Source organism: Mucilaginibacter sp. GW821-FHT07G05, from assembly GCF_059418565.1.
The window spans coordinates 115,343-173,013 of the sequence record NZ_JBWKQC010000011.1 but is presented as its reverse complement, the minus strand read 5'-3'; the positions used below and the strand labels follow the sequence as shown (position 1 = coordinate 173,013).

General features: G+C 44.4%; 55 protein-coding genes (2 of these 55 running past the window's edge). 36 read left to right on the top strand and 19 right to left on the bottom strand.

The window, feature by feature from the left end:
* Positions 1–2,203: the 3' portion of a DNA polymerase III subunit alpha gene (gene dnaE / locus AC07NA_RS23200; RefSeq protein ID WP_345213543.1), read on the top strand. The gene continues 1,388 nt to the left of window position 1, outside the view; 2,203 of the gene's 3,591 nt are visible here — the last part of the coding sequence; its start codon lies off the left edge, out of view; its stop codon occupies positions 2,201–2,203.
* A 631-nt stretch (positions 2,204–2,834) separates the two neighbouring features.
* On the opposite strand, the gene AC07NA_RS23195 is transcribed toward dnaE, so the two are convergent.
* Positions 2,835–3,776: a helix-turn-helix domain-containing protein gene (locus AC07NA_RS23195; RefSeq protein ID WP_345213544.1), complete on the bottom strand. Its 942-nt coding sequence runs from the start codon at positions 3,774–3,776 to the stop codon at positions 2,835–2,837.
* Between the two features lie 159 nt (positions 3,777–3,935).
* On the opposite strand from AC07NA_RS23195, the gene AC07NA_RS23190 reads away from it, so the two are divergent.
* The 5 genes from AC07NA_RS23190 (at position 3,936) to AC07NA_RS23170 (ending at position 9,017) form a co-directional block, all read left to right on the top strand.
* Entirely contained in the window at positions 3,936–4,721 is a 786-nt protein-coding gene (locus tag AC07NA_RS23190) for an SDR family oxidoreductase (RefSeq protein ID WP_494900155.1), read from the top strand.
* Between the two features lie 31 nt (positions 4,722–4,752).
* Positions 4,753–5,517: an SDR family NAD(P)-dependent oxidoreductase gene (locus AC07NA_RS23185; RefSeq protein WP_494900153.1), complete on the top strand. Its 765-nt coding sequence runs from the start codon at positions 4,753–4,755 to the stop codon at positions 5,515–5,517.
* Positions 5,518–5,895: 378 nt separating this feature from the next.
* Positions 5,896–6,213 (top strand): thioredoxin, encoded by a 318-nt coding sequence (trxA, locus tag AC07NA_RS23180; RefSeq protein WP_345213546.1) that lies wholly within the window; start codon positions 5,896–5,898, stop codon positions 6,211–6,213.
* Positions 6,214–6,458: 245 nt separating this feature from the next.
* On the top strand, positions 6,459–7,379 hold the full coding sequence (locus AC07NA_RS23175) for a DUF58 domain-containing protein (RefSeq protein ID WP_494900151.1): 921 nt from the start codon (positions 6,459–6,461) through the stop codon (positions 7,377–7,379).
* Between the two features lie 171 nt (positions 7,380–7,550).
* Entirely contained in the window at positions 7,551–9,017 is a 1,467-nt protein-coding gene (locus AC07NA_RS23170; RefSeq protein ID WP_494900149.1) for a glycoside hydrolase family 130 protein, read from the top strand.
* A 133-nt stretch (positions 9,018–9,150) separates the two neighbouring features.
* Here AC07NA_RS23170 and AC07NA_RS23165 read toward each other — a convergent pair whose 3' ends face one another.
* Positions 9,151–9,513, bottom strand: a complete 363-nt coding sequence (locus AC07NA_RS23165; RefSeq protein WP_494900147.1) for a winged helix-turn-helix transcriptional regulator — start codon at positions 9,511–9,513, stop codon at positions 9,151–9,153.
* A gap of 95 nt (positions 9,514–9,608) precedes the next feature.
* Here AC07NA_RS23165 and AC07NA_RS23160 point away from each other — a divergent pair, with 95 nt between their 5' ends.
* Positions 9,609–10,373 carry an MBL fold metallo-hydrolase gene (locus tag AC07NA_RS23160; protein ID WP_494900145.1) on the top strand — a complete coding sequence of 255 codons (765 nt, stop codon included), beginning with the start codon at positions 9,609–9,611 and terminating at the stop codon, positions 10,371–10,373.
* A gap of 1 nt (position 10,374) precedes the next feature.
* Here the strand turns inward: AC07NA_RS23160 and AC07NA_RS23155 are convergent, their stop codons facing one another.
* The 13 genes from AC07NA_RS23155 to AC07NA_RS23095 all read right to left on the bottom strand — a co-directional run bounded on the left by AC07NA_RS23155 (position 10,375) and on the right by AC07NA_RS23095 (position 23,444).
* Entirely contained in the window at positions 10,375–11,382 is a 1,008-nt protein-coding gene (locus AC07NA_RS23155; RefSeq protein WP_494900144.1) for a glycosyltransferase family 4 protein, read from the bottom strand.
* Positions 11,383–13,659, bottom strand: a complete 2,277-nt coding sequence (locus AC07NA_RS23150; RefSeq protein WP_494900143.1) for a glycosyltransferase family 4 protein — start codon at positions 13,657–13,659, stop codon at positions 11,383–11,385.
* Positions 13,660–13,906: 247 nt separating this feature from the next.
* Positions 13,907–15,094, bottom strand: a complete 1,188-nt coding sequence (locus AC07NA_RS23145) for an aspartate aminotransferase family protein (RefSeq protein ID WP_494900142.1) — start codon at positions 15,092–15,094, stop codon at positions 13,907–13,909.
* A gap of 193 nt (positions 15,095–15,287) precedes the next feature.
* The gene (locus tag AC07NA_RS23140) at positions 15,288–15,770 is read right to left on the bottom strand and encodes a hypothetical protein (protein ID WP_494900141.1); all 483 of its coding nucleotides are present in this window, start codon (positions 15,768–15,770) and stop codon (positions 15,288–15,290) included.
* A 2-nt stretch (positions 15,771–15,772) separates the two neighbouring features.
* Positions 15,773–16,636 (bottom strand): hypothetical protein, encoded by an 864-nt coding sequence (locus AC07NA_RS23135; protein ID WP_494900139.1) that lies wholly within the window; start codon positions 16,634–16,636, stop codon positions 15,773–15,775.
* Positions 16,637–16,686: 50 nt separating this feature from the next.
* Complete coding sequence (locus tag AC07NA_RS23130) at positions 16,687–17,241, bottom strand: RNA polymerase sigma factor (protein WP_345213554.1); 555 nt, start codon at positions 17,239–17,241, stop codon at positions 16,687–16,689.
* Between the two features lie 31 nt (positions 17,242–17,272).
* The gene (locus tag AC07NA_RS23125) at positions 17,273–18,238 is read right to left on the bottom strand and encodes a transketolase family protein (RefSeq protein ID WP_494896544.1); all 966 of its coding nucleotides are present in this window, start codon (positions 18,236–18,238) and stop codon (positions 17,273–17,275) included.
* Positions 18,239–18,392: 154 nt separating this feature from the next.
* On the bottom strand, positions 18,393–19,241 hold the full coding sequence (locus AC07NA_RS23120; RefSeq protein ID WP_494900137.1) for a transketolase: 849 nt from the start codon (positions 19,239–19,241) through the stop codon (positions 18,393–18,395).
* A 51-nt stretch (positions 19,242–19,292) separates the two neighbouring features.
* Entirely contained in the window at positions 19,293–19,754 is a 462-nt protein-coding gene (gene bcp, locus AC07NA_RS23115; protein WP_494900135.1) for a thioredoxin-dependent thiol peroxidase, read from the bottom strand.
* A gap of 2 nt (positions 19,755–19,756) precedes the next feature.
* Positions 19,757–21,466, bottom strand: coding sequence for a M23 family metallopeptidase (locus tag AC07NA_RS23110; RefSeq protein WP_494900133.1), 1,710 nt, complete (start codon positions 21,464–21,466; stop codon positions 19,757–19,759).
* Between the two features lie 3 nt (positions 21,467–21,469).
* A complete protein-coding gene (locus tag AC07NA_RS23105) occupies positions 21,470–22,081 on the bottom strand; it encodes a fumarylacetoacetate hydrolase family protein (protein ID WP_494900131.1) in 612 nt (203 codons plus the stop codon).
* Positions 22,082–22,294: 213 nt separating this feature from the next.
* On the bottom strand, positions 22,295–22,651 hold the full coding sequence (locus tag AC07NA_RS23100) for an endonuclease domain-containing protein (protein ID WP_494900129.1): 357 nt from the start codon (positions 22,649–22,651) through the stop codon (positions 22,295–22,297).
* A gap of 298 nt (positions 22,652–22,949) precedes the next feature.
* The gene (locus tag AC07NA_RS23095) at positions 22,950–23,444 is read right to left on the bottom strand and encodes a T9SS type A sorting domain-containing protein (protein WP_345213560.1); all 495 of its coding nucleotides are present in this window, start codon (positions 23,442–23,444) and stop codon (positions 22,950–22,952) included.
* A gap of 192 nt (positions 23,445–23,636) precedes the next feature.
* Here AC07NA_RS23095 and AC07NA_RS23090 point away from each other — a divergent pair, with 192 nt between their 5' ends.
* From AC07NA_RS23090 to AC07NA_RS23070, 5 genes are all read left to right on the top strand, one after another.
* Complete coding sequence (locus AC07NA_RS23090) at positions 23,637–25,583, top strand: KUP/HAK/KT family potassium transporter (RefSeq protein WP_494900127.1); 1,947 nt, start codon at positions 23,637–23,639, stop codon at positions 25,581–25,583.
* 92 nt (positions 25,584–25,675) lie between these two features.
* Positions 25,676–26,557: a UbiA-like polyprenyltransferase gene (locus AC07NA_RS23085; RefSeq protein WP_494900125.1), complete on the top strand. Its 882-nt coding sequence runs from the start codon at positions 25,676–25,678 to the stop codon at positions 26,555–26,557.
* A gap of 143 nt (positions 26,558–26,700) precedes the next feature.
* Positions 26,701–28,401, top strand: a complete 1,701-nt coding sequence (locus tag AC07NA_RS23080) for a M3 family oligoendopeptidase (protein WP_494900123.1) — start codon at positions 26,701–26,703, stop codon at positions 28,399–28,401.
* Positions 28,402–28,707: 306 nt separating this feature from the next.
* Positions 28,708–29,361, top strand: coding sequence for a hypothetical protein (locus AC07NA_RS23075; RefSeq protein WP_345213564.1), 654 nt, complete (start codon positions 28,708–28,710; stop codon positions 29,359–29,361).
* A 76-nt stretch (positions 29,362–29,437) separates the two neighbouring features.
* A complete protein-coding gene (locus AC07NA_RS23070; RefSeq protein ID WP_494900121.1) occupies positions 29,438–29,824 on the top strand; it encodes a hypothetical protein in 387 nt (128 codons plus the stop codon).
* Between the two features lie 2 nt (positions 29,825–29,826).
* On the opposite strand, the gene AC07NA_RS23065 is transcribed toward AC07NA_RS23070, so the two are convergent.
* Positions 29,827–30,486 (bottom strand): phosphatase PAP2 family protein, encoded by a 660-nt coding sequence (locus AC07NA_RS23065; protein ID WP_345213566.1) that lies wholly within the window; start codon positions 30,484–30,486, stop codon positions 29,827–29,829.
* Positions 30,487–30,567: 81 nt separating this feature from the next.
* Here AC07NA_RS23065 and AC07NA_RS23060 point away from each other — a divergent pair, with 81 nt between their 5' ends.
* Positions 30,568–32,283 carry an amino acid permease gene (locus AC07NA_RS23060; RefSeq protein ID WP_494900119.1) on the top strand — a complete coding sequence of 572 codons (1,716 nt, stop codon included), beginning with the start codon at positions 30,568–30,570 and terminating at the stop codon, positions 32,281–32,283.
* Between the two features lie 521 nt (positions 32,284–32,804).
* On the opposite strand, the gene yihA is transcribed toward AC07NA_RS23060, so the two are convergent.
* Positions 32,805–33,428, bottom strand: coding sequence for a ribosome biogenesis GTP-binding protein YihA/YsxC (gene yihA, locus AC07NA_RS23055; protein WP_345213568.1), 624 nt, complete (start codon positions 33,426–33,428; stop codon positions 32,805–32,807).
* A 54-nt stretch (positions 33,429–33,482) separates the two neighbouring features.
* Between yihA and AC07NA_RS23050 the strand changes: the two genes are divergently transcribed.
* Entirely contained in the window at positions 33,483–33,977 is a 495-nt protein-coding gene (locus tag AC07NA_RS23050) for a VOC family protein (protein ID WP_494900117.1), read from the top strand.
* A 123-nt stretch (positions 33,978–34,100) separates the two neighbouring features.
* Here AC07NA_RS23050 and AC07NA_RS23045 read toward each other — a convergent pair whose 3' ends face one another.
* On the bottom strand, positions 34,101–34,829 hold the full coding sequence (locus AC07NA_RS23045; protein ID WP_494900115.1) for a 3-keto-disaccharide hydrolase: 729 nt from the start codon (positions 34,827–34,829) through the stop codon (positions 34,101–34,103).
* A gap of 13 nt (positions 34,830–34,842) precedes the next feature.
* On the bottom strand, positions 34,843–36,204 hold the full coding sequence (locus AC07NA_RS23040; protein WP_494900113.1) for a Gfo/Idh/MocA family protein: 1,362 nt from the start codon (positions 36,202–36,204) through the stop codon (positions 34,843–34,845).
* Between the two features lie 195 nt (positions 36,205–36,399).
* Between AC07NA_RS23040 and ubiE the strand changes: the two genes are divergently transcribed.
* The 22 genes from ubiE to AC07NA_RS22930 form a co-directional block, all read left to right on the top strand.
* Positions 36,400–37,131, top strand: a complete 732-nt coding sequence (ubiE, locus tag AC07NA_RS23035; RefSeq protein ID WP_494900111.1) for a bifunctional demethylmenaquinone methyltransferase/2-methoxy-6-polyprenyl-1,4-benzoquinol methylase UbiE — start codon at positions 36,400–36,402, stop codon at positions 37,129–37,131.
* On the top strand, positions 37,128–37,871 hold the full coding sequence (porT, locus tag AC07NA_RS23030) for a type IX secretion/gliding motility protein PorT/SprT (protein WP_494900109.1): 744 nt from the start codon (positions 37,128–37,130) through the stop codon (positions 37,869–37,871). Before ubiE ends, porT begins: the two co-directional genes overlap by 4 nt.
* Positions 37,872–37,942: 71 nt before the next feature.
* The gene (locus tag AC07NA_RS23025) at positions 37,943–38,707 is read left to right on the top strand and encodes an SDR family oxidoreductase (RefSeq protein ID WP_494900107.1); all 765 of its coding nucleotides are present in this window, start codon (positions 37,943–37,945) and stop codon (positions 38,705–38,707) included.
* A 65-nt stretch (positions 38,708–38,772) separates the two neighbouring features.
* Positions 38,773–39,222 (top strand): GatB/YqeY domain-containing protein, encoded by a 450-nt coding sequence (locus tag AC07NA_RS23020; RefSeq protein WP_494900105.1) that lies wholly within the window; start codon positions 38,773–38,775, stop codon positions 39,220–39,222.
* A gap of 109 nt (positions 39,223–39,331) precedes the next feature.
* Complete coding sequence (locus AC07NA_RS23015; RefSeq protein WP_345213576.1) at positions 39,332–40,093, top strand: alpha/beta fold hydrolase; 762 nt, start codon at positions 39,332–39,334, stop codon at positions 40,091–40,093.
* Positions 40,094–40,096: 3 nt separating this feature from the next.
* Entirely contained in the window at positions 40,097–40,759 is a 663-nt protein-coding gene (locus tag AC07NA_RS23010; protein WP_494900103.1) for a CBS domain-containing protein, read from the top strand.
* Between the two features lie 7 nt (positions 40,760–40,766).
* On the top strand, positions 40,767–41,648 hold the full coding sequence (locus AC07NA_RS23005; protein WP_345213578.1) for an NAD kinase: 882 nt from the start codon (positions 40,767–40,769) through the stop codon (positions 41,646–41,648).
* A 9-nt stretch (positions 41,649–41,657) separates the two neighbouring features.
* Positions 41,658–42,443: a type IX secretion system protein PorG gene (gene porG / locus AC07NA_RS23000; RefSeq protein ID WP_345213579.1), complete on the top strand. Its 786-nt coding sequence runs from the start codon at positions 41,658–41,660 to the stop codon at positions 42,441–42,443.
* A 110-nt stretch (positions 42,444–42,553) separates the two neighbouring features.
* Entirely contained in the window at positions 42,554–43,075 is a 522-nt protein-coding gene (locus tag AC07NA_RS22995; RefSeq protein ID WP_494900101.1) for an ExbD/TolR family protein, read from the top strand.
* Positions 43,076–44,292: 1,217 nt separating this feature from the next.
* Positions 44,293–45,033 carry an undecaprenyl pyrophosphate synthase gene (gene uppS / locus AC07NA_RS22990; RefSeq protein ID WP_345213581.1) on the top strand — a complete coding sequence of 247 codons (741 nt, stop codon included), beginning with the start codon at positions 44,293–44,295 and terminating at the stop codon, positions 45,031–45,033.
* 63 nt (positions 45,034–45,096) lie between these two features.
* A complete protein-coding gene (gene bamA, locus AC07NA_RS22985) occupies positions 45,097–47,652 on the top strand; it encodes an outer membrane protein assembly factor BamA (RefSeq protein WP_494900099.1) in 2,556 nt (851 codons plus the stop codon).
* A gap of 13 nt (positions 47,653–47,665) precedes the next feature.
* Complete coding sequence (locus AC07NA_RS22980) at positions 47,666–48,199, top strand: OmpH/Skp family outer membrane protein (RefSeq protein ID WP_345213583.1); 534 nt, start codon at positions 47,666–47,668, stop codon at positions 48,197–48,199.
* A 48-nt stretch (positions 48,200–48,247) separates the two neighbouring features.
* A complete protein-coding gene (locus AC07NA_RS22975) occupies positions 48,248–48,760 on the top strand; it encodes an OmpH/Skp family outer membrane protein (RefSeq protein ID WP_494900097.1) in 513 nt (170 codons plus the stop codon).
* Positions 48,761–48,825: 65 nt separating this feature from the next.
* Positions 48,826–49,656, top strand: coding sequence for a glutamate racemase (gene murI / locus AC07NA_RS22970; RefSeq protein WP_494900095.1), 831 nt, complete (start codon positions 48,826–48,828; stop codon positions 49,654–49,656).
* Positions 49,657–49,769: 113 nt separating this feature from the next.
* The gene (gene nuoH / locus AC07NA_RS22965; protein WP_494900093.1) at positions 49,770–50,840 is read left to right on the top strand and encodes an NADH-quinone oxidoreductase subunit NuoH; all 1,071 of its coding nucleotides are present in this window, start codon (positions 49,770–49,772) and stop codon (positions 50,838–50,840) included.
* A gap of 25 nt (positions 50,841–50,865) precedes the next feature.
* Positions 50,866–51,456, top strand: a complete 591-nt coding sequence (locus AC07NA_RS22960; RefSeq protein WP_494900091.1) for a 4Fe-4S binding protein — start codon at positions 50,866–50,868, stop codon at positions 51,454–51,456.
* Positions 51,453–52,001 carry an NADH-quinone oxidoreductase subunit J family protein gene (locus AC07NA_RS22955; RefSeq protein ID WP_494900089.1) on the top strand — a complete coding sequence of 183 codons (549 nt, stop codon included), beginning with the start codon at positions 51,453–51,455 and terminating at the stop codon, positions 51,999–52,001. The genes AC07NA_RS22960 and AC07NA_RS22955 overlap by 4 nt, the downstream gene beginning before the upstream one ends.
* Entirely contained in the window at positions 51,998–52,303 is a 306-nt protein-coding gene (gene nuoK / locus AC07NA_RS22950) for an NADH-quinone oxidoreductase subunit NuoK (protein WP_345213589.1), read from the top strand. Before AC07NA_RS22955 ends, nuoK begins: the two co-directional genes overlap by 4 nt.
* Positions 52,303–53,049 (top strand): hypothetical protein, encoded by a 747-nt coding sequence (locus AC07NA_RS22945; RefSeq protein ID WP_494900087.1) that lies wholly within the window; start codon positions 52,303–52,305, stop codon positions 53,047–53,049. The genes nuoK and AC07NA_RS22945 overlap by 1 nt, the downstream gene beginning before the upstream one ends.
* Before the next feature lie 2 nt (positions 53,050–53,051).
* Positions 53,052–55,112, top strand: coding sequence for an NADH-quinone oxidoreductase subunit 5 family protein (locus AC07NA_RS22940; RefSeq protein ID WP_494900085.1), 2,061 nt, complete (start codon positions 53,052–53,054; stop codon positions 55,110–55,112).
* 5 nt (positions 55,113–55,117) lie between these two features.
* Positions 55,118–56,719, top strand: a complete 1,602-nt coding sequence (locus AC07NA_RS22935; RefSeq protein ID WP_494900083.1) for a complex I subunit 4 family protein — start codon at positions 55,118–55,120, stop codon at positions 56,717–56,719.
* Between the two features lie 91 nt (positions 56,720–56,810).
* Positions 56,811–57,671, top strand: partial view of a DUF4139 domain-containing protein gene (locus AC07NA_RS22930; RefSeq protein WP_494900081.1) — the 5' end (the start) only. 1,008 nt of this gene lie beyond the right edge of the window; 861 of the gene's 1,869 nt are visible here — the first part of the coding sequence; the start codon lies at positions 56,811–56,813; its stop codon lies off the right edge, out of view.

Sequence of the window (57,671 nt, the reverse complement as noted above, 5' to 3'; positions counted from 1 at the left end):
GGATGTGGGCAGGGTGCTGGATATGCCGCTATCAGACGTGAACGCGATGAAAAAGCTGGTACCCGATACTCTGGGTATCAACCTTAAAACAGCTATTGAGCAGGTGCCCGAACTGCAAGCCATTTACAAATCAACCGACCTGAAAGGTATCGTACTCCGCGAGGCCGAAAAACTGGAAGGATCGGTACGTAATACAGGTGTGCACGCGGCGGGTATCATCATTGCGCCTTATGACCTTACCGAGATTGTTCCGGTAGCTACCGCCAAAGACTCAGACCTGCTGGTTACCCAGTTCGACGGACGTGTAATTGAAGATGCCGGTGTAATTAAGATGGACTTTTTGGGTCTGAAAACCCTTACCATTATTAAGGATGCCCTGCGTATGATCAAACAGAACCATGGCATCGATATAGATATTGACTACATACCGCTCGACGACCAGAAAACCTTTGAGCTGTACCAACGAGGCGACACCAACGGCACGTTCCAGTTTGAAAGTGATGGTATGCAAATGTACCTGCGCGATCTGAAACCCGATAAGTTTGAGGATTTGATCGCCATGAACGCCCTTTACCGCCCGGGACCGATAGAGTATATCCCCAACTTTATTAAGCGTAAGCACGGGCTTGAACCTATTACCTTCGATTTACCGGATATGGAGGAGTACCTGGGCGAAACCTATGGTATTACCGTATACCAGGAGCAGGTGATGCTTCTGTCGCAAAAGCTGGCAGGCTTTAGTAAAGGTGATGCCGACGTTTTGCGTAAAGCGATGGGTAAAAAGCAAATTGAGGTACTGAATAAGATGGAATCGCAGTTTACCGAAGGGGCCATAGCCAAAGGGCACCCTAAAGATAAACTCACCAAAATATGGACCGACTGGAAGGCATTCGCCCAGTACGCGTTCAACAAATCGCACTCTACCTGTTACGCTTTTGTGGCCTATCAAACGGCTTATCTCAAAGCACATTACCCGTCGGAATACATGGCAGCGGTTTTAAATAACCAAAACAACATGGAGAAGATCACCTTCTTTATGGAAGAATGCCGCCGGATGAACGTACAGGTATTAGGCCCGGATATTAATGAGTCGGACATGGCCTTCGCGGTAAACAAAAGGGGACAGGTTCGTTTCGGTTTAACCGGTGTAAAAGGCGTGGGCGATAAGGCGGTTGAAAGTATTATTGAAGAACGTAACGAACGTGGCCCTTATAAATCGGTATATGATTTCGCGCAGCGCTCTAACGTGCGCAGTGTTAACCGTAAATCGTACGAGAATTTGGTATATGGCGGAGCTTTTGATGAGTTCGGCTATAAACGCGCGCAGTTCTTCGCCAAAACCGAGAATGGTATTTTGAGCGGCATTGAGCGCCTAACCAAATATGCCAACGATTACCAGAATACCCAAAACAGTTCACAATCATCATTATTTGGCAGCGGTGTAGCCTCGTACATCCCCGAACCGGCCATGCCCGATGTGGAAGAATGGCCGCTTATTGAAAAACTGAAATACGAAAAAGAGGTAATTGGTATTTATCTTACCGGCCACCCGCTGGATAACTATAAACTGGAACTGGAGAAGTTTTGCAATACCACGGTTTCCGAACTGAAGATCATGCAAAAGGCCCGTTCAGGCGAGGGCGGCGATGATATTGCCGTGGCTTTTGCCAACCTGCGTCGTAAGGGTGAGATTTGCATTGGCGGATTGATGGCCAACGTACAGCACAAAACCACCAAAACCGGTAAGCCTTTCGGTACTTTTGTAATTGAAGATTATAACGATTCGTACGAGTTCGCGCTGTTTGGCGACGATTATATAAAATTCCGCAACCTGCTTGGCGATGGCTATTTTATGCACATCAAGGGTAACATCGAAGAAAAATTTAGGCAAAAAGATAACTGGGATTTGCGTATTATGGTAATGAGCTTATTATCAGAAATGCGGGATAAGTTCACCAAATCGCTCACTGTATGCCTCGACCTGAGTATGCTTACTACCGACTTGTTCGACAAGCTGCAAAAATTGATAGACGATAACAGCCAGCGTTACCCGGTAAAGAACTGCGTACTCAAATTCATGATCAAAGACCGCGAAGAATCTATGCTGGTAGAACTCCCCTCAAAAAGTATCCGCGTTAACCCCGGCGATGATTTGATGGAAGAAATCTTCGCATTAACGAATGTGAAACCGGTGTTGATGTAAAGGGCCTTATAGCTGTGAGCTTTGACAACTTTTTAAAAGTTGTCAAAGCTGCTTTTAATATTCAACCTATGGTCGGTTTTAGAATTTCGTCATTACGAACGTAGTGAAGTAATCCCCTTTTCTCCTTCACTTCATTGCGAGGAATTTTAATTCTTTTGGACTTTGAAGGTGAAATGACGATGGCTCACAACCACTCTCCACTGTCATGCTGAGGAACGAAGCATCTATCGAAGATAAGCATAGCGAAGAAGATTCTTCAAACGTTCAGAATGACAGGTTTTTTTAACACGACATGGGTGGGTACGAAGCAATCACTTCGCTTCTATACGCCTTTTATGTTAGGACAGTGCTGTAATTAACATTAGTCTGCTCTTGGGCGCAGTGCCCTATTACTTTTGAGGGCGAAAGTAACAAAACCCTTGTCCAGCAAAAGGCTTCTTTGCCGCACATGGCCAATGCCCTGCAAAACGTGCAGAACTTAGGGCTGGAACTTTTGCCCCAACGCGCTGTCCCTTCCCACATGCAACAAGTTCACTATGCCCGCCTTTGCGCTCATGGCCTCCAAAGTTCTGCCCCTTTTACGCCCGAAGCTCTTTGCTGACGGTTAGAATGATTGGTATAGTAGCCCGTCCTATACCACCTGACTCCTCACTTCCAGCGGCGATAGCGTCGTCTGCTTCTTGAAGAAATTGGAAAAATGCGATAGCTGTTCAAAGCCCAGGCTGTAAGCAATTTCAGAGATATTCCAGTCGGTTTGTTTGAGGAGGATTTTGGCTTCCTGTATCAGGCGGCTGGCGATGTGTTCGGTGGTGGTTCTGCCGGTGCTTTCTTTTAATACCTTGTTGAGGTGGTTGCTATGTACGGCAAGGCGATCAGCATAATCTTTAGCGGTACGTAAAATCACCTTTTGCTCCGGCGATGCTATCGGGAACTGCCTTTCCAGTAACTCAATAAATAATGATGATACCCTTGCCGACGCGTTATGCGTTTGGTTATAGGTAGCCAGCGGTTGCAGCTTTTGCCCGTAATGAATCAGTTCTATAACATAATTACGGATCAGATCGTACTTGTATAAATAGGTAGAAGCTATTTCCTGCTGTATCTTTTTAAACATCATTTCCAGCTCGTCGGCCTGCTCATTGCTTAGCTCAAAAATAGGGTAGCCGCCGGGTTTAAATATCGGCAGGTCATCCAGCACCACACCACTTTTTGATTGCACCAAAAATTCATCCGTGAAAATGCAGAAGTAACCGCCCTGCTCAAAATCTTGCGGTAGCCAGTGGTAAGGTATTTTGGGCGTAGCAAATACCAGCGCGTTCTTTTCGATGTTGATCACCTTATCGGCATACTCGGCAATATTACGGCCGCGTACCAGGCTTATTTTATAATAAGCACGGCGGTTATAAGGCATTTTGGTAGCGCCCGGTTTAAACTTGGCCATCAGGTCATCTAACGAGAATATGTTGAAGTGCCCTATCTCCTTATTGATACCCGCGGGCAGCAGCGTCTCCACACTATCCTCCCCGAAGGATGATATATCCTTATAAAAATCATTCAGTGTTATATCCGGCATAGTATCATTTGATTTGGTTAAACAAATTTAGCTAAACCGTTTGTCAATTAAGTGCAACACGTAGGGCAATGATTGAATTTGATAAATAATGGATTGATGCTTGCAAACTGCCCGCCTATTAACTCAGCACCTTTGTATCGTCACACTAACATTAAAAAGATGCAACTAAAAAATAATACTATTTTAATAACCGGCGGCACCAGCGGCTTCGGCCTCGAATTTGCCGAACGATTGTTAGAGATGGGCAATACGGTAATTATTACGGGGCGTAATCAAACCAAACTCGATGAAACGAGCAAGCTGTTACCGGGTATTCACACCTTTAAAAGCGATGTAAGCGATCCTGAGCAAATTGAAAAGCTGTATAGAGAAGTTACCGGCCAATTTCCTCATTTAAATATGCTTATCAACAATGCCGGCGAAATGCGCAAGATCAGTCTGCACGATACCTCTATCGATCTATACGATATTACCCGCGAAGTAGAGATCAATTTGATGGGGCCTATCCGTATGGTGCAACAATTTCTGCCTCATCTTAAAAAGCAGGCATCTGCCGCCATCATGAATGTAACTTCGGGTATTGCCCTGGCGCCATTCCCGGTATCGCCTATATATGGGGCTACTAAATCGGGTTTGCGTTCGTATACCAAATCATTACGGGTACAACTGCAAAATACAGGTGTAAAAGTATTTGAGCTGGTTGCGCCTGGCGCCAAAACACCCCTGAATGATAAATTTATAGGATTAGATGGATTTGATGATAGGATATTGATGGAACCGGCCAAACTAATAGCCGCCGCCATAAAAGGACTGCAGAAGAATACCTATGAGATCTATCCGGGCCTGGCCCTTGTATTAAAAATAATGTCGCGCGTTGCCCCGGCTTTTCTGCTCAAGCAAACCAGCAAAGTAGGCGCAAAAGTAATAAACGGAACAAAAAGTTAAAAAATCACTTATATAATCAATACAAAAACAAATGTCAGTAAATACTAAAATAGCCCTTGTAACCGGCGGTAGCCGCGGGTTAGGCAAAGAGATGGCACTTAACCTTGCCAAAAAAGGTTTAAACGTAATATTAACCTACCATAGCAAAAAAGATGAAGCCCAAGCCGTAGTAGCCGAAATAGAACAGACCGGCCAAAAAGCGGTAGCCCTGCAACTTAACGCGGGTGACGTAAGTAGTTTCGATGCCTTTTTTGAGCAGGTAAAAGCTGCTTTACAAAGCACTTTCAGCACAGGTACTTTTGATTACCTGGTGAACAATGCCGGTGTAGGTATAGGTGCACCAATTGCCCAAACAACCGAAGAACAGTTTGATGAATTGCAGAACATCCACCTGAAGGGCGTATTCTTTTTAACTCAAAAAGCGTTACCGTTGTTAAATGATGGTGGCGGCATTATCAATATATCATCAGGTTTGGCCCGTTTTACTTCGCCGTTTTATGCCGCTTATGCTACCATGAAGGGTGGGATAGAAGTGTTCACCAAATACCTGGCAGCAGAGCTGGGCAAGCGCGGTATAAAAGCTAACGTAGTGGCCCCGGGCGCTATAGAAACAGATTTTGGTGGCGGTATGGTAAGAGACAATGCCCAAGTAAACGCGCACATTGCCGGCGTAACAGCCCTTGGCCGTGTTGGTCGCCCGGATGATATTGGTAGCGTGGTAGCCTTTTTATGTACCGAAGATGCGAAATGGGTAAATGCTCAACGTATTGAGGTATCGGGCGGAATGAACGTGTAAGATCAGTATACTTTGCAAGTAACAAAAGCCTTTCGGTTAGTACCGAAGGGCTTTTTTATGTTTTAATGACAATTATTAACTACATACCGAATGTAAAACAGTACAGTGCTTAAAATTCAGGTTTTCAAGTGGTTATTGTTTCAGGTTATAATTTTTATTTTATTCCGGATGCTTCACTATGTGAATAAGTAACCCTAATTGCCGTGGTTGTTAATAAATAATATATTGAACCAATATGCCAAAAAGTTACTTTTACCGTCACGCTTAAGTTAAGGTGGCAGGTAAGGATAATAGAATTGTCACATTGTCATACACCTACTTGTGGCAAGCAAATTGATTAGTATATATTTGTATAACAAAATTTAAAAAATAGAAATCATGGCTTTAGAAATAACTGATGCAAACTTCGAAGAACTTGTATTAAAATCAGATAAACCGGTGTTGGTAGATTTTTGGGCAGAGTGGTGCGGCCCGTGTCGCATGGTAGGCCCGGTAGTAGAGGAGTTAGCCAAAGAATACGATGGCAAGGCCGTTGTAGGTAAAGTGAATGTTGACAACAATCCAGGTATATCAATGAAGTTCGGCATCCGTAATATCCCTGCCTTATTATTCTTCAAAAACGGAGAAATAGTTGATAAACAAATTGGTGCAGTGCCAAAATCAGTATTAGCAAATAAATTAAGCGCACAGGTATAATTTACCGGCGTATCAAATATTAAAAAGCGTTACAATATCTTGTAGCGCTTTTTTGTTATATATTAGTGCGTGAACGGAGGATAATTAACCGCAGAGTACACAGAGAAAGAACCACGGAGTTACACAGAGATTTGTAATGAGTTTTGATTGCTCAAGCAACGTAAAAGTATCTCTGTGTAACTCCGTGAAACCTCAGCTAACTCTGCGGTAAAACTCCCCACCTCTGCGGTAAACAACACAAGCTTATGCCACAATTAAACGATGATCAGCAAATAAGGCAATTAGGCAACCTGGAGCTTTTGGCCCGGCAGGTGGTTGAGGGCTTTATTACAGGCCTGCACCAAAGTCCGTTTCATGGGTTTTCGGTAGAGTTTGCCGAGCATCGTTTATACAACAATGGCGAATCGGTAAAAAATATCGACTGGAAACTACTCGCCCGTACCGATAAATTGTTCGTTAAGCAGTTTGAAGAGGAAACCAACCTGCGCTGCTACCTGCTGCTGGATACCTCATCATCTATGAACTTCCCCGATAAGGGCATCAATAAGCTGCAATTTTCTATCTACGCCATCGCTGCACTAATGCAGTTGTTTAAAAAGCAGCGCGATGCTTTCGGCCTGTGCGCCTTTGCTGATAAGGCCGAAATGCTCACCTCCGCCAAATCAACCGGAACACACCTGTTTTATTTATATGCCCAGTTAGAGCGCCTGTATGCAAATCCGCAGGTTAACGCTAAAACCAACATAGCACAGGTATTGCATTATGTAGCCCAGCAGATCCACCAGCGTTCCATGATCATTATTTTTAGCGATATGCTGGAGAATAATATGGATGATGAAAAGCTGCAAACCCTGTTCGCGGCCATTCAACACCTGAAATACAACAAGCACGAGGTGGTGATATTTAACGTGAACGACCGCAAAACCGAAATGGATTTCCATTTTGATAACCGCCCGCACCACTTTGTTGATATTGAAAGCGGGGAGGAAGTAAAGGTGCATCCCAACAAAATACGCGAGGTATACCAAACCTCCATGCAAAACTACCGTCACCAGCTCGAACTTAAATGTGCCCAATACCATATCGATCTGGTTGATGCCAGCATCCACGAAGGTTACAATAACATTCTGAAAGCCTATCTAATTAAGCGTAATAAAATGATTTGATGGCTTAGGGCTGTCTGTTGTACACTTTTTTCACAAAAGTTAAACTTATAATGCCGCTATTTGTACTTAAGGTAGCGGCGAAAGGTATTGCGTTTATTTCAAACAAAAAGCCCGTGCAGCCGTAAACAACTAAAAAGCGCTGGTTGCTATACAAACTTATTTTCTACATATATGAGATTAGCCATTGAACGAAAGCCTGTAAGAGTAAATCCTGATTCGAAACGAGTAATAGCAAGATTTTTCTTTAACGGGAATGACAGGGCAAAAGAAGTAATACAACGAGTAATGGAAATCAGCGAGGATACCGCCTTTGGCATCGTATCGCCCTTGTTGCAGGAATACTCAAAACGCCACCGTAACATTACCCGTGTACTAAACCGCCATTGCAGCAAGCTGAAGCCACTTTTTGAACAGCTGGGGATAGATTTTGATATACTTACCGTATACCGTAAACTGCTGATAGGTTCATACTTTACCCATGAGTATTCTATCGAGTCGGCAGCGTTCTTTAATCCGTCTATCATCGACGATCCCGACCAGACTGAACTGGAAGAAGGGCAGCGTCGCATGATCATGAGTTTCAGGGCAGTGGGAGAGGGGCATATCTCTTCTATCACCTTCCGCAGGGCATTATTTGATAAGGATAATAATATCACCGTATTACCTGCCGGTAATTATATTGATGAGGCCGAAATAGTGCGTAACGCGGTATACAATAAAAAGCTGTTTTTTGAAAAGGCGGTAAGTACGCAGATCAATATTGATGTGCTGAAAGAGCTGGAATCAAAGCTCGATCATCATTTCGAATATTCAAACTTGCGCCGTATTATCCTCGATTCACAGAAGTTGCAGGAGAGCGATATCAACAAACTGGAATATGATAAGGTGCTTTGGCTGGCCGATTCTTACTACGAGATTGTGTTCTCATTGGATACCGATATATCCGACAGGGTAATATTCCCGATATCCGAATATGAGCGCAAGGGTATTGAAGATGCCCGTTTCGTTAAGTTTATTAATGATGACGGCAGCCATGTTTATTACGCTACTTATACGGCTTATGATGGCGCGCTGATAATGCCGAAGCTGTTACAAACCAACGATTTTTATAACTTCAAGATAATGCCGCTCTACGGTGCAGGCGCACAAAACAAGAACCTGGCATTGTTCCCCAGGAAGATAAACGGCAAGTTTGCCATGATATCGCGTATTGATGGATGCAACAACTACATCATGTATTCGGATAAGATCAATATTTGGGAAGAACCGAAGCTGTTGCAGCAACCGCGTTTTTCGTGGGAGTTTATACAGATAGGTAACTGCGGTTCTCCTATTGAAACCGAGCATGGCTGGATCATGATCACCCACGGGGTAGGACCAATGCGCCGCTATGTGCTGGGCGCGAGCTTATTAAAACTGGATGACCCGGCTGTAGAGATAGGCAGGTTAAAAGAACCTTTAATTATTCCGAATAGTGATGAACGCGAAGGTTATGTACCAAACGTAATTTACTCTTGCGGATCTATCGTTAACAACAATAAATTGATCATCCCTTACGGCCTGTCTGATTATTCAACCTCATTTGCTGAAGTTGATATGGATGACCTGATACGCAAACTTAAAGAAGACGGTATTTAGATATTTAACACGCGCGTCATTACGATCCGTGTATTCAGACTTACGAAGTTTTCAAAACTTCTTAAGTCTTTTTTTTGCTTTATGTTTTGTACAGATGTATAGAAAAGAGCATCGCACATTACAAGAATGTTCATCAACTCATCGTCACCAAATTTCCTTCGCGCAATTGCTTTACTTCATCCTGTGCGTATTCATTTGCCCATTCGTCCAATGCTTCTAATGCCGGGCCCATGGTGCGGCCTTTGTCTGATATTTTGTAGTATACTTCGGGTGGAAAGGTGTGTTTCTCTTCGCGGATAATGAGGCCGTGGGTTTCCATTTGTTTCAGGTGTTCCAGCAGTACCTTTTTGGCTACTTTGGGTATAATGCGCCAAAGTTCGGTAAAACGCATCTCTTCCTGCCTAAACAAATGGTATAGTATGATTGGTTTCCACTTGCCCGATAGCATGTTTAGCGCTACGTTAAGTCCGCAATGTTTAAACTGTTTTTGATCCATAGTTACCAAAAAGTGAGCAGGTTACCAAAAGGTGAATTTCTTTAATCGCCGGATGGATAACGCCATCTTTGCTCAATCAAATTTAACATTTATACATGAAGTTACAATTATTGCGCAATGCTACGCAAGTGCTCACTGTTGCAGGCAAAATCATATTGATAGACCCTATGCTGGCCCCAAAAGGCAGCTACGAACCGTTTCAAAATACAGCTAAACATGTACGTAACCCAACGGTTGATCTACCGCTTAACAAGGATGAACTAACCAAACTCATCGCCCAAACAGACGCGGTATTATTAACCCACATTCACCTTGATCATTGGGATACCGTTGCGCAGCAGCTGTTGCCAAAGGATATTACACTATTTTGTCAGCCTGTCAATGTACAAGCTATACGCGATGCCGGTTTTACCAACGTGCAGGCTATCGCGAATGAGATTTTATGGGAGGGCATCCATATCAATCGTACCGGTGGACAGCATGGTACAGGAGATATCGGCGAATTAATGGGGATAGTTTCAGGATATGTGATTAGTTACGATAATCAATCGTTGTACATTGCGGGTGATACCATCTGGTGCAACGAGGTAAAGCAGGCCTTGGATGCCTATCAGCCACAACACATAGTGTTAAACGGCGGCGCGGCACGCTTTATAATAGGCGATGCTATTGTGATGGACATTGAAGATGTTATTACCGTATGTAATTACGCTCCGCAGGCGCAGGTGTACGTTGTGCATCTCGAAGCTGTTAACCATGCCACAGAAACCCGTGCCGACATCAAAACAGCTATTCATAACAAAGCGCTATCGCACAGGTGTTTTGTACCTAATGATGGCGCTGTTATGTTTCAAATATAAATTACTTGTTAAGTATCTGCTGGTACAGCTTAAAATAATCGCTCACCATTTTATCGCAGGAGAACTGTGCCGTTGCCCAATCGCGGCAGTCGGCACGGTTTATTTGGTTTAGCTGTGCAACTGCTTCAATGGCTTCGTTAACATTGCTCACCAAAAAGCCTGTTTCCTCATGTTTGATCAGCTCCGGCATCGAACCACGATTAAACGCTATTACGGGTGTACCGCAAAGCATCGCTTCGGCAACGCTTAGGCCAAATGGCTCATCAAAATTGATGGGATGTAGCAGGGCGGCGGCATTGCTCAGGAGTTCCTTGCGCTTATCCGGTCCGGCATGGCCAACGTATTGTATCTGGTCGTTTAGCTCGGGTGCTACTTTCTCCCTGTAATAATTTTCATCCTGAATAATACCTGCTATCAACAGCTTACGATTGGTACGTTTGGCTATTTCAATGGCTTCGGCGGTACCTTTATGGTGATGGATGCGGCCAAAATACAACAGGTAATCTTCCGGGCTATCGTTAAACTGAAAATCTTTAGTGTCCAGTCCGTTGTAAACGGTGGCTAAATAATCCAGCTCGGGGCTGCGGTCGGAGTTACTGATAGACACATAATGCCCGCGCTGATTATATTTTTTATAAACCGGGATGATCCGTTCCGACGAAAAACCATGAATGGTAGTGATCAGCGGCGTTTTTATCAAGCCTGAATAAGTAAGCGGCAAAAAATCAAAGTTGTTATGGATGAGGTCGAACTCGCCGGCCTTTTCCATCAGGTTGCTGATGTGCAGGCATTCGAGCACCTTGGCATCCTGACTGCGGTCTTCCTCGTACCCTGTTTCACATACGGATTCGAGTTTGCCGCCGGTGATTGAATCACCGGTGGCAAATAATGTTACTTCAGCGCCAAGTTTAATAATCCCTTCGGCAATGTTTGATGCGATCTGTTCCCAGGGCCCATAATGCCGCGGAGGGGTTCTCCAGGCAACGGGCGCTAAAACGGCTACCTTCATTTAGCAAACCTTAACATTTTGGTTATACTTGTTGTACTCGTACTCCAGTTCAAAAGCTTTAAGTACAGTGAGGTGAGATATCAGGTAAGCCAATGTACTTTCGGCGCCCTGGTTACGGTTGATACCTGTTGGTAGCAAACCATCGCAACAGCCCTTGGTTTCATGATCGTACAATGGTGCACGCAGCGTATTTTCACCAAGGAACCATTTATAACTCAGGAACATTTTTTCTATATACTCCGGCGTACGGAAAATTTTGTAAGCCTGGAAATGCATCATCACCATGGCCATGGTTTCAATGGCCTGCTGATCGAAGGTAGGGAAGGTACCGCCGCGATAATACCAGCCATCGTTACCCACCGGGCTTAAATAGCCGTTCGATAAGGTCAGCTTATCAAGGAATGCCATGGTTTTCATCGCTATGGCACGTACTTCTTCATTGCCGGTTATTTCGCACGAGTGCAGCAAAGCCAGCGGAAGTATCGCGTTATCATAAGTCATTTTCTCCTCAAACCATTGCCAGTCGTCAGATTGAGTATTGTTATAAGCATCAACCAATGGTTGCGTAAGTCCTATCAATTCCTTAATCATGCCCTCATCGGTAGGTACGGCTTGCAGGTATAAACTCACGCCGATAATGGTATTACCCATGCCTCTCAGGTGATGCAGTGTTTTAAAGTGAGGGATAGATTTCTGGAAGATCTCCATCGCGAACTCACGGTATGAGTTGGTAGCTGCACAGTCGATCAAATGACCCAACGCCCATATCGTACGACCGAATGAATCTTCAGATCCTACCTCATCCAGGTACTGCCTGCTAAAACTTAAAAAGTTGCGGAAGTTACCATCATCTGTTTGCATGTAGTGAATATAGCTCAGGTAAACCGGCAGTAATTCAAGCGCTTCCTGGCTTTTATTACGCTGATAGGCCATAAGAGCCATGATCAACGCACGAGAGTTATCATCAAGGCAATACCCTTCCTTTAAGTTAGGGATGCCGTATTTTGCATGCTGAACAATCCCGGTATCATCAGTTAAGCGTATTACATGCGCCAGGCTGAATTTTGGTAATATCTCTGGGTCAACAATGCTGTTCTTTAATATCTTGTCGCTAAAATCATGCTCCATGCACGATTCCTGCGCTACTTTAATAAACTCGGCACCAATAACCGGCCAGCGTAAATGCAGGCCATATTGATAGGCATTCTGTTTCAATTCGTCGAGTACGGCATCATCGTCAAGCAGTTCTATCATGATATCGGCCAGCGCTTCCGAATTTTTAAAATCGAATAATCGGCCTCGGTTATGCGATAACAATTCCTGCGCGTGCCAGTATGGCGTTGATACCACCGCGGCGCCCGATCCCACAGCGTAAGATAATGTTCCGCTGGTGATCTGCGCTTCGTTCAGATACGGGGTTACGTAGATTTCGGCAGCGGTAAGGTAGTTGATCAGTTCTTCCTCAGATACAAACTTGTTGATGAAAGCCAAATTTTTTGAAACACCCAGCTGTGCCGCCATACTTTTCAGCGAATCGCGGTACTCCTCGCCCGAGTGTTTCTTAACTCCCGGGTGTGTGTTGCCCAATATTACATAAGTAACATCAGGATGCTTTTCAACTATTTTAGGCAGGGCACGTACAACGGTTTCCAGCCCTTTATTGCGGCTTAGCAAACCGAAGGTTAACAGTACACGGTGATTTTTAAAAGCGGTGAGGCTTTTCACCGGGTTGTTTTCAGGCTCTTCCAAATCAGGCACGCCGTGCTCAATGATCTGGATCTTTTCAACAGGTATTTCGTAAATGGTAGTTAAAAACTCAACTGCACGCTGACTCATCACCACAATTTTCGACGATTGCTCGGCAATTTCGCGAATGATGATACGCTGTACGTAGCTTGGGTCTTTCAGTATGGTATGCAAAATGGTGATCAGTGGTTTCTCCAGCCTGTTGATCAGCGGAAGGATATAAATACCGCTTTCGCCGCCGTAAATACCGAATTCGTGCTCCATAATACAGGCATCTACGTTGCTGGTATTAATGTAATTGGCTGCCCGTATATAGTCTTTTTGATGGTTCTGACGGATGATATACTTTACCTCATCGGGGTATTCGTACTCATGCAGGTTTTCAGAATCATTTAAAGCAACAACAAACCCGCCTTCGGATAAACTTCGCCTCTCCGGAAAATTTGAGTTTATTGCACGCATCAAATTTTGGTTGAAGGTAGCTAACCCGCATTCGCGCGGCGGATAAGTTGATATATAGGCAATTTTCATAGGTATGTAGGGTACTTTATTTTAGTAATAATTAATAGCTGAATACAATGTTGTATTTGCAGTGACCGAAAAAAAGGGCAACTATTCGTTGTAAAATGTACTTATAAGCATATAAAGGGTCACTTTTGTACAATTACCCGTTATTTTGCATAAACCGTACCAGTTTAACTCAAACAACAGACAATTAACGGCCGCGCATATAAAGTAAAATATATGCCGGTAAAAAAGCCATTTGGTTTTGAGGCGCTTAGCTGTAAAAGTTAATAGCCTCCAATATTACAGAGCAGGCTTTTTTGATATCATCATGACTGATAATAAGCGGGGGGGCAATGCGCATAGAATTACTGCAATGTAAAAACCAGTCGGTTATTATACCATTTTCTATACAGCGGTCTATTATTTTTTTGTTCAGATCAAAATCTTCCAGCTCAATAGCCAACATCAATCCTTTACCCCGTACTTCCTTTATTGCCGAATGTACCAGTAATTTTCTGAATAATGCTTCTTTTTCGGCTACCTGTACTATTAAATTTTCGTTAAGTAATACTTCAAGGGCTGCAAGTCCGCCGGCGCAGCACACGGGGTGGCCGCCAAAGGTAGTGATATGGCCAAGGATAGGATTCTCTTTAAACGACGACATGATCTCGGCAGATGACATGAACGCCCCGATAGGCATACCACCGCCCAGCGCTTTTGCCAGCAGCAGAATATCGGGCACTATATCAAAATGTTCAAATGCGAAGGTTTTGCCTGTACGGCCAAACGCGGCCTGTATTTCGTCGAGTATCAGCAAGGTGCCTGTTTCATCGCAACGCTTGCGCAAGGCTTGCATATAGGCAATATCGGGCACACGGATGCCTGCTTCGCCCTGTATGGTTTCAATAATTACACAGGCCGTTTGCTCGGTAATGTTTTGAAGGTCTTCGGGATGATTAAAACGGATAAAACCCACCCCCGGCAATAGCGGGCGATAGGCTTGTTTAAATTCTTCGTTCCCCATTACACTTAGAGCACCGTGTGTACTGCCATGGTACGAATTATGGCAGGCGATGATCTGCGAGCGGCCGGTATGGCGTTTGGCCAGTTTCAGCGCGCCTTCAACCGCCTCGGCACCGGAGTTTACAAAGTAAACCGATTGCAGGTTATCGGGCGTTACCGCTACCAGTTTTTCGGCGAAGCGAACCTGCGGCGTTTGCACATACTCGCCATACACCATCAGGTGCATGTATTTATCCAGCTGCTCTTTTATGGCATTGATCACATAAGGATTGCTATGCCCAAGGTTACTCACGCCGATACCCGATATCAGATCGATATAAGCCTTGCCTTCCGCATCATAAATATGTATACCTTCGGCACGCTCAAACTCCAGCAATAATGGAAAGTGGGTAGTTTGCGCGTTATTGGCTAAAAAAAGCTGGCGAAGGGTGAGCATGGGATATTTATTGAATGAGTGAGTTATTGAATGAGTGAGTTATTGAATGAGTGTAACCACCGGATGATTACGCTGCAAAAATAAGGATATGCTACCACTCAGCAACCTATTCGGTAAAATCAGGTATTAAAAAAACTAATTCAATAAATTACAAAGCATCACTCACTCGCTCAATCAGTAACTCACTCAATAATTAGTTTCCTGCTCTTTCGCTGCGTTCGCTGAGTTGTTTGATCACTTCGGCATTGAACTCGCTTTCGCTTTTGTAGAGCTCGCTTACTTTTTCGGGAGGAAGGATCTTCAGAAATTCTTCGTTATACCTCTTTTTGATGTTGAGCATCTCGGTTTGGTAGTATAACTCTTTATTGATCTGCTCGGTACCGTTGGCCTGGGCATCGGTATTGTTAAGACGTTTTAACCTGCGGATAGTAGCCAGTTGCTCCTGGTAGCGACGGTATAAAGGCCAGAATTTTTTTCCCTGGGCAGGAGTAAGGTTAAGCTGTTTGTTTAAAAAATCGTTTTTAACACTTACTATCTTACTGGCTGCAATACTTGTTTTTTTATTACCGGCATTGTTTCTAAATCCTGCGGCATTGTCAGGCACCTGGGCAAAAGCGTTATAACTAATACCCAGCAAAAATGCTATTTGGAATATGAACTTGGTCAGCCTATTCATTATTACAGATCGGTATCAATATAATCCAGTATTTCTTCGTTGTTCAATGTGTTGCTCGCGTTCCTGATACCGGCCTGTGTTTCGCCTGCATCAACACTCGATTCAAGGTAACTTTTAATATCGCTTACCGGTATGTTTGATAGTTGCGTGTGCAAATAACTGTGCGTGTGCCCATCAGTTGCAGTATGGTTACCTGTTGAACCGATAAAGAAAGATAGCCCGATAGCTACGGTAACACAAGCGGCAGCGGCATATTTGTACACACCCGGGTTAAACAGGCGGCGTACAATACCTTTGCGCTGTGCCGGTTTCGCTTCGGCAATTTCTTTTATTTCGGCAACTTCCTGCTCCGCGTTTACGGTTTTAGCTAAAATAGCCGCGTTAAGTTTATCAAAATACCCGGTTGGCACTGCAAATGTTTCTTCAGATTCAGCATCCAATATTTCCTCAACGGCAATGCGTGCGGTTATTTGCTCGTGCAGGTTATCAAAATAGCCGGCAGGTATTTCAAAACCATCGCTTTCGCTTATGGCTTCTTCAATATTTACGCGGCTTTGTATATTGCTGCTTAGCTCGTCAAAATAACCTTCGGGTACCGTAAAACTTGTATTTTCAACACTTAACGCGTTGGATATAACTATACGGCTTTCAATATTGGCGCTTAAATCACTAAAGTAGTTTTCAGGGACAGTAAAGCCCTGATTGATTTTATTAATATTAAATCCGTCTAAATTTTTAAGGGAAAGGATACGATCCTCAAGATTTTCGAAATAGCCAAGCGGTACCGTGAACGGGTTATTTGCGTTAACCTGTTTCAGTGCACTAAATTCATTTAGCCAATCTTTGTTCTCTATATCGCTCTTCATACCCTCATTAGATTAATACTTAGTATAAAGGTTTAATAAAAATAAAAAAATTAATTTGATGCCAGCAAAAATGCTTCTATTTTCTTGACTGCCAGGTGAAAAGATGCTTTTAAAGCACCCACGCTTGTGCCCAGTACGTCAGAAATTTCTTCATATTTCATATCATCAAAGTACTTCATGTTAAACACCAGCCGCTGTTTATCGGGCAGGGTTAGCAAAGCCTGTTGTAATTTTAACTGCGCCTGGTCGCCGTTAAAATAACTCGAATCGGCAAGCGTTTCGGCCAGCTCGTATGATACATCATCGAGCGGGATATTATTCCTCTGCTTTTTCTTATTCAGGAAGGTGATGCACTCATTAGTGGCAATCCGGTACATCCAGGTGTATAGTTGCGCGTCGTTACGGAAACCCGGCAGGTTCTTCCATATTTTTACAAATACGTCCTGTACAAGGTCGTCCGCGTCGTCGTGGTCAACAACCATACGGCGGATATGCCAATAAATCTTCTGCTGGTACTTCTTAAGTAGCAGGTTAAATGCTTCGTTCCTGGTCCTCTCGTCCCGAAATTTGCTTAGTATCTCTTCGTCTTCAGCCGGTGCGGCCATGTATTAGCTTTTAATGCTATAAAAGTAAAAATTATCCGTTTTGTTTTTTTCTACTGATGACTTTTTTCACAGCAGCGATGATATGCTCGGCATCGAGGCCATATTTGGTCATGAGTTGCGCGGGAGTACCACTTTCACCAAAGCTGTCGTTCACGGCCACATATTCCTGCGGGGCAGGGGTATTGGTCGCTAACAATTGCGCTATGCTGTCACCCAAACCACCTAAACGGTTATGCTCTTCGGCAGTTACCACACAACCGGTTTTGGCAACCGATTTAAGTACCGCTTCCGCGTCAAGAGGTTTAATGGTGTGAATATTGATGATCTCGGCATCGATACCTTCCTCGGCCAGTTTTTCACCTGCAAGGATAGCTTCCCATACCAGGTGACCTGTAGCGAAGATAGAGACATCGGCACCCTCGTTAACCATCCATGCCTTACCGATCTCGAACTTTTGGTCAGCATCAGTAAAGATAGGTACCACCGGGCGGCCGAAACGCAGATAAACCGGGCCATGATGCTCGGCGATAGCGATGGTAGCAGCCTTAGTTTGGTTATAATCGCAAGTATTGATCACGGTCATCCCCGGCAGCATTTTCATCAGGCCGATATCTTCGAGGATCTGGTGAGTTGCACCATCTTCCCCTAAGGTTAAACCCGCGTGCGAAGCGCAGATCTTTACGTTCTTGTCAGAATAAGCAACCGACTGGCGGATCTGATCATACACACGACCGGTAGAAAAGTTGGCGAAAGTACCGGTAAAAGGAATTTTACCACTGATGCTTAAACCGGCTGCAATGCCGATCATGTTGGCTTCAGCAATGCCGATCTGGAAAAAGCGTTCAGGGAAAGCCTTGATAAAATCGTTCATTTTAAGTGAACCGATCAGGTCGGCACAAAGTGCCACCACTTCGGGGTTGCGTTTACCTGCCTCAAGCAAGCCATCGCCAAAACCCGAGCGGGTATCTTTTTTTTCTGTGAAAGTATATTTCTTCATTTTTTGTGTTGTAGGTTGTGAGTGTTTCTTTAGTTGTGAGTTGTGTGTTATAAGTTGTGAGTGTTTTCTTTAGTGAGTTGTGTGGATCGAGTTCACTATACCTTCCTGCCCACAACTTACAACACACAACTTACAACTCGCTTACAACCAGATATTAATAATCCCCTAAAGTTTCCTCTAATTGCGCTAAGGCAAGTGTTAATTGCTCGTCGTTAGGCGCGGTACCGTGCCATTTGTGGGTGCCCATCATGTAATCGACACCGTAACCCATGCCGGTATGCAGCAAAATAGCTACAGGCTTACCTTTGCCGGTATGGCTCTTGGCTTTTTCAAGTACGGCAACTACACTGGCCATATCGTTACCTTTAGGCTCATCCAAAACATCCCAGCCGAAAGCTTCAAACTTGGCTTTCAGGTCGCCTAAAGAAAGCACGAGGCTGGTAGGACCATCGATCTGCTGACCGTTGTAATCAATCGTAGCGATCAGGTTATCCACCTTATTATGCGGGGCGAACATGGCCGCTTCCCAGATCTGGCCTTCCTGCAACTCACCGTCACCATGTAAGGTATACACAAGAGACGGATCGCCATCCAATTTTTTAGCTAAGGCAGTGCCGATAGCTACCGACAAACCCTGGCCCAAAGAACCCGAAGCGATACGCACGCCCGGTAAATGCTCATGAGTAGTAGGGTGACCTTGCAAACGTGAGTTCAGCTTACGGAAAGTAGCCAGTTCGGCTTTATCGAAATAACCGGCATGAGCCAGTACGCTGTAAAATACAGGGGAAATGTGGCCGTTAGAAAGGAAGAAAAGATCTTCGCCTTTACCCTCCATGCTGAAAGTGGGGTTATGGTTCATGGCGTTGAAATAGAGTGCCACCAGGAAATCGGTGCAGCCTAAAGAACCGCCGGGGTGCCCCGACTGGCAGGCATGTACCATGCGGACGATATCGCGCCTTACCTGCGAGGCGGTCTGCTCTAATTGTGCTATGTCTTGTTTCATTAATTAAGGTTGATTTTGCGCAAAAGTAATCTAAAAATAATAAAATATGTTCTATTGTAAAAGGTCTAACACCTGTTGCGACGAATTTTTGGTGTCCACCTTGTCAATAATTTTGGTAATTGTACCATCGCCGTCAATAATAAATGTTTTGCGGGCGGTACCCATATATTTTTTGCCGTACATGTTTTTTTCAACCCATACGCCGTAAGCTTCAACAATAGCTTTTTCGCTATCGGCTATCAGCGTAAATGGCAGGCTGTATTTGCTTTCAAATTTTTTGTGCGATTTCTCGTCGTCGGTACTTACCCCGATAACTTCGAACCCCTGGCTCAAAAGCGACTGGTAATTATCGCGGAAACTGCAAGCTTCGGCAGTGCAACCCGGGGTGTCATCTTTCGGGTAAAAATAAAGTATTACGTTCTTACCCTTAAAATCAGATAAAGCTACGTCTTTACCGTTTTGATCTTTAGCATTAAAATCAGGGGCTTTGTCGCCCTCGTTAAGTGTTGCCATAATTATCTGTAAAAATCAGCAGTGAATTGTGAAACGTTGTTTGTATTATCGCTTGAGGTCAGCTCAAAAGTATGCTTTCCGGGCTTAATATCATTATCAAAATAATATTTGTACAGCTTGCTTTTAAAATCGTGCTCTACCAATACCCATTTTCCGTCAATTTTTCCCGCAAAGCTTTTTACCCCCGAAAGGTTGTCGCTAATGCGCAAAGTAATGCTTTTAACCGCCGCCAAATTACTGCCGTTACGGATATTTACCGGGCTGATGACCGGGGCAATGGTATCTATCTTCACAAAATAATCGCCAAAATAGCGGCACTGCGCCTTTACATAACCATCCTCATATGTGCCGGCGGCTACATTGCCCGCGGCGTTCATTATTACAGCCTTATCGGCATTTTTGCCAATAGAGGTATCGGGCTTTATCCAAAGGTTAAAGGCCTCGTGCAGCTGCGTAAATTTATTGTGGATGCGATGCGTATCTGAAAACGTTCCCGGCTTTTTCGGAAGTTTGGTGTATTGAAAATCGAGGTTGTCGTATAGGTTCCCTTTCGGTACAATCACCTTTACATTGGGCGCGTTAAATTCGTTTTGCTGATCGTAACGGAATAGCTGGCCGATTGGCTTAAATGCCGTGAAAGGATCGTGCGGGGTTGATTTTACTTTTATGGCCAGGGTAGAAGTATTGCCGGCCACATCGCGCACAACGTATTCTACATCGTGCATGGCATCGTCATTAAAATCAATAATGCCACGGTTTACCGCTTGCGGGTATAACGAAACATTGCTGCCCGGCGGCACAAAGCATTTTTGCATCCAGCGCCCTGCCGAAAGGAGGGAAGGGTAATCAACATAAGCATTAATAGCCCGGGTTTGATCGAACGCGAAACGCTCAACCGTAAAAGTATATACGGTAGTTCCGTCGAGTTTAAGCTCAACCGAATAAATGCCATTGCGGTTAACTGAAGCGCTGTTCCTGTCGTACGCGGTTAGCCCGAAGCCTACCTCGCCGCTTAAATGTACGGGTTGATTATTGGTAAGGCGATAATTACTTCCTACGCCGGTAACTGCCAAAAACATGTGCGGCGTTTTCTCGCTGAAGGGCGCGCCATTCAGGTGGTAGGTTGCTATGGCGCTGATTGACGGCGGCACATTATCCGGAATGGTTAAGCCGAATAATTGCGGGTTAATGGTTTCCTGCGTTTCGGTATCGCGAATCTCAAAATGAAGGTGCGGTCCCGCAGAGGCACCCGCATTACCCGATACGGCAAACTGCTGGCCTTTAAAAATAGGCAGTTGTAACTGCATCGGTGCGAAATCAACCTCGTAACTTTGGGTTTGGATCTGATAATCGCGTACTATCTTTTCAATATTAGGGCTAAAGCTATCCAGATGACCGTAAACGGTGGTGTACCCGTTAGGGTGCGTAATATATACCGCACGGCCGAAGCCACCATACTGGATACGCAGCCTTGAAATATAACCATCAAATACCGCGTAAACCGGGTAGCCTATGCGTTGATTGGTTTTAAAATCGAGCCCGGAATGGAAATGGTTTGGCCGCAACTCGCCGAAAGAACCTGCCGTACTTGGCGGCAGATCAAGCGGGTAGCGGAAATCTTTAGGGTAAAATTTGCTTTGAATAACATCCTGCGCGGATGCGGTATACAAGCCTAAACAAAATATAAGGGCAGTAAGTGTTTTTTTGATCATTAGCTATTTAACGTAGAAATCAAGCAATTTCTGATTTTCCAGATAAGCTTCCAGGTGGTCGCCAATGTTTACACGGCCTACACCTTCGGGGGTACCGGTAAAAATAAGGTCGCCTTTTTTTAGGGTGATGTATTGCGATACAAAAGTGATAATACGCTCGAATGAGAACAGCAGATCTTTAGTGTTACCTGTTTGCCTGGCTTCGCCGTTAATATCTAACCGGAAATTGAGCGCGTACATATCGGCAAATTGCGCTTTCTGTAAAAACGTGCTCACCGGTGCCGAACCGTCAAATGCTTTGGCCAGTTCCCAAGGCAGGCCCTTTTCTTTATGGCGTTGCTGAATATCGCGGGCCGTAAAGTCAATCCCAAGGGCTACTTCATCGTAATAATTGGCGGCAAATTTTTCGTTGATGTGCTTGCCCTCTTTACAAACCTTAAGCACTACCTCAATTTCGTGGTGTATATCCTGCGAAAAATCGGGATGATAAAATGGCTTATTATCTTTTAACAGGGCGGTATCCGGTTTCATAAATATCACCGGGGTAGTGGGTACCGGGTTATTCAACTCCTTAGCATGTTCGGCGTAGTTACGGCCAATAGCGATTATCTTCATACACAAATGCGGTAAAAGCCAAAGCTAAAAATATAATGGCTTTTTGAAAGGATAAAAGAAAATTTGTGAGGGACTCACCCCGCCGACGCTTCGCTGGGCGACCCTCTCTGCTGCGCAAAGAGGGTGAAAAAAGGATGGTGAATATATATGTCTTTTCAAACTCCCTCTTTGCGCAGCAGAGAGGGATGTCGAGCGTAGCGATGACAGGGTGAGTTATAAACTTTGCTTCACTTTTTCTAAAACCGAACCCAAGTTGCCCAATATTTCCTTATTAGTAAACCTTAAAATTTTCAATCCTAATTCAGCCAATACTACATCACGGTTTTTGTCGTATTGCTGTTTGAAGAGATGTATCGGCCCATCGGCTTCAATTACAAGTTGAGCTTCGTGGCAATAAAAATCGGGAATATAATATAGATGTAGGCCTAAAGCGGTTTTTATAAATATGGGATGCTGCCGTAAAAACTTACAATTGTGAAAATTCCTGTTTCTTAAAGCGCGCCATAATACATCTTCAGCAGGTGTTTGTTTCTTCCTAAGTTCACGGCAAAATTCGGTAATGGAGGGCATTGCAGATGTGAAAGGATTTAAATTTTATGCTGAATATAGTAAAATATTTTTTGGAGTAGGTAAACTGATGCGTTAACGTGCAGGATTCACGATTGGTTTGTTCACGAGCTGACTCACCCTGTCATCGCTACGCTCGACTTCCCTCTCTACTTCGTAAAGAGGGAGTTTGAAAAGATATAAATTCCCTGTCTTTTTTCACCCTCTTTGCGCAGCAGAGAGGGTCGCCCAGCGAAGCGTTGGCGGGGTGAGTTAAATCTCCCCTCACACTAATTCCCAATAAAATTTCGTTTGAAAACTATTACAGTACAGACAATCTTTTGATAGTAGATTCTGTACCGGCCATAATGCGGATGAAGTAGAAACCGCGGCTTAGTTTGTTGTTGATGTTGTAGCTGAATTTTTGATCGCCGGTTTCAACGCGCTGCGAAAAAATGGTTACGAGGTCGTTGCCCAGTACGTCAACAATTTTTATGGTGACGTTGGTATTGCGCGATACTTCGTATTTCAGGTTGATTTGATCGGTTACCGGGTTAGGGTATACCTGTACATTGGTAAGCAACTTATCGTCCTGCCTGTTAACGTTAACCCTTGCGCTTGATACCACCCCCGGTTTTAGCGGCGGCATGGCAAACGGAAGGCCGCTGCGCAGATATGAAGTTTTAACAGCTTTGGCTTTACGTAACAGTGTGGTAGTGTCTTGATTATAAGCGCCTTTTGCGAAAGCGAAATTCATAGATACCGCTATCGCGATAACTAATAACCTTACGTAAGAATAGGTAGAATTTCGATTCATGCTTTATATAATGGTTACAAAAGTATAATAAAAGCTCTCATCATTCAAAAACATTGCCTAATTATAAATAATTTAACAATTTTTAACAAAAACAGCTTTTATTTGTAGCTCTGTTGTAAAGACTTATACGATAGTTATAGGTTTAAGTTTAGAAACGGAAAATTTTAATAATTTTGCTTTTTTTACAAAATAGTGTCAAATCATAAAGACCTGCAAAAACTAACAGTTCCCGGGCTGCTCATTAGTTTAGGTATTATCTACGGTGATATAGGTACGTCCCCCCTATATGTGTTCAAAGCAATTGTTGGTTCAGGAGCCATTTCAGAATCTTTGGTTCTGGGAGGGGTCTCGTGTATCTTCTGGACGCTTACCCTCCAAACTACCATCAAATATGTATGTATAACGCTGCTTGCCGATAACAAAGGCGAGGGTGGTATATTCTCACTTTTTTCGCTGGTAAGGCGAAAAGCCAAGTGGCTGATAGTCCCGGCTGTGGTCGGGGGCTGCGCATTGCTGGCCGATGGTATCATTACACCTCCCATTACCATTTCATCGGCTATAGAGGGTTTAAATGCCACCTACCCGGGTTTGCCCACGGTAGAGATCGTTATAGCCATTATTGCCCTGCTGTTCATTATTCAGCAGTTCGGTACATCGCTGGTTGGTAAGGCTTTCGGGCCTATCATGTTCCTGTGGTTTACCATGATGGGCGTGTTGGGTATATCGTTTATTATACAAATGCCGTCTATTTTTAAGGCGTTAAACCCATACTACGCGTTCAGCTTGTTAACCAGCGGCAGTTACGATGGTTTCGTGATACTGGGTGCGGTTTTCCTGTGTACCACGGGTGCCGAAGCACTGTATTCCGATTTAGGTCACTGCGGTCGCGATAACATCCGTGTAAGCTGGATCTACGTAAAAGCCTGTTTAATATTAAATTACCTTGGCCAGGCAGTTTGGCTGCTGCAACGCAACGGACAAACTATCGACCTTAATACCCATAACCCTTTTTACCAGATCATGCCTTCGTGGTTCCTGATATTTGGTATTGGTTTGGCTACCATGGCAGCGGTTATTGCAAGCCAGGCGCTTATATCGGGTTCATTTACACTGATTGCCGAGGCTGTTAGGCTCAACCTATGGCCAAAGGTGCGTATCAATTACCCGAGCGAGCAAAAGGGACAACTGTATGTACCTAGCATTAATTGGATACTTTGTGCCGGTTGTATCATTGTGGTATTACTCTTCCAAAAATCGGAAAAGATGGAGGCTGCTTACGGTTTAAGTATTACTGTAGCCATGCTGATGACCACTATACTGGTATCAAAATTCCTAAAACGCCGCAAGGTACCTGTGTACCTCATCGGCTCTTTCTTAGTGGTTTATTTACTGATAGAAGGTACTTTCTTACTCGGTAACCTTGTGAAATTTGTACATGGCGGCTGGTTTACATTATCAATCGGCTTTATGCTGTTTGTAGTGATGTGGACATGGCATACTGCCCGCAAGATCAAGAACCGCTATGTGAAGTTTATCGAGATTGACGATTATTTCAACATCATTAAGGAATTAAGTGATGACGAAACGGTGCCCAAATATGCGTCGCAACTGGTGTACTTAACCAGCGCCAACTTCAACTCCGAAATTGAATCGAAAATAGTTTACTCCATACTGCAAAAGCAGCCCAAGCGTGCCGATGTATACTGGCTGGTACACGTTGATGTGGTGGATGAACCTTATACCCGCGAATACGAGGTAGACTTTTTGGTGCCGAACAAACTGATCCGTATCGACTTTAAACTGGGTTTCAGGGTAGAGCAACAGATCAACCTGCTCTTCAGAAGGGTAGTGGAAGATTTGGTAAAGAACGGCGAAGTAAACATCACCAGTAAATACAAATCATTGAGCAAGCATAACATTGTGGGCGATTTCCGTTTCGTGGTGATCGAAAAAGCGTTATCGCGTTCGCATAACCTGTCGTTTTACGAGCAGCTGATCATGGATATCTACGTACAACTGAAAAAGGTCAGCCTTTCAGAAGAACGTGGTTTCGGCCTCGATTTGAGCTTTGTTACGGTAGAGAAAGTGCCGCTGATGCTGGTAGCGCCCGAATCGGTTACGCTTACCAGGGTTAGCTAAATGTAAACCTGATGCAATAATATGTTTAAACACGCTTTGTAATGCATGGCGTGTTTTACTTATACATACAAAGGCCGTATCTTTAATTTAAAATGAAGAAGTATTTATCATTAGTAACCTTTACGCATACCATATTTGCCATGCCATTCGCCTTTATAGGCTTCTTTTTGGCGGTAACAACTACTAACCACACGTTTGAGTGGCCAAAGTTGCTGATGATGGTATTGTGTATGATATGTGCCCGTAATTCGGCCATGGCCTTTAACCGCTATTTGGATAGAGACATCGACGCCAAAAATCCCCGTACCCAACAGCGCGACATCCCCGCTGGCAGAATTAGCGCTACCAACGCGCTTATATTTACACTGGTTAATTGTGCTTTGTTTATCGGTATTACCTGGTTTATAAATCCACTTTGTTTTTACCTGTCGCCAGTGGCTTTACTGGTGGTTTTAGGATACAGCGCTACCAAACGCTTTACCGCGCTTTGCCATTTAGTATTGGGCTTAGGCCTTTCGCTGGCGCCTATAGGGGCTTATTTGGTTGTAACCGGGGAGTTCGCTTTAACGCCGGTATTCTTCTCGCTATCGGTATTGTGCTGGGTGAGTGGGTTCGATATTATTTATGCCTTGCAGGACGAAGACTTTGATCGCAGCCAAAAACTACATTCTATCCCGGCTTATCTGGGTAAGGTGAGGGCATTAAACCTGTCTACCTTTTTGCATGTGCTATCGGCTGTGTTTATAGTGATGCCCGTGTTTGTTACGCAGGTAGGGGTGTTGTATTATGTAGGCATACTGTTCTTCTGTACCATGCTGGTATACCAACATCTGCTGGTAAAACCAAGCGACCTGAGCCGCGTAAATTTCGCCTTCATGACCACCAATGGCATGGCAAGCGTAGTGTTCGCGGTACTGTTCTTGCTGGATAGGTTCCTGTCGGCACACGGTATACTAACGGCATTCCATATTTAGTTTACACCGGTGGGTGATTTTTTATCCGGCGGCACAAACAATAAGCCAACCCAAACATTTGCATATTTGCACATCAAACATGCAGATCAATTAAAAACATCTGCACATTTGCATATCCGCTCATCTGCACATTAATTAATACCATGATACATAAAAAAACAAGAACATATATCCCGGCCGATCTGGAGATCAAATGGGAAAATCTTGAACCTATTTATAAAGAACTGCTTGCCCGCCCTATAGCATCGGTTACCGAACTGGAGCAATGGCTGCGCGACCGTAGTGAACTGGAAGCTGCCCTTGAAGAAGATTTCGCGTGGCGCTACATCCGCATGACCTGTGATACACTGAACCCCGATCTGCTGGAAAGCTTTCAATATTTCGCTACCGAAATTGAGCCTAAAACGGCTCCGTATAGCAACGATCTGAACATTAAGCTGACCGAAAGCGAATGGGTTGATCACCTGGATAACAATAAATATTTCATATACCTGCGTGGCGTACGTAAAGCCTTAGAGCTATTCAGGGAAGAAAATATCCCGCTGCAAACCGAGATACAGGTAGAGCAGCAAAAATACCAGTCGATCACCGGCTCCATGTCGGTGCATATCGGCGATAAGGAGTTCACGCTGGAGCAGGCATCGGCCCTGTTAAAAGATACCGACCGTGCCAAAAGACAGGAAGCCTGGGAAAAGATCACCTCGCGCCGTTTGCAGGATAAAGAGAAGCTTGATGAACTGTTTGATCACCTGCGTTCGTTAAGGCATAAGGTGGCCCTGAATGCAGGCTTTGAGAACTTCCGCGATTATATGTTCCAGGCATTGGGCAGGTTTGATTATACACCGCAGGATTGTTACGCTTTCCATGCGGCTATTGAAACCGAAATAGTACCCATTCTGCGTGAGCAGGCCGAAAAAAGGAAAGAAGCCCTCGCGCTGGAAGCCTTAAAGCCATGGGATACCGACGTGAACATATCGGGCAAACCGGCCCTGAAACCTTTTAAAGATGGCGAAGAACTGATTGAGAAATCGATACAGTGTTTCAGCAACATCAATAGGTATTTGGGCGAACGTTTGGAGATAATGAAAGATAACCAGCTGTTCGATGTAGAAAGCCGTAAGGGCAAAGCACCTGGCGGTTATAACTATCCGCTGGCAGAAACCGGCGCACCGTTCATCTTCATGAATTCGGCCAATACCTTCCGCGATCTGACTACCATGGTACATGAAGGCGGCCACGCGGTACATACCTTTTTAACTGCCGACCTGGAGCTGAATGATTTTAAACATTGCCCTTCGGAAGTAGCCGAGCTTGCCTCCATGTCGATGGAGTTGATCTCAATGGATAACTGGGATGTGTACTTTGATAACGAGGAAGACCTTAAACGTGCAAAACGCGACCAGTTGGTTGATGTATTGAAAACCCTGCCATGGGTAGCCGTGGTAGATCAGTTTCAGCACTGGATATACACCAACCCCGACCATACCGACGAGCAGCGTACCGAAGCCTGGATCCAGATCTATGAGCCATTCGGTGCAGGTTTTGTTGACTGGAGCGAACATCCGGATGCCGAAGCCAACCTTTGGCAAAAACAACTGCACATTTTTGAAGTGCCGTTTTACTACATTGAATACGGTATGGCCCAGTTAGGCGCTATTGCGGTATGGAAAAACTACAAAGAGAATCCGGAAAAAGGCATGCAGCAATATTTGGATGCCCTGAAATTAGGATACACCAAAACCATCAGGGAAATTTACGAAACAGCGGGTATCAAATTTGATTTCAGCGCCGACTATGTAAAAGAACTGGCCGCCTTTGTAAAGGCCGAAATGGAGAAACTGTAAACAAAATACGACACTAAAACACTTAAGCCCGGCAATCCGCCGGGCTTTTTTTGTGTAATTTTTTAACATGAAGTTAATGTGCCGATATTTTTTGGTAGATAGGTTGCTTATTGGTTACTTATGAATTTATTGTATTTAGCTGATTTTCAGAAGTTTTTATATCAATTTTGAAAACATTTATTATGACAATTTCTATCTGAAATTACTCCTTTAAAGAATGTCCCATCTCCGTCATAATGCCCGGATTTAGGGGGCTGTTTGGGTGACAAAGCTGTCGATTGGCATAGTTATGGCAGTTACCTAAGCATGAAAAAGTTAATTTTAGCATTCAGCATAGCAGCATTTACGCTTACAGGATACAGCCAGGGGCTTAAGCCTGTGAAGATAGATAGCCTTGTCACGGTATCAATGCCGGGTGAGTTCACTAAGAAAGACACACTTGGTCAGCAGATATATTCGGGTAGTGGTTTAATGGGTTATATGATGGTGATCAGGGCGCAAAACCCGGCCAACAATCAGCCCCTTAAAAAAGAGAACGACCTGAATAACGTGTTCAAGGAATATATAAAGAAACTACAAGGCCAGTCATCAGGCGATATCATGAACGCCCGTGATACTACCATTGGTAAATTGAAAGCGAAAGTATTCGCGCTGGAAACCAATGATGAGAACGGTCAGCAGGTAAGAAATTTCGCCCTGATATATACTAAGGATGCAACTTATACCTTTGAGTATTTGTATCCAACCAACAGGGCCGAACTGATAAAGGATGAGAACAAGGCCTATTTTGGCTCTATCAAGATCTCTCCCGAACTGGAACGTACCGATCAATACATCAGCACCGCGAGTTCAGGTGTATCGGGTACAGGTAAAATTGCCATTTATGGCGGCGGTTCATTGGTGTTACTGATGATCGGCTATTTCATCTACCGTAAAAAAACAGAGACAGCGATGTCATAAATTCGATATTAACTATTGATTACAGGAGGCGGGCATTTCACCCGCCTTTTGTTTTATACTATATTTAGCCCCTCAAATGGCCGAAAACATAACACTGCAAATACCCGCTGTACAGCTGCAACAAATAACCGGGAAAGAGATAGATCTGGAAAGTTTATTGGATATCCTCTTTGCCGATAAGGATAACCATGCCCTGATGTGTAACCGTTTGGAGCGTTACCATTGGGGAAACGGCACATTTCCGCAGGTGGAAACCTTTACTTTGGAGCATATTAAATTTGACGCGGAAAAGCTTACCGGTAAATTCAGGTGCAGGTTCAGGGTAGGTTTTTCGTTTACCTGTTCGGGTACTACCGGCGGGCAAAACGATACCATAGCCTGGGATGTAAAGATCGACCAGGAAAAGCAAACGATGTTCTTATACGGCGAGGAACCGCTTACGCGGGATGGCGACGATTTATAAGCTTAACGCTTCAATAAAGCCTTACTCCATTTCTCCGAATGCAGAAACTTATAATTATCCATAAAGCTTAACCAAAGCAGCGTAACCATTACGCCAACCGCCGAACCCGCTATCACATCCTCAAAAAAGTGCTCGCTCAAATACATGCGCGAAAAGCCCGTAAGTACCGCGGTAAGCAACAGCAACACACTAAGCATTTTATTGCGCGAAAAATAAGCCAGCACCAGTGCCGTTGAAAATACGGTTACCGAGTGGCCCGATGGGAAACTGTGCAGGGTGTAGATCTTTACACCTTCGGCAAAATGAATATGATCTAACTGCATACCGAAATAGGCTTTTGGCCTGGGCGCGTCAAAAATGTGTTTTAAAACCTGCGCGAACAGCGAGGTAATAGCATAGCTTGTAGCCAGCAGAAAGGCCTTACGGTAGCTGTAAAACATTAATAACAGCAGTATTACGCCTACCGTGGTTAATCCGTCACCAATATTGGTAAACCAGCTGAAAAAAACATCGGCGCCAATACTGTAATGGCTATTCACCGCGAAATAGATCTCTTCGCGGGTAAAAATTGCTTTTATTACTATACAAATGCACAATACAAGCAGGTATAGAACAAAAAATACGTTAATTTTATTGAGTACGTATTTTATTCCTATTTTCATGGGTGCAAATTAAGCATATACTTATGCAATGCAAAAAAATGGTTATGTTTGACTTTGAATTGACCTCAATTAAAAAACTGAATGTCGAAAAATATCTTTCGTAGAAAATCTGTAACAAAAATTCTGGCTGACGTTGAATGTGGTTTCAGCGACAGCGAACACCCCGGCACGGCATCCACCCATCTCACCAAAACACTAAACGTTAAAGACCTTACCCTCATGGGTATTGCCGCCGTAGTAGGTGCGGGTATCTTTTCTACCATTGGCGAGGCCTCTTTTAACGGCGGTCCGGGGGTGAGTATATTATTTATTATTACGGCTGTTACCTGCGGTTTTTCGGCTTTATGCTACGCGGAGTTTGCATCGCGCATTCCGGTAGCGGGCAGCGCTTATACCTACGCTTATGCTTCTTTCGGTGAATTGATCGCCTGGATAATAGGCTGGGATTTGTTAATGGAGTACGCCATTGGTAACATAGCCGTAGCCATATCATGGAGCGAATATTTTGTAAACCTGCTGGAAGGGTTCAATATCAAAATGCCGGCTTACCTCACTATGGATTACTTTTCGGCATTCACCGCACATGAGGATGTGCAGCGATTAACCTCATCGGGCCATGTTGCCGAAATAACAGATAGGATGAAGAATGCCGCCCTGGCATGGAACACCGCGCCCGGTTCAGGCAGTTTTAAAATTATAGCCAACATACCGGCATTGCTTATCGTAGTGGCCATTACTTACCTTGTTTACATCGGCATCCGCGAAACTAAAAAGGTTACCAACGCTATGGTGCTGCTTAAAATAGGGGTGGTGATAGCGGTAATTATACTGGGTTGCTTTTATGTTACCCCGGCCAACTGGAGCCCTTTTTTACCTAACGGTTTTGGGGGAGTAATGAAAGGCGTATCGGGTGTTTTCTTCGCTTACATCGGTTTTGACGCCATATCAACCACGGCCGAGGAGTGTACCAATCCACAGCGCGATCTTCCCCGCGGCATGATCTATTCATTGATCATTTGTACCGTACTATACGTGCTTATCGCATTGGTTTTAACCGGTATGGTGAGCTATAAAGATTTGCAGGTAGGCGATCCGCTGGCATTTGTATTTGCCAAGGTAGGGCTTAAAAAGATCAGCTATGTAATATCCATCAGCGCGGTTATTGCCACGGCGAGCGTGTTGCTGATATTCCAACTGGGCCAGCCACGTATATGGATGAGCATGAGCCGCGATGGTTTATTGCCTAAAGCATTCTCACGTATTCACCCTAAGTTTAAAACACCATCGTTTGCTACTATAGTAACCGGTTTTGTGGTGGCTATCCCGGCATTGTTCCTTAACCTTACCGAGGTAACCAACCTCACCAGTATAGGTACCCTGTTTGCCTTCGTATTGGTTTGCGGCGGTGTATTATTATTACCGAAAGAAGCCGCTCAACGTGGCCGCTTCAAACTACCGTATATCAACGCGCAGTGGATAGTACCGGTATTGTATATTGTAGGTGTCATTCTCTTTTGGAAACCAATGCTCGGAATTTTTACCGGCACCAACGTGCACCAAAAGTTCCCTTATATACTATTCATATTGCTGTCGACCTCGTTAACTATACTGGCCTTTGTAAAGAAGCTTTCGCTGATCCCGGTTTTGGGCCTGCTTAGCTGTTTCTACTTAATGGCTGAGTTAGAGTACGAAAGCTGGATCCGCTTTTTAGCCTGGCTGCTGATAGGCCTGGTGATCTATTTCACTTACAGCTATCGTAATAGCGTGTTAGGTAAGGAGGTAAATACGCCGAGGTAAGATTTTAGAAACGTTTTAACTGTCATCCTGAACGCAGTGAAGGATCTATGTCATCATGCAGACGGGCGATCAGATGCTTCGTTCCTCAGCATGACAGTGTAGGGGTGATGGGCAGGCACGCAACAACCCGAGAGCCGTCTCCCGTCAGCAAACAGCTTCGGGCGAAAACGGGCAGAACTATAGAGGCCATGAGTGCAAAGGCGGGCATAGCGAACTTGTTGCTTATGGGGAGGAATAGCGCGATGGGGCAAAAGTTCCAGCCCAAAGTTCTGCACGGTTTGCAGGGCAATGGCCCGTGCGGTAAAGAAGCCTTTTGCTGGACAAGCCGTTATTCGCTGTCTGTTTGTTTTTTATAGGTGCTCATGAGACCGCTTCGCTTAGTCTGTTACTTTTGTGCTCAAAAGTAATGGGGCACTGCGCCCAAGAGCAGACTGACGTTAATCATAGCACAATCCAACAGAACGCAACGAGATTGCTTCATTCTTCACAATGACAATTTTACAAGAAGTAAAGCCTCTTCCTTATTGCAAATGGCTAATATCAGGCACCTCAAAATTTTGATTTACCTGGCTGATAAAGCCCAGTATTTCATCCCGGCCGATGTGATTTTCGGATGAGGTGATAAAAAACGGCGGCACTTCTTCAAAGCTTGCCAGCAGGGCTTTCCTAAACTTAGCTATATTTTGATCTGTTTTTACGGCCGACTGTTTATCGGCCTTGGTAAACGCCAGTACAAAAGAAAGTCCTTTTTCGCCCAGCCAGTTACAAAACTCCACGTCTATCTTTTGCGGCTCAAGGCGACTGTCAATTAAAACAAATACCGTTTGCAGGCTCTCGCGTTTATCAAGATAGCTGCGGATAAATTTGTTCCAGTCTTCCTTTTTGCTTTTAGAGATCTTCGCGTAGCCATAGCCCGGTAAATCTACAATGTACCAGGTATCGTTGATCAAAAAGTGATTGATCAGCTGGGTTTTACCGGGTGTTTGCGAGGTTTTGGCCAGTCCCTTTTTTTCGGTAAGCATGTTGATAAGCGATGACTTACCCACGTTGGAGCGGCCTATAAAAGCATATTCGGGCTTTAACGGCAGCGGTAGTTTGGATATTTGCGTGTTGCTGCAAATAAATTCGGCAGATTTTACAATCATTGTACAAAGGTAGAAATAGTTTGGTGTAAATTTGATGTTTAAACATGTATTGTTATGGGCGATTATAAAATCCCGGCGCAAACCCGAATAGGGCACGTGCATTTAAAGGTAAGCGATCTGCAAAGGTCTATCGATTTTTATTGCGGACTGTTAGGCTTCGAACTAATGGTGATGTACGGCGATCAGGCTGCGTTTATTTCGGCAGGAGGCTACCACCACCATATTGGTTTAAACACCTGGCAAAGCAAAGGCGCGCCACCCGCGCCTGAATATGCGCCGGGCTTATTCCACACGGCAATATTATACCCGGAGCGTAAGGATTTGGCAGCGATAGTAAAGCGCTTATTTGAAGAGGGTTATCCAATTACCGGTGCGTCAGATCATGGTGTATCGGAAGCTATTTATCTCGATGATCCTGATGGCAACGGCGTAGAACTATACTGGGATCGTCCGCGCGACCAATGGCCGCTTGATGCCAGCGGACAGCTTACCATGTATACCCGCAGGCTGGATATGGAAGGACTTTTGGGGGAAGTTAGTGAGTTGTAGGTTGTGAGTTGTGTGTTGTGAGGTTCGGGGTTTCAGGTTCCGGTAGGAGGGGTTGAATTTTTGTGGAAAGATTTACGAAGTTTTAAAAACTTCGTAAATCTGAATGCGTTCCCAATGACTCAATTATAGTTCCTTGATCTTAATATTTCTAAAAGCCACCTTGCCGCCATGGGCTTGCAGGGCTATGCGGCCGGTTTTGGCTGCGCCGTAGGCCGGGTATTCTTTCCATTTCCCTTCGGTACGTTTTTTATTCCACTCGTCGGTCCAGGCTTCAAATTCCAGTATTTTGGCACCGTTAAGCCAGTGCTCAACATGGCCTTTGTTAAATACAATTTTGCTGGTGTTCCATTCGCCTACGGGTTTTAATACTTTTTTATCGTTAGGCAAGTGCATGGCATAATCGCAGCCGGCTTTCTGCCAGTCTTCCAGCGGACCATCCCAGCCTACTTCGTCAATTAACTGGTACTCCGGGCCGGTGGTGAAGGTGGTAGGGTATTTGGTATCCTCAACCACATGGTACATTACACCGCTGTTGCTGCCCTTGCCAATGCGCCATTCCCAGGCAAACTCAAAGTTGGTGTATTCTTTATCGCTTACTATATCGGCATTGGTGGCCTCGTAGCTGGTTTCAACGCTTGCCAGTATGCCATCCTTTGCTTCCCAGCCCGCAACCGGTCCGGTTTTGTTGTAGCTATGCCATCCTTTGGTGGTTTTGCCGTCAAACAAGCTTACCCAGCCGCTTTTTTTAATCAGCTTGTCGGCTGATGGAGCAGGTTTCCAGGCGGCATACATCAATACTACGGAAGCCGAGGCTACGGCCAGCGCTGTTCTTTTTATTATTTGTGTTCTCATATAAAGTATGGTGTTATTTCTTTACTAATTGCATTTTATCCGGGTCCCAAAAAATGGCGGTGTTCTTGTAATAGCTGTCGTTACATAACAGGGCAGGGGCAGCCGCACGGTAACCAAACACCGCATCCTCCACTACTGTTTTATTATTACGTATGGCATTGAAGAAATTGCTCATGTGATCGTACGGTCCGCCGAGGTAGCCTTTTTCGGCCTCATAACTGATCTCCTCCGGCGGAATGATCTTTTTACGTTCGGCGCTGCCGCCTGCTTTTTTCAGTTTTTCAAGATAGAAAGGGTCGTCAGAGGCGATCACCTTATTGCGCTTCAGCACCACACCATCCCAGGTAACATCCATAGCGCCATCGCTGCCCACTAAACGCAGGTAGGTGGTGCCGCTGGTGCCATCCACAAAATTGCAGCGTAAAGAGAGGTTGAACGCCGGGTGAACCACCGTTTTGCCATAATCAAAAGTGCCTAACAATACATCGGGTACTTCGCGGCCATCATTCCAAAAACGCAAACCACCCGAAGCGTAAACCTTGTTTGGTCCGTACGAACCGGTGATGAAGTGCAGGCTCGAAAAAAGGTGTACAAACAGATCGCCTGCCATGCCTGTACCATAATCGGTATAATTTCTCCAGCGGAAAAAGCGCTTATCATCAAAGGGACGTTTTTTAGTATTGCTGATGTAAGTTTCCCAATCAACCGTTTGTGCCGAAGCATCATCGGGGATGGGGTATTGCCAAACCTCAACAGGGGCGCGGCGGGCCCAAAAACCTTCGGCATAGTTCAGTTCGCCAATGGCACCGCTTTTTAATAGTTCTTTAGCCTTTTCGTTCCCTAATGAGGATACACCCTGGCTGCCCACCTGGAAAACCTTGCCCGTTTCTTTTTGGGCTTGTATCACCGCGGGGCCTTCGGCGATGGAATGCACCATTGGCTTTTCGCAGTAAACGTGCTTTCCGGCGCGCATCGCGTCTATAGAAATTTGCTGGTGCCAGTGGTCGGGCGTACCTATAATCACCGCGTCAATATCCTTCCTGCTCAAAATCTCCTTGTAATTGCGTGTGGTAAAGATATCCGCTCCCCAGCGGTTTTTGGCGTCTTTAAGGCGACCATCGTACAAATCGCATACGGCTACCAGTTTAACACCGGGTATTTGTAAAGCCACCAGCGCGTCCTGCGTGCCCATGCCGCCCGCGCCAATCAGGGCTATGTTGATCTGGTCGTTAGCGCTAAAGCCATCGTGCCGGTGTAAAAGATAAAGTGAATGCTTATCAGTAGCGAAAAGGGTACTTCCGGCTGCAACGGCGGCAGCGGTGGTGCCCAATTTCCTGATAAAACTTCTGCGTGATGAAGGAGATTTTTCTGCCATAGAAATTGCGTTAGGTTATTTGTGAAAAGTAAATTTAAAATATAAAAGCATTTACAGCCTATAATCTCCAATTATATTGAACAAATTATGCATTCAGTATCAAAATGTTGCGTGGCATACAACAGCCGGTAGAAAACTTAAATTAAGCCGACAATCTGTTAAGGCATTATTAACTATATTTGGCGGCATAACACCATGAGCAAAACCATAACACCCTACCATGATGAGCAGGCTACCAAAAAAGAACAGGTAGCCGATATGTTCAACAATATATCTAAAACGTACGATTTTCTGAACCATTTTTTATCGTTGGGGATAGATATCATCTGGCGCAAAAAAGCGATCAACGAGTTGAAGAAAGATCAGCCTAAGCTTATTTTAGATGTAGCTACCGGTACGGGCGATTTCGCTTTTGAAGCCTTATCGATATTAAATCCCAAAAAAATTGTCGGGGTGGATATTTCGCAGGGCATGCTGGATATTGCCAAACAAAAAATAGCCAAACGCAATTTGGGCCACAAGTTTGAGGTGAAGCTGGGCGATTCGGAAAAGCTGCCGTTTGATGCCGATGGTTTTGATGCCGTAACGGTAGCCTATGGTGTACGTAATTTCGAGAACCTTGAACTTGGTCTGGCCGATATTCACCGTGTACTGAAACCGGGTGGCAAAGCCGTGGTGCTGGAGTTTTCAAAACCCAAGGCATTCCCGATAAAGCAATTGTATAACTTTTACTTTTCATACATTACGCCGGGTATAGGCAAGTTGTTCTCCAAAGATTCGCGCGCGTACTCATACCTGCCCGAATCGGTAGCCGCTTTCCCCGATGGTAAGAATTTTGTTGCGCTGATGGATAAAGTAGGGTTTAAAAATACCAAAAGCAGGCCTTTAGCGTTTGGTATCTGTTCCATATATACCGGCGTTAAATGATAAAAAGCAGCTACCTGACTGTAATTTTACTCGCTTTTTGCAGCAATATGTTGTTTGCACAGCATGCGCCTGCATGGGGTGGTGGTGCCGATCAGTCGGATATCAGCTTCGGTTTTAGTTTTTCGTACGTAAGCAGTTACCTCAAAATTAATAAAGACCCCAACTGGCAAACGCCGTTTCCCGATCCGGAAACAGGGGCGCCGCTTACACCGGCCTTAACCGCCATCAGCTCAAAAAACTCATCGGGCTTTGCCGTAGGTTTTATTACCCGTTACCGCATTACAGATCATCTCGAAGCCCGTACCACGCCATCACTGGTATTTGCCGACCGTATGCTGAACTATACCTACGCTACTGATGACCCGCAATTGCGCAGCGTGGATAAGAAGATAACTACCACTACGGTAGATGTGCCGCTGCTGTTGAAAATAAAATCGGACCGTTTGGGCGATTATCGCGGTTACCTTATCGGTGGTGTTAAGTTTTCGGGCGCTATCGGTTCAAAAAAGAATAATGATAATTTAGACCTTACCGAACGTCTTGTTCGCAACAAAAGCTTCTTTACCTCGTACGAGGCCGGCATAGGCTGTGATATCTACTTTGAATACTTTAAGCTATCGCCCGAAATAAAGATCTCTAATTCCATCGGCAATATCCTGCTCAAAGAAAACCATCCTTACTCAACGCCGTTAAGCAGTTTAAGCCTGCACACTATTGAGTTTAGTTTGCACTTTGAGTAATATACTTACCTTTTGCCGACATATTACACAGAAGTAAAACATAATTTCGTTGCTGATAGTTATATACACTTATGGCAAAAATTGCATTAATAACCGGAGCTACCGCAGGTATAGGTGAAGCCTGTGCTTATTTGTTCGCCCGCGAGGGATACGATCTGATCTTGACCGGCCGCCGCCGCGAGCGTTTAGAGAAACTGGCATCGGCCATTAACAGCCAGTACAATGTAGAGGTAGCCATTGCCTCGTTTGATGTGCGTAACCGCGATGCCGTTGTAGATAACCTGAACAATTTACCCGAAGAGTGGAAGAAAGTAGATGTGCTGATCAACAACGCAGGCCTTAGCCAGGGCCTCGACCCTATACAAAACGGTGATTATGGCGATTGGGAAACCATGATTGATACCAATATTAAAGGCCTGCTGTATGTAAGCAAGGTAGTATCAAACTGGATGATCGCTAATAAAACAGGCTACATCATCAATATAGGTTCAATAGCCGGTAAAGAAGTTTACCCTAACGGGAATGTATATTGCGCTACCAAACACGCTGTAGATGCTTTGAATAAAGGTATGCGTGTTGATTTGCTGCCGCATGGCATACGTGTTACAGCTGTACACCCGGGCGCTGTGGAAACCGAATTTTCGGAAGTGCGTTTTAAGGGTGATACCGAAAGGGCCAAAAAAGTTTACGATGGCTTTGAGCCTTTGGTAGCCCAGGATATTGCCGAAACCATCTGGTTTGCAGTATCGCGCCCGGCGCATGTAAACATTAACGAACTGGTAGTAATGCCAACCGCGCAGGCAACTGCTACTAATATTTTCAGAAACACCAATTAATTGTGCAGATTTGCAGCGGAATTATATCCGTTGGATAGGGTTCGCTTAAACGATCAAAAAAGGAAATGTCATTATCAACACAAATAGACCAGGATATAAAACAAGCTATGCTGGCCAAACAAGCCGACAGGTTGCGCGGGTTACGCGCCATCAAATCGGCATTGTTATTAGCTAAAACAGAAAAAGGCGCAAGCGAAGAGATCACCGAGGAGGCAGAGATCAAGGTATTGCAAAAACTGATCAAACAACGTAAGGAGTCGGCTGATATTTACAAAACTCAAAACCGCGACGACCTGTACCAGATAGAAATAGCTGAAATGGAAGTAATTGAGCCTTATTTACCAAAACAATTAAGTCGCGACGAAATTGAGGCTTACCTGAAAGAAGTAATTACCAAGGTAGGCGCAACATCAGTAAAAGATATGGGCAAGGTAATGGGAGCGGCTAATAAGGAGCTGGCCGGCAAAGCCGATGGCAAAACCATATCAGAAGTGGTGAAGCAACTTTTAGGATAATTATTGCGTAAGTATTGATAGTATACAGCAATAAATTATTTTTATAGCGTAATAAGGGGATAATGAGTAAACTTGCCCCGTTGAACAATAAAATTATACTGGCATATATATGAGTTTCGCACTTAAAGAGGAAAAGGATTTCAAATATATCGAAGAGGGCGAAGGTGAAGTGCTGCTGTTGCTGCACGGCTTAATGGGTGCGTTAAGCAACTGGGAAGACGTGATCAACGAGTTTAAATCTGAGTATCGTGTTATTATACCTATGCTGCCGCTGTACGATTTGCCGCTGCTTACCACCGGTGTAAAAACATTATCAAAGTATATACATAAATTTGTTAAGCATAAAAACTTAACCAATTTTACATTATTAGGTAATTCGCTTGGCGGCCACGTGGCGTTGATATATGTACTGGCACACCCCGAAAACGTAAAGGGGCTGGTATTAACCGGCAGCTCGGGTTTATATGAAAATGCCTTCGGTGGTTCGTTCCCTAAAAGGGAGAGCCGCGATTTTGTAAAGCAAAAAGTAGAATACACTTTTTTTGACCCGGCGGTAGCTACCGATGAACTGGTTGACGATGTTTTTCAAACAATTAACGATCGTAACCGTGTTATAAGGATACTGGCCATGGCAAAATCGGCCATAAGGCATAATATGGCTAAAGATCTGCATAAGATTACGATGCCTGTAGCGTTAATATGGGGAAAGAACGATAAGATAACCCCGCCGGAGGTTGCCGTTGAGTTTAGTCAGCTGCTTACCAACTCGGAGTTACACTGGATAGACGAATGCGGTCATGCCCCTATGATGGAGCAACCCGTGGAGTTTAATAAGTACTTGAAGCAGTTTTTAGAAAAATTAAAAAAATAAACCATGCTTGCAGTTGAAATGCTCGCCAATACTATTCCGCCGGTACATACTTCTGATACCATACAGAAGGTGATGGACAGGATGACGGAATTTAAGGTAAGCCATTTGCCAATTGTAAACGAGGAACAATTTTTAGGCCTGGTTGCCGAAGACGACCTGATAGAGGTGCCCGATTATAACACCCCTATAGGCGCTGTAGCGCTAACGCTGGTAAACCCCTACGTACTTGAAGAGCAGCATATATACGATGTGATACGCCTTTTTTACGAGCAAAGGCTGAGCATTGTGCCCGTGCTTGATGTAAAAAAGAATTATTCGGGTATGATTTCCATCAATACCATGAACGAGTATTTTGCCCGCATTACCTCGGTTGAGCGCCCGGGCGGGATTATTGTGCTGGAAATAAGCAACCGTAATAATTCGCTGGCGCACATGGCGCAAATAGTAGAATCAGATAACGCGCAGATACTAAGCTCGTATGTACAAACCTTCCCGGATTCGACCCGTATGGAGGTGACATTAAAATTGAACAAGCAGGATATATCAAATATAGCTTCTTCATTTATGCGGTACGACTATGATGTTAAAGCCACCTTTAACCATAGTAACGATAAGGACAATTCAATGGACCGGTATGATTCGTTGATGAACTACCTTAACTTATAACAAGCACATGAACATAGCAATTTACGGCCGCCAGTTTAACGATCAGGAGGCATTGCCATATATTCAGCAGGTATTTGATAACCTTGCGCAGCATGAGGTTAATATTTATGTGCATTGCCGCCTGCAAGGCTACCTCGAAGGCAAAATAAATAACGTAAAATATACTATACTGGCCGATGATACCCCCATAAAAGGGCTTATCGACATATTTTTAACCCTTGGCGGCGACGGTACCATGCTGGATACCGTAACGCTCATCAGGGATTCGGGCATCCCGGTAATAGGTATCAACTTTGGCAGACTTGGCTTTTTGGCCAGCGTTAATAAAAACGACATAGCGGCAGCCATGCACGCGGTGGCTACCCGCCAGTTTACACTGGATAGCCGCGCCCTGCTGCGGATAGAATCAAAAACAAATATTTTTGGTAACGATAACTTCGCGCTTAATGAGATCACTATTCACAAGCGCGATGATTCGGCCATGATCACCACCCATAGCTTTCTGGATAATGTTTTCCTTAATTCGTACTGGAGTGATGGTATCATCGTCTCTACAGCAACGGGTTCTACAGCGTATTCATTAAGCTGCGGCGGGCCTATCATCTTCCCCGAATCGAACAGTATTGTGCTTACGCCGATATCTCCGCACAACCTTAATGTGCGTCCTGTCGTATTACCGGATACCAGCAAGTTATGTTTCGAGGTAGAGTCGCGCAGTGCCAACTACCTTGTATCGTGCGATTCGCGGATTGCCGTATTGGATGAAACCGTGCGGTTTGAAGTGAAGAAGGCCGATTTTGAGTTAAATCTTATCCGCCTAAATAATGAAAGTTATTTATCAACGTTAAGACATAAGCTGCTGTGGGGACTTGATACCCGTAATTATTAATTGTTTTAAATGCCCAAATTTCTACCTTTTATACTGTTAATCTGCTTTTCGCTTACCTTAAAGGCCCAAACCTGGGAAATAGGGGGCGGTATTGGCGGTGCAGGTTACATGGGCGATTTAAACCAGCACAAACCTCTTGCCCTTAGCGGTATTTCACTATCAGGTTTTGTTAAGCGTAATTTCAATGGCTATCTATCGGCTAAACTTAGCCTGGGCTATGGTGAAATTGGCGCGGCCGACAGTAATTCTAATGACGCGCAAACCCGCATCCGCAACCTCAGCTTTACCAACAAACTGGTTGAAACCAGCCTTACCGGCGAGTTCAACTTTATGCATTACATACCTGATGCCGGTAAAAATAAATTTACGCCTTATGTGTTCTTAGGCGTGGGCCTGACCGGCTTTTCGCCAAAAACTATTTATAACGAAAAGGAATACAGTCTGCGTGGTTTTCAAACAGAAAACGTTAACTACAGCAACCGCACCATGGTAATACCTTACGGTGTGGGTATTAAGTATAACATAATGGGTAAGTTTAACTTGATAGCCGATGTTGGTTACCGCTATACCTTTACCGATTACCTGGACGATGTAAGCGGTGTTTATGTAGACCCCGCGCTATTAAGAAACGACCGTGCCCGTACCCTGGCCGATAGGTCGGGAGAGAAGACGGGTAATTACGTGGGTTATGCAGGCACCCAGCGCGGCGATTTCCGCAGCCGCGATACCTACCTTTTTATAAACGTATCGCTATCGTTTACGTTTGTAACCCAGCGCTGCTATTACGAGCGATAATTATTATTTGCAGGCCGCAACAAAGCATTATAAGCAGCGTTATCTATTTATAAAAAGGCGCATCCGGTGCCTTATTCAACCAATTTTTTTTAACCTTAATCTTTAACGTCATGGCTGAGCTTAATTCATCTGCCGCAAAAACCGGCAAACACAATCGCAAAAGAGTATCAACCCGTGTAGACCTTACCGCAATGGTCGATCTGGCTTTTCTGCTCATTACCTTCTTTATTTTAACCACCACGCTATCCAAGCCAAAAACTATGGATGTGGCTATGCCTGATAAAGGGACAGACGTAGGTAATGTTCCGGCAAGTAGAACCATGACAATTTGTTTGGGTAAGGATAATAAAGTAATGTATTATCTGGGCGAGGCTGCCAAGCCGGTTATTTCACCTTCGGTAATCAGCTACGGTAAAAATGGCATCCGCAAAGCCATACTTGAAACCGCTGCTTACGTACACAAAACAACCGGGAAAGACATGATTGTTTTGGTAAAACCGGGCAATACTTCAGTATACGATAACCTGGTGAACACGCTTGACGAATTGAATATCACCAAAACACAGCGTTACGCCATTGTAGATATACCATCGGCAGATGTTGATCTGCTAAAGAAAAAGGGTGTTTATTAATAGTTTTCAACCCTGGTAAGAAAAGCCAAGCCGCATCGCGGTTTGGCTTTTTGCGTTTTAATTGTCATTGCGAGGTACGAAGCAATCACGTCGTGTTTTAGTCCGTTTTTTATCACTATCGTCATTGCAAGGAACGAAGCAATCTCTACGTTGATTTTGTTTGTGCTATGATTAACATCAGTCTGCTCTTGGCCGCAGTTGGCCATTACTTTTGAGGGCAAAAGTAACAAAAGGCTTCTTTGCCGCACAGGGCCATTACCCCCGCAAACCGTTCAGAACTTAGGGCTGGAACTTTTGCCCCACCACGCTATTCCACCCCATAAGCAACAAGTTCGCTATGCCCGCCTTTGCGCTCTTGGCCTTCACAGTTCAGCCCGTTTTCGCCCGAAGCTGCTTTGCTGACGGAAATAAGAAAGGCTGTCGCGAGTTTAGCATAGCGTAACTCGTGACGTACGCATGGAGTAAGCTTTCAGCTTACCGGTGGTGAAATATCAACAGTACAGCGGCGGGACGCCGCGGGGTAGTCGTCACTCGGACGGAGCCGTAGCGACTGCGGGGCTTTTTCTTGTCATGCTGAGGTACGAAGCATCTGTCATAGGATAGATATACTCAAGTGCACAATTCTCCATCTATTAACGAATAGATGCTTCGTACCTCAGCATGACAGGTAGAAATAGGACCCTGTAATGGCGATAATTCACTTTCTTGTTTCCTGATTCTTATTTCTTAATTCGAACAACCCGCGTTAGGGATTGAAAGGGTTTAGTGCCGACGAAGGAGGTACCGCAGCGATAGCGGAGCCCTGTAAAGCCCGGCCGAAGGCAACGCCCAAATAAGATAATTATTCTATCACGATTGATCATTCGTGATCACATATTACTCACTCTAATGAAATATAACACGGCATTACCTGATAATGAACACCTGTTGATAATTTGCAAGCGCTCACAACCATCTACCATAACAACACATAAATTGGCCGCGGTTTACTTATACTGCAAATGTTATTTACTGTGTTACAATATTCTCCGTTGTGGAGTGTCATAAAAATCAAATTTTTCTTTTCTGCACGGATACTAAAAAAATACAAAGTAAGTTTTACCTTTGTACCCTGAAAAAAAGTAAGCATTGAATATTAAAATAGCCTGTACCGCTTAGTTTTTTGACATTCATATTTTAAATGTACATCAAAAACAAAGGCTGTTTAACCTGCAATAATGGTAGATAAGGAACAAATTGATCTGACAAGGTTGCCAAACCACATAGCTATTATTATGGATGGCAACGGGCGTTGGGCAAAAACAAAGGGTAAACTAAGGATATTTGGTCATCATAATGGTGTGCTGTCTGTACGTGACGCGGTTGAGGGCGCTTGCGACCTTAACCTGAAATATCTTACCCTGTATACATTTTCGGCAGAGAACTGGAACCGCCCCAAGCTGGAAGTAATGGCCATTATGGAGCTGATGGTAAGCACTATTCATAAAGAGATAAGCTCGTTTATGGAAAAAAATGTGCGCCTTAATGCCATTGGCGATTTGGATAAACTGCCTGAGAAAGCACATCGCGAACTGTTAAAGGCTATTGAAAGAACATCGGGCAATACCGGTTTGGTGCTTACACTGGCCTTAAGCTACAGCTCGCGTAACGAGATTGTGCAGGCTGTGAAAAACATAGCGCAAAAGGTACAGCAAGGTGAATTGAATGCTGATGATATTACCGAAGAGGTATTTAGCGATAATTTATATACCCATGATATGCCCGACCCTGAATTGCTGATAAGAACAAGCGGTGAGCACCGTATAAGCAATTACCTGTTGTGGCAAATTGCTTATGCCGAACTATACTTTACAAAAAAATTATGGCCCGATTTCAGGAAGGAAGACCTGTTTGAAGCCATATTAGACTACCAGACACGCGAACGCCGTTTTGGTAAAACAAGCGAGCAGTTAAACTAAATTTTTTGTTTTAACACTATTTAACAACTGTTTAAATTATTTTTAGCCCACTAAAATATTCGAATGAATAAATATCTTTTTGCTATAGTTTTATTAGTGTTGAGTACAACCGCCATGGCGCAGGTATCAAATCAGCCAAGGCAAGCATTGTCTAAATCTTTATCTCCTGATAGTTTGAGCTACCTTAATCCAAAGGATTATATTATAGGTGGCATTACCGTAAGCGGAACAAAAGCACTTGATAAAGATGTGCTGATACAAATATCGAAACTAAACAAAGGCGACCGTATTAACCTGCCGGGTGAAGCGAATGCCAGGGTTATTAAAAGCATGTACGAGCAGGGTTTATTTGATGATGTACAACTGAACATCACCAGCATAAACATGGATACCATTTACCTTGAAATTGTGGTTGATGAGCGTCCGCGTTTATCGCGCCTGCACATTACTGGTATACGCAAAGGTGAAATAGAAGATGTACAAAAGAAACTGAACGATAAAACCGGCAAAATTGTAAATCAAAACTTGCTGAATACTACATCGGGTATTATTAAAAGGCACTTTAACGAGAAAGGTTACCTGAATACCACGGTTGATATGAAACCGAAGCCTGATCCGGCGGATTCAAACAACGTGATACTGGATGTTATTGTTGACAAAAAAACCAAGATCAAGATCAACAGCATTACTTTTGAAGGTAACGAAGCCTTTAGCCAAAAGAAATTAAAAGGGTTCCTGAAAAATACACGTACCAAGAAGTTTTACAATATATTCGGTTCGAAGAAATTTAAGCAGGATAAATACGATGAGGACAAGCAAACGCTTGTTGAAAAAATGCAGGCCGAAGGTTACCGCGATGCCCAGTTAGTAAGCGATACCGTAAGCAAGCACGATGAAAAAACGGTTGACGTAAAAATGAAGGTGTTTGAAGGTCATAAATATTACTTCGGTAACATTACATGGTCGGGCAATGCCAAATATTCTACTGCCGATTTGGTAAAGATATTACGTATCAGCAAGGGCGATGTTTTCAGCGAGGAAGAATTGGGCAAAAGGCTATCAGGCCCTACGCCAAGTAATGACGACGTATCATCATTATACCTCAACAACGGTTACCTTACTTACAATGCCGATCCGGTACAAACCCGTATTTACAACGATACAGTTGATTTGGACATTCGTATCACTGAAGGTCCGTTGTACACCATCAGCAAGGTAATTGTAAAAGGTAACGATGTAACTAACGATAAAGTAGTTTACCGCGAGATAAGGACTAAACCGGGGCAGCCTTTCAATAAAGAATTATTGATCAGGAGTACTCGTGAGCTTTCGCAGCTGGGTAGCTTTGATGAGCAAAAAACCGAACCAAGGCCTACAAACATCAACCCATCAGAAGGTACGGTTGATATTGTTTACAATGTGGTTGAAAAACCATCTGACCAGATCGAGCTTTCGGGTGGTTTTGGTGGTGGCCAGTTGGTAGGTACACTGGGTTTAACGTTCAACAACTTCTCATTACGTAATATATTCAACCTTAAGGCTTACCGCCCGCTGCCAAAAGGCGACGGACAAAAACTGAGCATCAGGGGCCAATCGAGCGGGAGAACATACCAAAACTTCTCGTTCACTTTCTCTGAGCCATGGTTAGGTGGTAAAAAACCTATCTTCTTCAGTTTATCAGCTTACACGCAAGGTAGCTCAACCGGTCAGTATTATCCAAAATCGAGCCCTTACTACAATAACCTGCGTATTAACGGTATTGGTGTAACATTGGGTAAACGTTTAAACTGGCCCGATAACTATTTCCAGTTAAACTACTCGTTAAACTTTGACCACTATAACCTGGATAACTACGGTTCGGCATACTTGTTCTCAACAGGTACATCATACAACATTAAAATTACCCAGGAACTTAGCCGTAACTCTATCGATGCGCCTATTTATCCAACAACGGGTTCAAATATTAAATTTACCATACAGGCTACACCGCCATACTCATTATTTAACAATACCAACTACAGGATAGCAACTCCTGAGCAGCGTTACAAATTTGTGGAATACCACAAATGGAAGTTCGACGCGCAATGGTTCCAAACGCTTACCGGTAAATTTGTATTGATGTCGCAGGTGCGTTTCGGTTTCCTGGGTTACTACAACTCAAAAGTAGGTCAGTCGCCATTTGAGCGCTTTAAATTAGGTGGTGATGGTATGCAAAGCTACCAGTTTTTACAAGGTAGCGAGATCATCGGTTTACGTGGTTACCAAAACTTCTCGGTAGTGCCTATTGGCTCGGGCTACAATGCCAACAACAACCCGGGTAGTGTGGTGTTCAATAAATATACACTTGAGCTTCGTCACCCGGTTATTGCCAGCCAGTCGGCAACCATATTCTTACTGGCATTTGCCGAAGGTGGTAATACCTGGAACAATTTTGGCGAATATAATCCGTTTAATGTTAGACGTTCGGTTGGCGTAGGCGCGAGGATATTTTTACCTATATTTGGCTTGCTTGGTTTAGATTATGGTTATGGTTTCGACAGGATACCGGGTGTACCTGATGCCGGTAAAGGCCAGTTCCACTTCTCCATATCGCAAAGCTTGAACGGCGGATTTAATTAATTTTACTACAACAATGAAAAAGAGTATAATTTTAGGCCTGTTTTTAACGTTTACTGCATTCACAAGCGCGTTTGCGCAACGTTTTGGTTATGTTGATTCTGATTATATATTGAAACACATACCCGAATATACATCGGTACAAAAACAGCTGGGTGCTTTATCGCAGCAGTGGCAGAAAGAGGTTGACGGCCGTTTTCAGGAAATTGACCGCCTTTACAAAGCCTACCAGGCCGACCAGGTGCTGATGACAGCTGATATGAAAAAACGCCGTGAGGCAGAGATAGTAGGTAAAGAGAAAGAGGCGAAAGATTTTCAGCGTTTAAAGTTTGGCCCCGATGGCGAACTTACACAGAAAAGTAACGCCCTGATTAAACCTATTCAGGATAGAGTGTCAAAAGCAATACAAGCAGTAGCCGAGAGCGAAACACTTGATATGATATTTGACAAGAACAGTGATGTAACCATGTTGTACGCTAATCCGCGTTTGGATAAAAGCGCCGATGTGATAACACGTTTAGGTTTAAAGCCCGGAGTATTTGCTAAGTAAATTATTTTTATATAAAATCGCACTATTATTAAACACACAGAACAAAAAATGAAAAGATTATTTAAAGTTGCTTTAGTGGCAGTAGGTATGTTGTTTGTTGGAAGCTATGCCCAGGCGCAATCTAAAATTGGTCATATTAACTTCAATGCCCTTATTGATCAGATGCCTGAAACTAAAACCATCAAAACACAGCTTGATGCTTATCAAAAACAATTTGTAGATCAGTATACTACCATGACCCAGGAGTTTCAAACTAAAGGTCAGGCTTACGAAGCAGGTAAAGCAACCATGACAGATGCTATCCGTACCTCAAAAGAAACTGAATTGCAAGATTTGCAAAAACGTATTGGCGATTTCCAAAACGATGCACGTGGCAAAGTTGAAGCAAAAAGCAATGAATTAACTAAACCTTTATTTACTAAAGCCCGTGCCGCAATTAGTCAGGTTGCTAAAGAAAAAGGTTACACTTATGTATTAGATTCATCTCAAATTGATTTGATCGTATCACCTGATGGTGACGACCTGCTTGCAGCTACAAAACTGAAATTAGGTTTGAAATAATATTTAATTAGAAAACTATTACAAAGGCGCCTCGCAATAACGGGGCGCTTTTTTTATTTTTGCACGTGCTAACAAATAAACCCATTGGTATTTTTGATTCGGGCTATGGCGGCCTAACGGTATTTAAATCGATAGCGGCCGCTTTACCGCAGTATGATTACATTTATTTGGGCGATACCGCGAGGGCTCCTTACGGCAACCGCACCTTTAAGGTGATACACGAGTATACCTGGGAGTGTGTGCAATGGCTGTTTAAGCAAGGCTGTGGCCTGGTAATACTGGCTTGCAATACGGCATCGGCCAAAGCATTGCGTACCATTCAACAGCAGGATTTGCAGCCTGCGTACCCAACACAACGGGTGCTGGGGGTGATCAGGCCTACGGCCGAGGTGATCGGCAATTATACCCAATCAAAAGAAATAGGTGTACTGGGTACCCGCGGAACGGTAAATTCAGAATCGTACCTGCTGGAGATTGAAAAGTTTTTCCCCGATGTAAAGGTTTACCAGCAGGCCTGCGCGCTATGGGTGCCTATTATTGAGGCCGGTGAATATGATAAACCCGGTGCCGATTATTTTGTACAGCTATATCTTGATCAGTTACTGGCACAATCGCCGGGTATTGATACCGTGCTGCTGGCCTGCACGCATTATCCTCTGTTGCAGGATAAAATAGAGGCGCACCTGCCTGCCGGTATCAATGTAGTGGCGCAGGGTGATATTGTGGCCGCCAGCCTTACCGATTACCTGCAACGCCATCCCGAAATTGAAACGGGAATTACCTGTAACGGTACCAAAGAATTCTTCACCACATCTGACGATACGGCCGACTTTGACCATCATGCTTCGCTGTTTTTTTCGGCCCCTGTACAGTCATCCTTTACACCGCTGAAATAGGCCCGTGTTAATTTTTTTTGACACTGTAGTTGAAATGTATATTAACATAATCTACTAATTATATAGAATTATTCTAAGCATTTGTTAAGTTTGCACCAAACGCAAATTTGCTCTTGAATTTCTACATTACATATTTTGCTGTCGCGGTTGGCTTATTTGCTTTTGCTGCTCTTTTTGCCCTTTTTGGCGTATACGCCGAGCGAAAAGTATCGGCATTTATACAAGACAGGCTTGGGCCTACCGAAACCGGAAAATTTGGTTCGCTGCAAACCTTTGCCGATATTTTAAAGATGCTGCAAAAGGAAATGATCATTCCGGCGGCTGCCGATAAATGGTTGTTCCTGCTGGCCCCGATGATTATATTTGTGGCGGTTTACATGGGTTTCGCGGCATTGCCGTGGGGGCCGGGACTGGTGCCATCGCGTATAAACATTGGCTTATATTATATATTCGCCATTATCTCTATCGAAACATTGGGCATACTGATGGCCGGTTGGGGATCAAACAATAAATACTCGCTGTTAGGCGCCATGCGCTCGGCAGCACAAATCATATCGTACGAAATACCCGCGGGCTTTGCCCTTATATCAGCCGTAATGATAGCCCAAACACTCGACCTGCAAGAAGTAGCTACACAGCAAGGTATCTACTCGGCCGAAAAGATAAAATTTTTAGGCATGTGGGATGTAACCACCACCGGGGGCATTTTAAGCTGGAACGTATTTCGCGCCCCGCACCTCATTATCGCTTTCGTGATCTATTTCATCGCGTCGCTGGCCGAGGCCAACCGTGCGCCTTTTGATATACCCGAAGCCGAATCAGAACTGGTGTCAGGTTTTCATACCGAGTATACGGGCTTAAGTTTCGCTTTTGTGTTCCTGGCCGAATACTCGATGATGTTCCTGGTATCAATGGTAGGTGTGATATTGTTTTTAGGTGCCTGGAATACGCCGCTGCCAAATATTGGCTCGGTACACCTGGCCGACTGGACGACCAATGCGGCCTGGGGCATATTTTGGATTGTTGTAAAAACGCTGTCATTGGTTGGCGTGCAAATGTGGATCAGGTGGACACTGCCCCGTTTACGGGTTGATCAGTTGATGAACCTTTGCTGGAGAATATTAACTCCGCTCTCGTTTGCTTGTATGCTTATATCGGGCGTATGGCGCTTGTGGTTAATGTGAGGTTGATTAAAGTTTAGAAAAAGAAATGTTAAAGAACGCTATAAATGGATTTGCAACGGCATGGCATGGTTTAACCATCACCATGAAACACCTCTTTGCATCAAACCATAAGCGCGAAATGAAACCGGTTAGTGCCGATAACTACTTTAAACAGTTAGAACAAGGCACCAATACCATACAATACCCTAAGCAGGAATTGCCTGTACCCGAAGTGGGCCGTTACCAGTTGGATGTGGAAATGGACGACTGCATTGTGTGCGACCTGTGCGCCAAAATATGCCCGGTAAACTGCATCGATATTGAATCTATCAAAGCTACCGAGGCCATCGGTCAAACATCCGACGGGAGTGTGAAACGCCTTTACGCCGCCAAGTTCGATATCGACATGGCTAAGTGTATGTACTGCGGGTTATGCACTATTGTGTGCCCAACCGAATGCATCACCATGACCAATCAGTACGATCGTACCGTATTTGAACTGAACGACCTGATCTACCAGTTTTCGGACATGACTGTGGAGGAAGCCAACGAAAAACGTTTGCTGCTGGAAAAACAACAGGCCGAAAAGCAGGCTGCCAAATTAGCCGCCATGCAAAAGAAAGGGGATGGGGCATGACTTTAATAAAAGTGCTGTTCTACCTGCTGGGCTTTATTGCCATAGCATCGGCATTGTATGTGGCGGGTAGCAAGAACCTGGTACGGTCCATATTTATGTTCTTTGTAACGCTGTTCGCGCTGGCGGGTTTATATGTGCTGTCGTTGGCTGATTTTGTGGCTGTTACCCAAATAGTGATCTACGTAGGCGGCATCCTGGTGCTTATCTTGTTCGCGTTTATGCTTTCGGGGCGTGAAACACTGAATACTATTCAGGATACGGAGAATAGGCTCATCAGCCTTACTAAACTGCCTGCAATTGTACTGGCCGTATTGTTTTTTGTGGTGATGGTTAAGGTATTGTACAGTACGCATCCGGATAGCCTGAACTGGATCCAGCAATCGGTAAAAAGCGGTAATGCCATTCAGCCCGAAACCAAACTGATAGATAATATCGGCATCAACCTCATGACTAAATACCTGCTGCCTTTTGAGGCCATATCTATACTGTTGCTACTGGCATTGGTAGGGGCGGCGCACCTGTCGAGAAAGGAGCAGCGGGCATGATCACTTTAAGCGATTTCCTGATCATCAGCGCGGCGCTGTTTTGCATAGGGCTATATATCATATTGGCCAAACGCAATGCCATTCAAATACTGATAGGTATTGAGCTGATGCTGAACGCGGCTATTTTGAATTTGGTAGCCTTTGGTAAATATGATAAGATCAACAACGGCGGGCAGGTATTCGCCCTGTTTGCCATTGTACTTGCCGCGGCTACCACGGCTGTGGCGCTGGCCATTATATTAAATGTTTACAGGCGGTACAACACCATCGACCCCGGTAAGGTTAACAATTTGGGAGATTGATGATGAGAGGACTACTTACCATTTTGTTATTACTGGGCTTTATGATGAATATGCAAGCTCAAAAAGCGGATACTACTAAAAAGTCTGCGAAGCATAAACTCGTATCTTTTGCAACAAAGCCAAGTAATTATCCGCTGGTATTAAAAGATGGTAAGGAGATAAAGTTTGAAGAGCTAAATACAATAAACGCCGCAAGCATTTTAAAAATAAATACATTCAAAGGTTCGGTAGCCACAGCTTTATATGGTATTAAAGGTACTCACGGTGTGATCAATATTACCATGAAACCTGCCGAATATGACACCGTAGAAAATGCAACGGCAATGTTTAACAGAGGTATGTTATATGTTTTGAATGGCGAAATATCTGACAGTAAATTAAACGGGACTGATCCGAAAGATATTTTGAATATTACCACGATTAAACAGGAGATGGGCAATTACGAATTGTATGGCTCAAATCGGGAAGGTGCAGTTATGGTGGTTACTATTCCCTTTGGTGTAAAGGGGTATAAAACTAAACTGAGTAATTTCTCAAACGAGTACAAAAAATATTTAGCAGATCATGGGGATGAAGATACTGGTATAACCTATAGCATTGATGGAGAGCTTATTTATCAATCACAACAACAAGGGATTAAGGCATTATACGAATTGCCACCTAATAATATAAAAAGTGTTGTGTTCAAACCGGGCGATGTTGCCGGAACAGCCATCCCAATAATGACAATAATTACAAAAAAATAAATTTGGAAAGCGCAGTAGCACATATCGAGCATATATCAACCTTTCACACTTGTGTAGTGGTTGCGCTGCCTTTGCTTGCGGCTATCATTAATTATATCATCCCCGGCAGGTATAAAGTGGCCGGTTGGATCTCTACTATCGCTATTTTACTGAGCGCGGTGTTCGCGGTAAGCATCTTCGCTCAAATATGGAACACCACTACCGTGCATACCCAAACCCTGTGGTTTACCATTGGCACTACTAAAGTTTACGCGGGTGTGCTCCTCAATAATCTTTCGGTATTGATGCTGGCGCTGGTATCCATAATCGCCTTGCCGGTGCACATCTACAGTATGGCGTACATGCACAGCGATGGGCGCTTTAACCGCTATTTCACTTACTTGAGTTTTTTTTGCTTCAGCATGCTGGCCCTTGTAGTGGTTGATAGCATGGTGCTGCTTTACGCCTTTTGGGAATTGGTAGGCTTTTCATCTTATTTGCTCATCGGTTTTTGGTTTACTAAAGATAAAGCAGTACAGGCCAATAAAAAGGCTTTCATTATGAACCGTATTGGCGACGTAGGGCTGCTATCGGCCATGATGATCTTCTTCGCGCAGTACCATACTTTCGACCTCGTGCAGCTTTTTGCCGCAGACGGACTGGTAGCGAAATCAGTTATACAAAACGGACTATGGGTAGCGCCAACCGGCAGCATACCTGTGTTTTGGCAATATGTAGCCTGTGCAGGCATCTTTTTAGGGGTAGCGGCCAAGTCGGCCCAGTTCCCGCTGCATACCTGGCTGCCCGACGCCATGGAAGGGCCAACCTCGGTTTCGGCATTAATACACGCGGCTACCATGGTGGCTGCCGGCGTGTTTTTGCTGGGCAGGGTGTACCCGGTATTTAATATCGATGAATTGACGGGCTTTGCCGTCATCGGTTGTTTTACAGCCTTTATGGCGGCAACCATCGCCCTCACACAAAACGATTTGAAACGGGTGCTGGCTTACTCAACCATATCGCAGTTAGGTTTTATGATCATGGCGATGGGGGTAGGGGCTTATGCCTCCTCACTATTCCATTTGGTTACACATGCCTTTTTCAAATGCCTGCTGTTTTTGGTAGCGGGTGTGGTGATCCACGAGATGCAGCACATTAAGCACGAAAACCATTTGGATATTGATCCGCAGGATATAAACCACATGGGCGGTTTACGTAAAAAGCTACCGGTTACTTTTATAGCCGCTTTACTGGGCGCGCTGGCTTTGGTAGGTTTCCCTCTTACATCAGGCTACCTGTCTAAAGACGGTATACTGATACAGGCCTTTGAATGGGCCGAAGGTAAAAGCGGTATACTGATACTGGTACCTGTGCTGGCCTTAATCACCAGTTGGCTAACCGCGTTCTATGTGGCCCGGCTTATTTTTAAGGTTTTCTTCGGGAAGTTCAGGTTACAGGAGAACAACCCTGATATCAAGATCCACATCAGCGATGGCGGCTGGAACTATAAATTGCCTTTGCTGTTTTTGGCTTTGTGTAGTTTGTTCGTAGTGTTCTCATTGCACCCTTTGCTTTATGAGCATGCCTGGTTATACAAGGCGTTTACACCATCAAACCTTCTGGAGCGCGAAAACCTGTACCATACTTTCATCCCGGCAACGGTAACTATTTTAAGCATAGGGGTAATGTTTGCCGCTTATAGTATTTACGGTAAACAAAGCAAATTCGCTTTTGCTCAAAAAGGCTTCCTGTTCCGCTTGTCGTTTAACGAGTGGTTTATTGATCGTGCTTATAAAAATATTGTTGTAAAGGCCGTGTTGCTGTTTAGTAAGCTGCTTTATTGGTTTGACCGTACCGTGATTGATGGCATAGTTGACCTGCTGAAATGGATAACTTTTTCACTATCAAATATTACCGCGTGGACCGACCGCTATATTATTAACGGCTTTTTATATTTGCTTACCATATTGGTTAGGCGTATTGGCAACCTGGTACGTAATTTCCAGGGCGGCAGGGTGCAGTATTATTTATATACCATGATAGCCGCCGTGCTGATAATGTTTATTTTAAAATTCCTGATCTGAGCCTGATGAACATATTATCGTTACTCATTTTTCTACCTGTTATTTTCGGAGCCGTCATACTGCTGATGCCATCGGCATGGCGCGGCGCTTTTAAATACATCACGCTTTTGGCTACGCTGTTACAATTGGGTATCAGTATTTACATCTACCTTAATTTTAAAACGGGTGCTGCCTTTGGCGGTATTAATAACGAAAGCCAGTTTCAGTTTGTACAAAAACTACCGTGGATAGGCCTCAATCTTGGTTCGGTAGGGCGTATGCAGATCGATTATTTTGTGGGGATTGATGGTATTTCAGTCACCCTGCTGGTAATGACGGCCTTGGTAATGGTAATTGCCGCTTTAGCATCCTGGGAGATAAAGAGTAACCTGAAAGGCTTTTTCGCCTTGTTCCTGCTGTTGGATATGGCGATTATCGGCGTGTTTTGCGCGTTGGATTTTTTCCTGTTCTACCTGTTTTACGAATTAATGTTATTGCCGCTGTACTTCCTGATAGGGATGTGGGGTGGTGTACGGCGCGAATACGCGGCGATCAAATTTTTCCTGTATACCTTGTTCGGTTCGGTATTTATGCTGTTGGTAATGGTGGGGCTTTATCTATCGGTTACAGATCCGGCAACAGGCAACCATACCTTCAATATAGTGCAAATGATGAACCCGGCGAACTATACCAATGGGGCTATATTTTCGGCGCTGCACCAGCAAACCATTATGGGTATGCCAGCACGTACGGTGGGTTTTGTGGTGCTGTTTATCGCTTTTGCCATTAAGGTGCCAACGGTGCCCCTGCATACCTGGCTGCCCGTTGCCCACGTGGAGGCACCAACGCCGGTATCTATTATACTGGCGGGGGTACTGCTGAAGATAGGCGGCTATGGTATCATCCGGATCTGTATGGGCATATTCCCCGAAGTGGCTACTTCAGGGGCTTTCTGGCTGGGTTTACTGGGTGTGATCTCCATACTATACGGCGCGCTCAACGCTTTGGCACAGCGCGATCTTAAACGCCTTATCGCTTATTCATCGGTATCGCACATGGGCTTTGTGCTGCTGGCCATTGCCTCGCAAACTGCCGAGGGTATCAGCGGCGCGGTAATGCAAATGGTGAGCCACGGCTTTTTATCGTCGATGCTTTTCTTCCTGGTAGGGGTGGTGTATAACCGCGTGCACGACAGGGATATTTATAACTTCAGGGGATTGGGCAGTGTGATGCCAAAATATACCGTTTTTGTAATGATCGCGTTTTTCGCGTCATTAGGTTTGCCCGGCTTTTCGGCATTTGTGGCCGAGGCATTTTCGCTGGCCGGGGTATTTAAATCGCCAACGGTAAACGGCTTGCTGCCTTATTGGATGGCTGTATGCGGCGCGATAGGTATCCTGCTGAGCGCGGCCTATTTCCTGTGGACATTGCAGCGCATGTTTTTTGGCACACCGCTGTTTAAAGGCGGCGAGGTGTGGCGTATAGCCCTGCAAGACATCAACCCGCGCGAAACCTTAACGCTGGTACCGCTGGCCATTATGGCCCTGGTGCTGGGTATAATGCCGTCGCTGGTTTTTGATAAGATAAATGATAGCGTGCTGGCATTGGTCAGCTATTTAAATAAATAATACCCTTTTTAATATTTTATTATGGAATAAAGCCTGATCGTGCATCTTCTGTTTGAGCAAACCATTAAACAGTTCATCAAACTAAACGATCATGTTAAAAAATCTATTAATCGCGGCTTGCCTGTTATTTATGCTAAAACAGGCAAATGCTTATGAAGGGCAAAAAGTAGTATCAAAAGTTCAAAAGGTTACCGTGTTTTTGAACAGTGCACAGGTAACACGTACAGCTATGGTTAACATTACTCCCGGTACATCAACATTGGTATTCGATAATATATCGCCCGATATTGACGTGCAGAGCATCCAGGTGCGGGCCGCGGGCGAGTTCAGTATACTTTCGGTAAAGCACGAGCTCGATTTTTTGAATACACAGCTTAAACAAAAAAATATAAGTGCTCTGCAAGAGCAGCAACAAACCCTTCGCGATCAGATAGACCTGCTCAACAGCCAGCTTTCCATTTACCAGGAAGAAAGCAATATGCTGCTCAAAAATCAGAATGTTACCGGGCAAAATAACGACTTGGATATTACGAAGCTGCGCCAGGCGCTGGAGTTTCAAACAGCACGCCTTACCGAGATAAAGAAGAAACAGCAGGCTATTAAAAATCAGATCAACGCGCTTAATATCGACCTGCAAAAATACGACAAGCAAATAGCCGAATTAAGCAAAGGCAATGTGAAGGCGAGCAGCAATGTGTTAATTACGGTATCGTTAAAAACGGCATTACAATCATTGTTTACATTAAATTATGTTGTGAAGAATGCCAGCTGGTACCCAACCTATGATATACGGGCGAAGGACGTAAAAAGCCCGATCAACATCGCTTACAAAGCCAACGTAGCGCAGCAATGCGGCGAGGACTGGAAAAATGTAAAGCTTACCTTATCTACCGGTAATCCTACAGTAAGCGGTAGTCAGCCCCAGCTACAGCCCAATTATCTCGACTTCGGG

Coding starts and splice junctions, on each gene's coding strand:
- yihA (WP_345213568.1), bottom strand. CDS start 33,428: ATGATTGTAAAATCTGCCGAATTTATTTGCAGCAACACGCAAATATCC.
- AC07NA_RS23060 (WP_494900119.1), top strand. CDS start 30,568: ATGTCGAAAAATATCTTTCGTAGAAAATCTGTAACAAAAATTCTGGCT.
- AC07NA_RS23195 (WP_345213544.1), bottom strand. CDS start 3,776: ATGCCGGATATAACACTGAATGATTTTTATAAGGATATATCATCCTTC.
- AC07NA_RS22935 (WP_494900083.1), top strand. CDS start 55,118: ATGAACATATTATCGTTACTCATTTTTCTACCTGTTATTTTCGGAGCC.
- AC07NA_RS23145 (WP_494900142.1), bottom strand. CDS start 15,094: ATGCTCACCCTTCGCCAGCTTTTTTTAGCCAATAACGCGCAAACTACC.
- AC07NA_RS22995 (WP_494900101.1), top strand. CDS start 42,554: ATGGCTGAGCTTAATTCATCTGCCGCAAAAACCGGCAAACACAATCGC.
- AC07NA_RS22975 (WP_494900097.1), top strand. CDS start 48,248: ATGAAAAGATTATTTAAAGTTGCTTTAGTGGCAGTAGGTATGTTGTTT.
- AC07NA_RS23050 (WP_494900117.1), top strand. CDS start 33,483: ATGGGCGATTATAAAATCCCGGCGCAAACCCGAATAGGGCACGTGCAT.
- AC07NA_RS23065 (WP_345213566.1), bottom strand. CDS start 30,486: ATGAAAATAGGAATAAAATACGTACTCAATAAAATTAACGTATTTTTT.
- porT (WP_494900109.1), top strand. CDS start 37,128: ATGATAAAAAGCAGCTACCTGACTGTAATTTTACTCGCTTTTTGCAGC.
- AC07NA_RS23100 (WP_494900129.1), bottom strand. CDS start 22,651: ATGCCCTCCATTACCGAATTTTGCCGTGAACTTAGGAAGAAACAAACA.
- AC07NA_RS23040 (WP_494900113.1), bottom strand. CDS start 36,204: ATGGCAGAAAAATCTCCTTCATCACGCAGAAGTTTTATCAGGAAATTG.
- AC07NA_RS23105 (WP_494900131.1), bottom strand. CDS start 22,081: ATGAAGATAATCGCTATTGGCCGTAACTACGCCGAACATGCTAAGGAG.
- AC07NA_RS22945 (WP_494900087.1), top strand. CDS start 52,303: ATGATGAGAGGACTACTTACCATTTTGTTATTACTGGGCTTTATGATG.
- trxA (WP_345213546.1), top strand. CDS start 5,896: ATGGCTTTAGAAATAACTGATGCAAACTTCGAAGAACTTGTATTAAAA.
- AC07NA_RS23185 (WP_494900153.1), top strand. CDS start 4,753: ATGTCAGTAAATACTAAAATAGCCCTTGTAACCGGCGGTAGCCGCGGG.
- AC07NA_RS23085 (WP_494900125.1), top strand. CDS start 25,676: ATGAAGAAGTATTTATCATTAGTAACCTTTACGCATACCATATTTGCC.
- AC07NA_RS23075 (WP_345213564.1), top strand. CDS start 28,708: ATGAAAAAGTTAATTTTAGCATTCAGCATAGCAGCATTTACGCTTACA.
- AC07NA_RS22960 (WP_494900091.1), top strand. CDS start 50,866: ATGTTAAAGAACGCTATAAATGGATTTGCAACGGCATGGCATGGTTTA.
- AC07NA_RS23135 (WP_494900139.1), bottom strand. CDS start 16,636: ATGAAGAGCGATATAGAGAACAAAGATTGGCTAAATGAATTTAGTGCA.
- AC07NA_RS23175 (WP_494900151.1), top strand. CDS start 6,459: ATGCCACAATTAAACGATGATCAGCAAATAAGGCAATTAGGCAACCTG.
- AC07NA_RS23130 (WP_345213554.1), bottom strand. CDS start 17,241: ATGGCCGCACCGGCTGAAGACGAAGAGATACTAAGCAAATTTCGGGAC.
- AC07NA_RS23190 (WP_494900155.1), top strand. CDS start 3,936: ATGCAACTAAAAAATAATACTATTTTAATAACCGGCGGCACCAGCGGC.
- ubiE (WP_494900111.1), top strand. CDS start 36,400: ATGAGCAAAACCATAACACCCTACCATGATGAGCAGGCTACCAAAAAA.
- AC07NA_RS23045 (WP_494900115.1), bottom strand. CDS start 34,829: ATGAGAACACAAATAATAAAAAGAACAGCGCTGGCCGTAGCCTCGGCT.
- AC07NA_RS23010 (WP_494900103.1), top strand. CDS start 40,097: ATGCTTGCAGTTGAAATGCTCGCCAATACTATTCCGCCGGTACATACT.
- AC07NA_RS23015 (WP_345213576.1), top strand. CDS start 39,332: ATGAGTTTCGCACTTAAAGAGGAAAAGGATTTCAAATATATCGAAGAG.
- AC07NA_RS23025 (WP_494900107.1), top strand. CDS start 37,943: ATGGCAAAAATTGCATTAATAACCGGAGCTACCGCAGGTATAGGTGAA.
- AC07NA_RS22980 (WP_345213583.1), top strand. CDS start 47,666: ATGAAAAAGAGTATAATTTTAGGCCTGTTTTTAACGTTTACTGCATTC.
- AC07NA_RS23070 (WP_494900121.1), top strand. CDS start 29,438: ATGGCCGAAAACATAACACTGCAAATACCCGCTGTACAGCTGCAACAA.
- AC07NA_RS23080 (WP_494900123.1), top strand. CDS start 26,701: ATGATACATAAAAAAACAAGAACATATATCCCGGCCGATCTGGAGATC.
- AC07NA_RS23170 (WP_494900149.1), top strand. CDS start 7,551: ATGAGATTAGCCATTGAACGAAAGCCTGTAAGAGTAAATCCTGATTCG.
- AC07NA_RS23110 (WP_494900133.1), bottom strand. CDS start 21,466: ATGATCAAAAAAACACTTACTGCCCTTATATTTTGTTTAGGCTTGTAT.
- nuoK (WP_345213589.1), top strand. CDS start 51,998: ATGATCACTTTAAGCGATTTCCTGATCATCAGCGCGGCGCTGTTTTGC.
- AC07NA_RS22955 (WP_494900089.1), top strand. CDS start 51,453: ATGACTTTAATAAAAGTGCTGTTCTACCTGCTGGGCTTTATTGCCATA.
- AC07NA_RS23125 (WP_494896544.1), bottom strand. CDS start 18,238: ATGAAGAAATATACTTTCACAGAAAAAAAAGATACCCGCTCGGGTTTT.
- bcp (WP_494900135.1), bottom strand. CDS start 19,754: ATGGCAACACTTAACGAGGGCGACAAAGCCCCTGATTTTAATGCTAAA.
- AC07NA_RS23020 (WP_494900105.1), top strand. CDS start 38,773: ATGTCATTATCAACACAAATAGACCAGGATATAAAACAAGCTATGCTG.
- AC07NA_RS23155 (WP_494900144.1), bottom strand. CDS start 11,382: ATGAAGGTAGCCGTTTTAGCGCCCGTTGCCTGGAGAACCCCTCCGCGG.
- AC07NA_RS23150 (WP_494900143.1), bottom strand. CDS start 13,659: ATGAAAATTGCCTATATATCAACTTATCCGCCGCGCGAATGCGGGTTA.
- AC07NA_RS23120 (WP_494900137.1), bottom strand. CDS start 19,241: ATGAAACAAGACATAGCACAATTAGAGCAGACCGCCTCGCAGGTAAGG.
- porG (WP_345213579.1), top strand. CDS start 41,658: ATGCCCAAATTTCTACCTTTTATACTGTTAATCTGCTTTTCGCTTACC.
- uppS (WP_345213581.1), top strand. CDS start 44,293: ATGGTAGATAAGGAACAAATTGATCTGACAAGGTTGCCAAACCACATA.
- AC07NA_RS23095 (WP_345213560.1), bottom strand. CDS start 23,444: ATGAATCGAAATTCTACCTATTCTTACGTAAGGTTATTAGTTATCGCG.
- AC07NA_RS23160 (WP_494900145.1), top strand. CDS start 9,609: ATGAAGTTACAATTATTGCGCAATGCTACGCAAGTGCTCACTGTTGCA.
- AC07NA_RS23140 (WP_494900141.1), bottom strand. CDS start 15,770: ATGAATAGGCTGACCAAGTTCATATTCCAAATAGCATTTTTGCTGGGT.
- bamA (WP_494900099.1), top strand. CDS start 45,097: ATGAATAAATATCTTTTTGCTATAGTTTTATTAGTGTTGAGTACAACC.
- AC07NA_RS23165 (WP_494900147.1), bottom strand. CDS start 9,513: ATGGATCAAAAACAGTTTAAACATTGCGGACTTAACGTAGCGCTAAAC.
- AC07NA_RS23005 (WP_345213578.1), top strand. CDS start 40,767: ATGAACATAGCAATTTACGGCCGCCAGTTTAACGATCAGGAGGCATTG.